The following is a 57,270-nucleotide window of genomic DNA, read 5'->3' as shown; positions in this document are numbered from 1 at the left end:
AGAAGGTTATGACAGGTTTACCTGCCACAAGAAACAGATGGTTTTCGCCAGGAAACTGAAGCGCCTTCTCCAGCAGGGAGCCGAAAAGTTGTTGAGCGGTTTTACCCGAGCGCATGCATGTGCGGCTCAGGGAGACAGCAGCAGAAAGTGTTGTTTCAAGATACTGCAGGGCACGCGCGCGCGATTCGCTATCTGCCGCCAGCCATGATACGGCCTGTCCTTCGAGCGGGGAATACCAGTTAACGCGATCGCCATCATCGTTAAGTTGGGGAATAGCCAGACAATCCACCATTGCCTGCTGTTTACGCAGACGCAGCGTCTCACGAATTTGCAGCGCTGAATCAAAAACGGCCTGACCACCGCCGCCTACCGCCTGAAAATCGTCTAAATCGCCGCTGCGTAAAAGAGTTTTTGCCACGTTTTTATCTCACCTGCTTTTTCACCACATTACTTTACGCAATGTGCTGGCGGATAAACGGCGGAAGAGAGGCTAAAACTGCGTAATTCTCGTGGCATTGACGCTGAGGGGGATGTTTCCTGACGTTGCAGCCCGATCTCATCACCAGAAACGCCTATAATATCAGCGAAAAACGCTGCTTAAGCATAACCTGATAGTGATTTGTTATTTGCCAGTTGCAGATCGCTATGCTGTTATTAAGCTCCATATAATAAAACCGAAAGGCTTATAACCATGTCGATGGGAAAAACACTGCTCGCGTTGACGTTGAGCACATTATTACCGGCAAGCGCCGCCTGGGCGGCAAATAACGATACGCTAATCTATTGTTCCGAAGCCTCGCCGGAATCTTTCAACCCGCAAATTGCCAGCTCCGGCCCGACATTCGTTGCCAGCTCTCAGGTGCTGTATAACCGCCTGATTGACTTCGATCGCGAGAAAAATACGCCGATCCCGTCGCTGGCAACGGAATGGACCATCTCCCCGGATGGTAAGACCTACACCTTTACCCTGCGTCAGGGGGTAAAATTTAACAGCAACAAATTCTTCAAACCGACGCGTGATTTTAACGCAGATGATGTGATTTTCTCGGTCATGCGGCAAAAAGATGCTAAGCATCCTTACCACAATGTATCCCAGGGCAATTACGAATATTTCAACGACGTTGGGCTGGATAAACTGATCGCCGACGTGAAGAAAATCGATGATTATCACGTTCAGTTCACGCTCAGCGAACCTAATGCCGCGTTCCTCGCTGACTGGGGGATGGATTTCGCCTCTATTCTGTCAGCAGAATATGCCGACGCCATGTTGAAAAAAGGCACGCCTGAGAACGTCGATACCTGGCCAATCGGCACCGGTCCTTATGCCCTGCAACAATATAAGGTCGATTCATTGATCCGCTATATTGCTAACCCGAACTACTGGGGCGGTGAGGTGCCGACTAAACATCTGATTTTCTCTATTACACCAAACGTTGAGACGCGTCTGGCGAAACTGCAAACCAACGAGTGCCAGATTATTCCTGCGCCGTCGCCGGTTCAGTTTGACGCAATTAAAAAGAATAAAGACCTGACACTGCACTCTGTGGATGCGCTGAACGTCGGTTATCTGGCATTTAATACCGCGAAAAAACCGTTTGATAATGTGCTGGTACGTCAGGCATTAAATTATGCCACCGACAAAGAAGCCATTATTAACGCCGTCTTTATGGGGTCAGGCACGGTCGCAAAATCACCGATTCCGCCTAATATGATGGGCTTTAATAAAGACCTCAAAGACTATGGCTACGACGTGCAAAAAGCGAAAGATTTGCTCAAGCAGGCCGGGCTGGAGAAAGGCTTTGAGGCCACACTATGGTCGATGCCGGTTCAGCGCCCGTATAACCCGAACTCGCGCCGCATCGCCGAGATGATCCAGAGCGACTGGGCGAAAGTGGGCGTGAAAGCCAAAATTGTGTCTTATGAGTGGGGTGAATATCTCTCCGGCATGCGTAAAGGCGAGCACGACACCGCGCTGTTTGGCTGGATGTCCGACAACGGCGATCCGGATAACTTCGCCGACGTGCTGCTGGGCTGCAACAGTATTAAAACTGGCTCCAACGCCGCACGCTGGTGCGATAAAGGCTACGACGAGCTGGTGCAAAAAGCGCGTCTGACCAGCGTACCAGCCGATCGGGCGACGCTCTACGCGCAGGCGCAGGACATTTATTATCAACAGGCTCCATGGATAGCCCTGGCGAACGGTAAAACCTTCTATGCCACCCGCAGCAATGTGACCGGTTATAGTGTTAGCCTGATGGGCAGTGATTTTTCGAAAGCGAAACTGAATTAATACGAAGGAGAATGTATGCCGCACCTGGATGAAGTTCGCACTCGCGTTGACGCCGCTATTGCCGAGGACGTCATCACCCATATGAATGAATTGCTGGTGGAGTTGAGCGATGACGCGTCACTCGCGCGCGAGGATCGCTACGCCCAGCAGCAACGGTTACGTAATGCTATTGCGCATCACGGACATCAGCACAAGGAAGACCGGGAAGCACGCCGCGAACATCTCACTAAGGGCGGCACGATTTTGTAGCGGGTTTAATGTTATCGATAATGTGTCATTCCGGGGGAGTATTTAAGGAGTGGCACATTTCACTTTTTAATTATGTTTAATTGGCTGATTCTGTAAAGTGTTAGCGTTTTTGATTTGCTATTATATTGACAGGAAGCATATATGGAGTTGGGTATTCTGCAGGAAGAAAACGAATGACGGTTAAAAAATACGCTACACTCACGCTATCTCGGTGAAAATAATAACCCTTTCTTTGATAAAATTTTTCAGTTCAAATCTTGAAATGAAATTTCATCACAAAAGTTAATCTTATGTAAACAGAGATAAAATCAGGCGAAGTAATATAATCGGTTTACACAGTTTCACCTGATAATATTTAATAAAACAACACATTTACCTGCTTTATCAAAACGATCGCCTCGCCACCAGCCAGACGCCAATCACCAGCAGTACCGCGCCGCTTACCGGCCCCACCAGTTCCCGCCACGTCAGGCCGTGACTTCTGATAACATCCAGCACCAGCCCACCGATCAACTGGCTGGCGACCAGCACGGCAATGGTCGTTGCCGCACCGACGTACTGGTAGCCGCTGATGCTGGCAAAAACAAAAAACGATCCCAGCAGGCCGGGGATCAGCGTCCACCAGCGCACGTTGGCTGCCAGTTCACTAAACCCTGCTACGCCATTCTTAATTAACAGAATGCTGACAAACAGCACAATGCCCACCAGCGAATTCAGTAGCATGGCAATCAGCACGGTAGAAGAGGACTGGGTGATCCGCACCATTAGTGTATTCTGTACCACCAGCCCAATACCGGCCGCCACCAGGAAGGTGAGGGTAAGTGACTGGTTCATGCCGCGCCGTCCGGATCGCTGCGCTGGTCGAGTTGCAATTGCATAAAGGTCAGATCCAGCCAGCGACCAAATTTGGTGCCGACCTGCGGCATTTGCGCTGTGGTGATGAAACCGAGTTTACTGTGCAGATGCAGCGACGCCTGGTTTTGTGACTCGATGCCTGCGACCATCACATGTTTGCCAATACGCCGCGCCTCAGCGATCAATTGCCTGAGCAGTTCGCCTCCCAGCCCTTTTCCCTGGTGGTCGGGGTGAACATACACCGAATGCTCCACGGTATGACGAAAACCATCAAACGCGCGCCAGTCACCAAAAGACGCGTAGCCTGTCACCACGCCATTTTCCTCACTGACTAATACTGGATAGCCCGCCAGTTTACGTGCTTCAAACCAGGCGATACGGTTATCTACATCGACGGTTTTGTCATTCCAGATCGCGGCGGTATGGAGCACCGCATGGTTGTATATCTCAGCTATGGCCGCGCAGTCATCCTGGCAGGCGTATCGAAGAACCATTTTGCACCTCAACGCTCGTACACTATAGTAGTACGATATTATTACAATACTGTACGCCAGGTTGTCATTCTTTTTATGAGTGGAGTGCAATGAACAGTCCCGAAGACACTATTAATCAGCGGATCAGCACCCGTCTGCGCATCGAGCGTGAGTCGCGTGGCTGGTCGCTCAGCGAGCTGGCCGAGCGGGCGGGCGTGTCGCGGGCGATGATCCACAAAATCGAGCGCGGGGAAAGCAGCCCAACGGCAACGCTGCTGGGCCGGCTTTCCGGGGCGTTTGGTATCAGTATGTCAACGCTGATTGCCCGTGCTGAGATGCAGGAAGGTAAGCTGTTGCGTAGGGAAAAACAGCCCGTATGGCACGATCCACAGACCGGCTATTTACGGCGTCATGTGTCACCGCGCAGCGATCTGCCGATTGATTTGGTGCAGATTGAGCTTCCCGCCGGGAGCGATGTACCGATGCCTGCCTCTTCCTATGCACTGGCCCGTCAGTTGATTTGGCTACAACAGGGCGAACTGGTTTTCGTGGAGGGCGACACCCGCCACAACATGCGCGCCGGTGATTGTCTTGAACTCGGGCCGCCAAACGACTGCCGGTTTATTAATGAAACGGCGGAGTCGTGCGTGTATCTGGTGGTGCGCTTAAACCCCTCTGCCGCGTAAAGTGAAGCGACACCTCCGCTCAGGGTCTAGTATCAAGGGATGCATTCAACCAGAAGGAGCGAACTATGAGTCAACAACCGCAACGTAACCGCCGCTGGGTTCTGGCCTCGCGCCCGCACGGCGCGCCTGTCGCCGATAATTTTCGTCTTGAAGAAGATCAGGTGCCTGCGCCGGGCGAAGGTCAGGTTTTACTGCGTACCCTTTGGCTTTCACTCGACCCTTATATGCGCGGAAGAATGAGCGATCAGCCTTCCTATGCGCCGCCGGTGGACATTGGCGCGGTGATGGTAGGGGCGACCGTAAGCGTGGTAGAGCAATCCAGCCATCCTGACTTTTCCCCCGGCGATCGGGTGCTTGGTTACAGTGGCTGGCAGAAATATGAAATTTCTGACGGCAAAGGGCTGGTGAAGCTGGATGACAGCGTGCCGCATCTCTCGTGGGCGTTAGGCGTGCTGGGAATGCCGGGCTTTACCGCGTATATGGGCCTGCTGGATATTGGCCGTCCGAAGGAGGGTGAGACGCTGGTTGTGGCGGCCGCCACCGGGCCGGTCGGCGCAACGGTAGGCCAGATTGGCAAGATTAAGGGCTGCCGGGTGGTCGGCGTTGCAGGGGGCGCAGAGAAATGTCGTCACGCCGTCGACGTGCTGGGTTTTGACGCATGTATCGACCATCGGGCAGAGGACTTTGCCGACCAGCTTGCCGCTGCCTGTCCTGACGGCGTCGATATCTATTATGAAAACGTTGGCGGCAAGGTTTTCGACGCCGTGCTGCCGCTGTTTAACACGTCTGCCCGCGTGCCGGTCTGCGGCCTGGTCAGCGGCTATAACGCCACCGATCTGCCGGAGGGACCCGATCGCCTGTCGTTGCTAATGGGGACGATCCTTAAAAAACGCATGCGGGTACAGGGTTTTATTATTGCCCAGGATTACGGTCATCGTATTGATGAATTCCAGCAGCAAATGGGCGAGTGGGTGAAAGCGGAAAAAATTCGCTATCGCGAAGAGGTCACCGAGGGGCTGGAAAACGCGCCGCAAACTTTTATTGGCATGCTGGAGGGGAAAAACTTCGGCAAGGTGGTGATCCGCGTTTCTGCCGAAAACGAATGATTGAAGTAGCCGATAAAACGCCGTGCACTATTGCACGGCGGAATGTGATCTGCTTCGCGTTCTGCGCCGCTGGTGTGGTTTTTGCCCGTGTGACGCTGAATTAACCCCGTCGCCTGCCGATAACAAGACACGCTATACGCTTACTTGTTATCCAGGGAGTACGGGATGTCCGGTTTTCGCCAACGATTACGTAATATCACCATTAGTAAAAAACTCGCCATGGGCTTTGGCGTGGTGCTTTTGCTGGTGGCTATCGCTACCACGCTGAGCGTTCTGCGCTTTCGCGAAATACGCGATGTGTACGAAAAAACCAATCTTATTTACAACATCAACATTGAAGTCTTTCAGGCCAAAATTAACCGCCTGAAATATTTTTATAGCAGCGATGAAAAATCAGGCCAGGTGATGGCCGGTTACGTCGATCATGCGCTTCAGCTCACCGCCTCGGCACAGCATCTCGCGTGGACCCCCGCTGAAAAAACCGTTATTGATGATATGGCAGGTCATCTTGATGGCTTTAAAACCAGCGTTGCTGCGATGCAGAAATCAATGGCAAATTTAGTGGCGCTGAGGGATGCGCTTGATAAGGCTGGAACAGAGGATTTGCAGTCACGTTATGCAACGCTTATCCGCACACCGCTGGAAGATACCTCGCTTAGCTATCAGCTTTATGATGTGCTGTTTGCCATCGGTAACTTACGCGACCGCGCGCTGGCCCTGCGTTTTAGCGCCAGCGAAGATGCGCGTGATGCGCTGACGACACAATCGTCCACCACCCAAAGCGCGGTACAAACATTGATGCCGCTGCTGCCTTCTGAAGCACAAACGCAGCTTCAGTCGCTATGGGAAGAGAGCACCAGCTATCGTGACAACAGCCTGTACTACTATCAGGCGGTGCAGGATCTTAAAGTCACAGAAGACCAGGTAAAAACGGCGGGCGACCGCTCCAGTGCGGCGATCAAACAAATTATCGCCCTGGTGAAGGCACATAACGATAATCTGGCGAATACCTCATCGACGATTGCGGCGCTGGTTGGACTCATCGCTATTGTGCTCGGGATCGCCGTGTCATGGTGGGTAACGCGACAAATCACCCGCCCGGTGCGGGAGAATTTACAGCTGGCTGAGCGTATCGCCAGCGGGGATTTGAGCGCCAGCATTCAGGCCCGCAGTCAGGATGAGTTCGGTAAACTGACCGCCGCAATGGGCGTGATGAATGACAAACTGCGTTCGATGATTGGTGAGGTACGCCATAGCGTCACCCGGGTCACCAGTGCCGCCTCGGAAATCGCCGAGGGTAATACCGACCTCTCATCGCGAACCGAACAGCAGGCCGCCGCAGTAGTGCAGACCGCCGCCAGCATGGAGCAACTTACCGCCACGGTGAAAAATAACGCCGATAATGCCCGCCACGCCAGCCAGCTGGCGGCGGAAGCGTCGCAGACCGCCAGCCAGGGCGGCAATGTTATGCGTGATATGGTTTCGACCATGGGCGACATTAACACCAGCTCGCGTAAAATCGCCGATATTACTGCCGTCATTAATAGTATTGCGTTTCAGACCAATATCCTCGCTCTGACCGCCGCGGGGGATGCGGCGCGCGCGGGTGAGCAGGGGCGCGGCTTTGCGGTGGTCGCCAGCGAAGTGCGCAGCCTTTCGCAGCGCAGCTCCCAGGCGGCGAAAGATATTGAGCATCTTATTGCTGAGTCGGTATCGCGTATTGATACCGGCAGCAGTCTGGTGGTAAAAGCCGGGCAGACCATGGAGCAGGTGGTGCATTCCGTCACTCGCGTCAACGATATTATGGGCGAAATCTCTTCTGCATCAGAAGAACAGAGCCGGGGTATTGAGCAAATCGCCCGCGCGGTGTCGGAGCTGGACAGTACCACGCAGCAGAATGCCTCACTGGTCAATGCCTCGTCGCTGGCGGCGGGATCGCTGGAAGAGCAGGCGAGAGTGCTGGAAGAACTGGTGGCGGCCTTTCGTCTGGATGACAGCGCCCGCGTACAGCGCGCCAGACATCAGCCGGCATTAGTGACAGCCGGCAGTGAAGGAAACTGGACAACGTTTTAATATGATGCCCGGCGGCGCTCGCCGCCGGGAAAAACAGAATCAGAACTGCCAGGCAACCGACAATCCGACACCATAATTACGTCCCGGTGCTGGTTCGTAGTAGCGGCCATTGGATTCATTAACGATCACCGAGCCGACATATTCCCGGTCGAATAAATTATCCACCCGGCCAAAAATATCCATCATCCAGTGCCCGTAACTGAATTTATACCCGGTGTTCAGACCCACCACCGTCCACGACGGGGCTTGCGCGGTATTTTCATCATCGGCCATGATCCCGCTCATATAACGAATATCGCTACCAGCATACCAGCCGGTTTCCGGTTCATATCCCAGCGACGCAAAGCCCATATTGCGCGCGATACCCGGAATGCGATTACCATTACAGTCGTTCGCGCCGCAGGCGTTAGTACGATAGGTGGCATCAAGCCAGGTCCATGACGCTTTCGCGCGCCAGTTTTCCGCAAATTGCTGATCCAGCGACAGCTCCGCGCCCTGACGGCGGGTTTTGCCTGCATTTTTATAGCTGGTACGCCCGCCGCTGCTGGCATCGACCACAATTTCATCATCGGTATCGGTCTGGAAAAGAGCCGCGGTAATCAGTCCGTTACCAACGCGTGTTTTGCTGCCGATTTCCACCGTATCATTTGTAGACGGTTTAAGATTGAAATTCAGACCACTTTGATTATTGGAACGGTAAGATAGTTCGTTAATGGTCGGCGTTTCAAAGCCGCGTCCGGCAGAGAGGTACAGATTCCATGCGTCGGTCACCGCATATTTCAGGGAGCCTGCCGGTAGCCATTTATGATAGCTGGCGTCGCCGCTGTCATCGCCGTTGGCTGCGGTGATGTAATGATCGTTGGAATCAAACCACACTGAGCTGTAACGTACTCCCGCGTCCAGAGACAGCTTATCGGTCAACTGCCAGGTGCTTTGCAGATACGGGTCGAGGTTCCACATCAGGTTGCGTTCATCACGACGCAGTGCGCCTTTTTCCCCGTACTCCGGCGTTCCATTAACCATCACAAAGTTCTCATAACCCTTGCGATTTTCACTCATATTCTCGTAATCAAGGCCGGTGGTAAAGGTCACCGGAACCAGCAGTTCGCCCCGGTGCGTCCAGCGGGTATCAATGCCCTGATAATGACGATTGAGGCTAATAACACCGCCCGCATGATGCGGGTTAAGCTGGGGCGCGCGTGGAATGGACTGATATTGCGTAGTTTCCCGCTCACCCGCGTACATCATCACGCTGAGGTCGTCGTCGCTGCTAAGCTGGCGCTCATAGCGTAATCCGGCCTGGGTTTGTTTCGTGTCCTTGCGGGTATTGTACTGATCGCCACGTGGCGACTGGCGTGGATTATCGTGCCATTCCGCGCTGCTCAGGCCGCCCGGATCGTTGGCAGTGATATCAACGCTGTTCAGCAGCAGCGTCAGGGTGCTGACATCATCAATACGCACACCGAGTTTGGCATTGGCGAGGTTTTTACGCGCGCCGCTGTGGTCGCGATAGCCGTGGGTCGCAAATCGGCTGCTGGACACCGTGTAATTGACGTCGCCCGCCTGAGTACCGTCACCCGTGGCACCCGTGGCTTTCAGACCGTAGCGCCAGCTACCGAAACTGCCGTAATAACTGCTGGCTTCAATGGTAGCGGGTTGTTCACCGGTCTGCGTAGTGACATTCATTACCCCGCCGGAGGAGTTGCCGTACAGCGCCGAGAAGGGGCCGCGCAGGACGTCCACGCTCTCAACGCTATTGATATCAATATTGGACGTCTGCCCCTGACCGTCCGGCATGGTTGCCGGAATGCCATCAACGTACAGCCGCAGGCCGCGCACACCGTAGGTAGAGCGTGAACCAAAACCCCGTATCGACAGTTGCAGATCCTGCGCGTAGTTCTGCCGGTTCTGTACCTGCAATCCCGGTACCGCCCCCAGCGATTCAGAAAGATTAATACGCGGTTCAGCGTGACGCATCTCCTCCCCGTTCACCACGCTGACGGCAGCAGGGGTGTCCAGTTCCGAAACGGTGTGCGGCGTCGCTGTCACGATCAGGGTCTGATCGTCGGCGGCGAAGGACGGAGCGGGCAGGGCGAGAACGGGTAATATCAGCGCCGGAAGTGCGGCCTGACGGGCGATCGGGATTTTCATTAACGGACTCTTACTGGCAGATCAAAGTGAAAAAACGCCGTTATGTTAAAGCTTTTGTAAATAATTGAAAATCAAAACGGCACATTACGTTAAATGCAAGTATAGGAAGTAAATGAGCTTTTGCCGGAAAGGTGGAAAATTAACGCTCCACATTCAACTGAATAATGATTATTATTCTCATCTAAACCGAGGCGAAACCATGAGTTTGCCCGAGGAAGCCTGTGAAGCGGTACTAACATTGCTCATCAAAGGGAGTCGTTATGTCTTTACGTCAACTGTCTGCGCCACGTCTGCGCCATTCCATTCTGTTCACGTCTCTGCTACTGGCCGGGACATTTAATGCTCACGCTGCCGAAGAAATGTTGCGTAAAGCAGTAGGTAAGGGGGCTTATGAAATGGCCATCAGCCCGCAGGACAATGCGCTGTGGGTGGCTACCGTACAGAGCCGCAAGAACGATAAGGGCGGCGTTATCTACCGTCTTGATCCGGCCACGCTGGAAGTGACCCAGGCGATTCACAACGATCTCAAACCCTTTGGCGCGGCGATCGATAATCAAACCGGTACGCTGTGGTTCGGCAACACGACTAACGGTGCGGTTACGGCAGTCGATGCCAAAACCGGCGAGGTGAAAGGGCGTCTGGTGCTGGACGCGCGCAAACGCACCGAGACCGTACGTCCGCTGCAGCCGCGTGAGCTGACCGTGGATGAAAAAACCAATACGGTGTATATCACCGGGCTGGGTAAAGAGAGCGTGGTGTGGGTGGTGGATGGCAAAACGCTGAAGCTAAAAACCACCATCACCAATACCGGCGCGATGGGTACCGGCCTGGCGCTGGACAGCGAAGCGAAACGGCTTTACGTGACCAATGCTGATGGCGAGCTGATCACCATCGACACCGCCACCAACAAGATCCTGACGCGCAAAACGCTGCTGGAGGATGGTAAGGAGCACATGTTCCTTAATCTGAGTCTGGATGTAAAAGGGCATCGCGCTTTTATTACCGATTCCAAACAGCCGCAGGTGCTGGTGGTCGATACTCGTGATGGCAAGGTAATCGAAAAAATTGCTGCCCCGGAGTCGCTGGCGGTGTTGTTCAACCCTGCGCGTAATGAAGCGTATGTTACCCACCGCAAGGCGGGTAAAGTCAGCGTTGTGGACACGAAAAGTTATAAAGTGGTGAAAACCTTTGACACGCCGACCTTCCCCAACAGCCTGGCGCTGTCCGCCGATGGTCAGACGCTGTACGTGACCGTCAAGCAAGAGTCCACTCGCGAGAAAGAAGCCACCCAGCCGGATGAGGTGATCCGTATTACTCTGTAACGGCAAGCATTGTCCCTCTGATGCCCGATGGCGCTGTGCTTATCGGGCCTACGTACAGTGTGATACTGGTTAGTATTCCGGGTTTTGTAGGCCGGGCAAGGAGCCGCCCGGCAGAAAAGGTACGTGAGAATGTTGTCCCTCTGGTGCCCGATGGCGCTGCGCTTATCGGGCCTACATACAGTGTGATACTGGTTAGTATTCCGGGTTTTGTAGGCCGGGCAAGGCGCAGACGCCGCCCGGCAGAAAAGGTAAGTGAGAATGTTGTCCCTCTGATGCCCGATGGCGCTGCGCTTATCGGGCCTACATACAGTGTGATACTGGTTAGTATTCCGGGTTTTGTAGGCCGGGCAAGGCGCAGACGCCGCCCGGCAGAAAAGGTAAGTGAGAATGTTGTCCCTCTGATGCCCGATGGCGCTGCGCTTATCGGGCCTACATACAGTGTGATACTGGTTAGTATTCCGGGTTTTGTAGGCCGGGCAAGGCGCAGACGCCGCCCGGCAGAAAAGGTAAGTGAGAATGTTGTCCCTCTGATGCCCGATGGCGCTGCGCTTATCGGGCCTACATACAGTGTGATACTGGTTAGTATTCCGGGTTTTGTAGGCCGGGCAAGGCGCAGACGCCGCCCGGCAGAGAAGGTACGTGGGACCGTTGTCCCTCTGATGCCCGATGGCGCTGCGCTTATCGGGCCTACGTACAGTGTGATACTGGTTAGTATTCCGGGTTTTGTAGGCCGGGCAAGGAGCCGCCCGGCAGAAAAGGTAGGTGAGAATGTTGTCCCTCTGATGCCCGATGGCGCTGCGCTTATCGGGCCTACAATAGGGGGACTGGTTACTCACCCGGCGCGAGGCTATGAATAGCCTGCACGCGCTTACGCACGCCAAACCATCCTGCCACAAGCAGCACGGCAATCAGCGGAATCGACCCGATGGTGTACGTCCCATTCGGATAATCAAACGCCATCAGCACCAACACGCTCAGCAGAAACAGCAGCGTCAGCCATGAGGTGAACGGTGCGCCAGGCATTTTAAAGCCGACGTCTGGCGTTTTCCCTTCTTTGATTGCTTTACGCAGGCGCATCTGGCAAACCACGATGAATACCCACGAGGCAATAATGCCCAGCGAGGCGACATTGAGCACAATCTCAAACACCTGCGAGGGCACCAGATAGTTGAGGAAAACGCCAATAACGTAGATAAACAACGTAGCCAGAATACCGGCATACGGTACATGCTGGCGGCTCATTTTCGACATAAACTTCGGCGCAGAACCGCCCATCGACATCGAGCGTAAAATACGCCCGGTGCAGTACAAACCGGAGTTCAGGCTGGAGAGCGCCGCCGTCAACACCACGATATTCATAATGCTGCCGATGTACGGCACGCCCAGCTTCGAGAAAAAGGTGACGAACGGGCTTTGCCCCGCCTGATAGGCATTCCATGGCAACAGCAGCACCAGCAGAACCACCGATCCTACGTAAAACAAACCAATACGCCAGATCACGCTATTAATGGCTTTGGGCACCATCGTCTGCGGATCTTTGCATTCGCCTGCCGCAGTCCCCACCAGTTCAATGGAGGCAAATGCAAAGACCACGCCCTGCACCAGCACCAATGCAGGCAGCAAACCGTGCGGAAAAAAGCCGCCGTTATCGGTAATGAGATGAAAGCCGGTGGCTCCTCCGTCCAGGGGCTTGCCGCTGCCGAGGAATACTGTTCCAACCACCAGAAAAACCACAATCGCCAGCACCTTAATCAGTGCAAACCAGAACTCCATCTCGGCGAACCACTTCACGCCAATCATGTTCATGGTGCCGACAATCGCCAGCGCGCCAAGGGCAAATACCCACTGCGGCACGTCACCAAACGCGCCCCAGTAATGCATATACAGCGCCACGGCAGTGATATCGACAATGCCGGTCATCGCCCAGTTAACGAAATACATCCAGCCCGCCACATAAGCGGCTTTTTCACCGAGAAATTCGCGCGCATAGGAGACAAAGCTACCGCTGGACGGGCGGTGTAACACCAGTTCGCCCAGTGCACGCAGTATAAAGAAAGAGAAGATGCCGCAGACCAGATAGACGATAGCCAGTGAAGGCCCGGCCATTTGTAGTCGGGCTCCGGCCCCTAAAAACAACCCGGTACCGATTGCGCCACCGATCGCAATCATCTGTACCTGACGGTTGCCCATCGCTTTGTGGTATCCCTCTTCGTGCGAGTTTAACCACCGGCGTTTTGCAGCATGCTGTTCCGCCGTGGTAGGACGTGTTGTGTTCATGTGTTTTCCTGTTTTACCTGTCTAAATCGTGCAAGGATATGCTGATGCCTGAGTAAGGCATGCCGTCCGCGCTTTCTCATTATTCTGATGTAGAGATAAGTGGGGAGGGGGCGAAGCATCCTACACTTATCAGAAGGATGCCGTAAAGTCAGTCAGCCGCCAAAAACGGCAATCGCCTGTTGCAGGCGGGAGGTTCGACGCGTCAAGGCTTCTGCTGCTCCGGAGACTTTCTCCACCATCAACGCGTTGTCCTGCGTCATCCCACCAATGCGTGATAGCGAATCATTAATCAGGTTAAGGGCCAGCATTTGCTCCTCAGTGGCATGACCCATTTCGGTAATGCGCGAAGACATATGGATCACACTCTCAATCATGCCGGAAAGATGGGTTTCGGTTTGCTCTACCATGGTGACACCGCGGTGGACGTTGGTGACATTTTTTTCTATTAACGTCTTAATTTCCTTCGCGGCAGACGCAGAATGCTGCGCCAGGTGGCGGACTTCTGCTGCGACCACAGCAAATCCACGCCCCGCATCTCCTGCCCGTGCCGCTTCGACTGCGGCATTCAATGCCAGAATATTGGTTTGAAAAGCGATACTGTCGATGAGCGAGATGATGTCGACAATCTGATGGTTATCGCGAGCAATTGTCTGCATCATCTCCAGCGTTTGTTTCATCACAACGCCATTTTCGGTTGCGCTATGGCTGGTGCGTTGCGCCATCGTCATCGTTTCTTTTGCCGTTGCGGCAGTTTGCTCAACGGCGCTGGAGATTTCCTCAACCGCCGCCGCCGTATGCTGCAGGTGAGCCGCGGTTTCTTCTGAGCGACGATGCAGGGCGGCTCCCTGTTCAGTTACCCGCAGGCTAATATCATGAATGCCGGTAATTTGGGTACTTACATCGTCAACTAAAGAATGAAGATTAAGTCCTGATTGATTAACCAGACGCATCATCATGCCAATGTCGTCAATGCGATCAAAATGAAAATAATCGGTTTTACGCCCGGCGACGATTCGCTGCATCTGGCTGACAATTTTTTTTAGCGGCTGGCTTAGTTGATGCTTAAGGTAAATCGCGAGAATAAAAAACGGCAGGATCAGCAGCGCAGATCTGAAGACTGTATTTAAAGGAATATTTATTATTGCCAGCGAAAAAAAAGCAGCCGCAAACAGAGCAAGGTTAATTCTGACGGAGACGCTTAGCCGCTTATATAAAGAGAATATGGCGAGAGCCCCACGGCGAATGAGTACGCCTTTATAGAAGCGAAAACCGTTTAACTGATGTTGCTTGAGTTGTTGATAACATCTGGCGCTGGCATCAATCTCTGCGCGCGAGGGCACGTTGCGCACCGAAATATAGCCGGTCATCTGGTCATTGTGCCAGACGGGGGTCACATTAGCACGGACCCAATAGTGATCGCCATTTTGCCGCCTGTTTTTCACCAGTCCCGTCCAGCTTTCGCCCTGCTGAATAGTAAACCACATATCGGCAAACGCCTCGGCCGGCATGTCAGGATGGCGAATAATATTATGGGGCTGGCCAATCAGTTGCGCATCTTCAAATCCGCTGGCATTAATGAAGGCAGAGTTGGCGTAGGTAAGATAGCTATTGCGATCTGTTGTCGACATCAGGGTCGCGTCTTTATTAAGTAAATACTCATTTTGTGTAACAAACATGTTACTCTTCATTGATAATTCCCTAATGAATGATTCGGCTACTGCCCATTCTTAGCGAGGGCATTCTCGATTCTGCGGCGTTAATAGCATTGCGCATTCTGTACTAAACGATTATCGACCGAAAGTGGCAGTAGTTAATTATTTTTTGTGGCTTAACTTTGTGATTGTAATAAATATGCAACGAACCTGAAGCCTGTATTAAATATACAGCGCGACGTCGCGACTTAAATAAAATAAAGGCTGAAAAAGCATGATACGCCCGGCGCTTGCGGCATTAATTAATAATTTTTTAACATTCCAAACCGCAGGACAGGTAAGCGGGGCTACCATCTTTACCGGGGAAGAGGTCAAATTGACGTCATGATCGGGTCTTATCAACGCAAAAAAGCGCTGTTCCGGAGAGTTCGGTTCCGGAACAGCGTGGCGAAAGGTCGCCATATCAGGATCAGGCAGCGGAAGGCGTTAAGGTAATACGGTCTAATGGGCCGACAATAAACAGATAGGAGATCAGGCCAATCAGTCCCATTGAGCCAACGTATAAAATGGCATAGTCAAAAGAGTGAGTATTGGCGATGATCACGCCAATCACCAGGGGTGTGACGATACTTGCCATATTGCCGCACATATTAAATACGCCGCCCGCAATCCCCAGCACCTCTTTAGGTGAGGTATCGCTGAGCACGCACCAGCCGAGATTGCCAAAGCCCTTGGCAAAGAATGCCAGGCTCATAGCGGCAATGACTACCACTTCTGAAGAGGTGTAGTTTGCAATCACAATTACGCAGGAAAGCAGCATGCCGCAAATCACCGGGAATTTACGTGCGGTGGTTAAGCTGTAGCCTTTCTTGAGCAGCCAGTCGGAGAAAACACCACCGAGCAGGCCGCCGATAAACCCTGCGATTGCCGGGATACTGGCGACAAAACCAACTTTCAGAATCGACATCCCTTTGGCTTCATACAGGTAAGTTGGAAACCAGGTCAGGAAGAACCAGGTAATGGAGGTCACGCAAAACTGGCCGATATACACACCAATCATCATCCGGTTAACGCAGACGCTTTTAATTTGCGCTAGGGTAAGTTTTGGCTGGTCTTTTTTTGTCCCCAGCGTCGGTTCGCCGCCGCCATCGCGAATATAGTCCATCTCCTGTTGGTTGATTTTTGGATGATGTAGAGGATCTCTGACTTTGATCAGCCAGAATATACCAAGTACCACACCGATAGCACCGATATAATAAAAGACATAATGCCAGCTCAGATTATGCAAAATAATTGTCATCAGCGGCGTAATGATCCCCAAAGAGATATATTGCGCGGCCTGATAGACCGAAGTAACAAATCCACGCTCTTTATTCGGAAACCATTGCACGCTCAGGCGGCTGTTGGCGGGAAAGGCAGGTGCTTCGATGGCCCCCATCATCAGGCGCAGGATCACCAGTACCATTAGCGGGCTGGCAAATAAAAAAATGGTCCCCTGAAACATGGTGATCAATGACCAGGCAATCAGCGCGGTGCCGTAGACCAGCCGTGAGCCGTATTTATCCAGCAGCCAGCCGCCGGGAATCTGCATAATAACGTAGGAAATCCCAAACACTGAAAACGCGAGTCCTAAATCCTCAGCATCAAAACCTAATTCTTTACTCATAATCGGCGCAACAACAGAAAGGGTGGCGCGATCGGCATAATTAAATACGGTGGCCAGAAATAAAAATAATAATATACCGTAACGCACGTTGCTGCGTTTAATAAGTGTTGTCATTACCAACTCCTTAACAGGGTTGAGTTTTATTTTGTAGGGTAGAGGCGGGAAGGGTATTCCCGCACAGATAGATTAAGGACGTTTGCCAAACTCGCAGGTCAGTTGTGTCCAGCGACGTGCCTGTTCACTCAGCGTGAAGCCCAGGCCATGTCGCTCAGAGATCCACATCCGGCCGTCGCGCAGTTCCAGTTGCTCGTTGAACAGCGGATTCAGCCACTCAAAATGCTCCAGCCACGGCTCCAGTGGGTAGGCGGCGGAAAGATGTAGATGGACTTCCATCGCAAAGTGCGGAGCCAGTTTACGCCCGTGTTTAGCGGCCAGATCCATAATTTTGAGGAAGGGTGAAATGCCCCCCACACGTGGCGCGTCAGGCTGTACGAAATCGCTGGCGTTGCCGAGGATTAATTGTTCATGCTCGCGGAAGCTGGTGAGCATCTCGCCGGTAGCAATCGGCGTATCCAGCGCGGCTGCCAGTTGAGCGTGACCTTCAACGTCGTAAGCATCGAGCGGTTCTTCAATCCAGATTAGGTTAAACTGCTCCATTTTCCGGCCCATGCGGATGGCCGTTTCGCGGTCCCACTGTTGGTTAGCATCAACCATCAGGGGGAAGTCATCTCCAAGCGCTTCACGTACTGCGGTCAGACGACGAATATCTTCCGCCGTATTGGGCTGTCCCACCTTAATTTTGATGCCGCCGATGCCGTTTTCCTGTGAAATCACCACATTTTTCAGTACCTGATCCAGTGGAGTATGCAAGAAACCGCCGGAGGTGTTGTAGCACTGGACGGAGTCACGGTGAGCGCCAAGCAGTTTCGCCAGCGGCAGTCCGGCGCGTTTCGCTTTCATGTCCCAGAGTGCAATATCAATGGGGGAGATGGCCTGAACCGCCATTCCGCTGCGGCCCACCGACGCGCCAGCCCACAGCAGTTTGGTGTAAATTTTGTCGATGTCGTTGGGATCTTCACCCAGCAGGTTATCGGCAATTTCTTTGGCATGCGCATAAATTCCCTGGCCGCCTGCACGTTTTGAATAGCTAAAGCCGACCCCTTCAAATCCGTCGCGGCTGCGGATTTCTGCAATGATGATAGCGACTTCGGTTAAGGGTTTCTGGCGGCCGGTAAGCACTTTTGCGTCGCTGACCGGGGTCGCCAGTGGCAGGAAAGCCAGTGAGAGTTTTACCCATTCAATACGATCGCCGGTTTCAGCAGCGGTTTTTACGCCCGAAACACGGGCATAGGAAACGGCGTCAGAATTAGCACTTGTCGTCATGATTTTCTCCTGATGAATTAAAATGTTTGCGCTAACATTTCCATCTTTAACCATTGTTGGTTGCCACTATTGTGAGGTAATTTTGTACAGTCGATCACAAAGATGCTCATGATAATCGCTATTTTCCCTGAAGAGATCACATTCCTGGCTTCTTTGTGAGTATGCACAACTTAAAATGATAGCGATAACATTTTCAAAAAAGAGAAATACCTAACAAGTTGATTTATGGCTGAAAACCAGGCGGCGTATGGCAATGAGACGGTGCATCATGAATAATGTCATAAACACCCTAACCATCCTTAAAAGGGCTTTGTCGTGAAAAGTTCGAAACCAACCCGCGCACCTACGCTGGATGACGTGGCCCGTACGGCAGGATTATCCTCAATGACGGTGAGCCGGGCGCTGAATACGCCGCAACTGGTTCGTCCAAAAACGGTTGAGAAGGTCATGCAGGCGGTGCGGGTTACTGGCTATATTCCCAATGCGCTGGCAGGCGGCCTGGCCTCACGGCGGAGCAGGCTGATTGCGGTGGTGGTACCACAGATCAATAACAATATGTTTGTCGATACTATTCAGACGCTCAGCGATGAGCTGGCGTTGCGCGGGTATCACATGCTGTTATGCGTGGCAGGTTATACCCAGCAAACAGAATCAGAGCTGGTCGCCACACTGTTATCGCGCCGTCCGGATGGCGTGGTGCTCACCGGAATCCATCATTCTCCGGCGCTTAAGAAAATCATTCTTAACGCCGCCATTCCGGTTGTGGAGATTTGGGACCTGACGCCGACGCCGCTGGATATGCTGGTGGGTTTTTCCCATGAGAAAATTGGTATGGCAACCGGTGAGTTTTTGCTGCGTAAAGGCTACCGCCGGGCAGGGTTATTATGGACGGCCGACCGCCGTGCGGCCCAGCGAAAGCAGGGACTGTGCGAGGTACTAAGTCGCCATGGTATTGGTGAACCGGGGCAGGTAGATGTTCCGCTACCCGCTTCACTGGCGCTGGGGCGTAGCGGACTTGCACAGCTTCTGACACAGGAGAACTATGACGTTATCGTTTGTAGCTCGGATACGCTTGCACAGGGCGCTATTATGGAAGCAGAGAGCCGTGGCATGATCGTACCGCGCGATCTGGCGGTCATCGGGTTTGGCGATCTGGATTTTGCCGCCAGTAATCGACCGGCTATCACTACCGTTAGTATCGACAGGCGGGACATTGGCTGTCGGGCGGCAACGCTGCTGGCTGACCGTATTGAGGGGGTTGAACGTGACGAAAGCATTATTGATATCGGTTTTCACCTGATTGAACGTGAGTCGGCGTAATGACAAATCGCCCGGCGATTTTTATGCTAGTGTGAGCGTCTGTTCACAAAGGAGAAGACCATGCCGCACATTGATATCAAATGCTTTCCCCGCGATCTTAACGATGAGCAAAAATCAGCGCTGGCCGCTGACATTACGCAGGTTATTGTCCGCCATCTGCAAAGTAAAGAAGGCTCCGTTTCTGTTGCGCTTCAGCAAGTTGCCCAGGAGAAGTGGCAGCAGGTATGGGATAGTGAAATTGCGCCCCATATGGACGAGTTGATTAAAAAACCAGGCTACACAATGTGACCGTTTTGCCCGGTGGCGCAGTGCTTACCGGGCCCGGGTGTGACGATCACCTCTGCTTTTTCTGGCCGCTTTTGCCTTAGCGCCACTTTACGATTGACGTTATTACTCCACACATCAAACCGCCACAAAACTGTCATTTCCCGGTCATGCACCGCCTCTATAGTCACCGCCAGATAAAGTCCCAAAGAGGATAACAATATGCTGGCTCCCCTGTGTTTCTCACAGGTGAGTGCGACCCGTCGGGTGTTGACCGTCGGTGATGACACGCCTCCTGTCATGGGAGGGCGTTGATGCACGCATTCACCTCACTTTCGCTGCAAGGCGTCTCATTCGCCTTCGGCAATCAAACCGTACTACACCAGATTGATCTTCATGTCGATGCGGGCAGTATCGTGGCACTGCTTGGCCCTTCCGGCTGCGGTAAAAGTACGCTTCTGCGCCTGTTGGCCGGGCTGGCGCAGCCCGGCGGCGGGGAGATCTTTTTTGGCGAACACCGCGTGGCAATGCGCGGGTGGTCATTACCCCCGGAAGCACGGGATATTGGCATGGTCTTTCAGGATTATGCCTTGTGGCCACATATGACGGTGGCGCAGAACGTCGCGTTCCCCCTCAGGATGCGTCGGGTAGCGCGTGCTGAACGTGCGCGCCGCGTTATGCTGGCGCTTGAGCGTGTGGGACTTGCCCCTTTTGCCGATCGTAAACCATCCGGGCTGTCCGGCGGTCAGCAACAGCGGGTGGCACTGGCGCGGGCCATCGTTGCCGAACCGCGCGTGTTGCTGTTTGACGAACCGCTTTCCAACCTTGACAGCGAACTGCGCGAATCGCTGTGCCTTGAAATTCGCCAGCTCTTACGTCAGCTCGGGACCACGGCTATCTATGTCACTCATGATCGCCATGAAGCCGAAATGCTGGCCGACCGCATTGTGTATCTTTCTGGCGGCGGTATCGCCGCTATTCGTTCTGTTACTTCAGCCTCAGGGGAACCCGTATGACATCCAGTCTGTTCATCAACAAAGGAGTTGCTGTCGCTATTATGTTGTCATCTGCCATGATATCCAGCGCTCATGCGCTGACGGTGTACACCGCCGGTCCCGGAACGCTCGCAAAAAATCTTGCCAGCGGTTATGAAAAGAAAACGGGTGTGAAAGTGAATGTTTTCCAGGCAACGACCGGAAAAGTAATGGCCAGACTGGAAGCCGAACAGGCAAATCCGCAGGCCGATGTGCTTATTTCTGCCTCGTGGGATACGGCGGAAGATTTGCATCATCGCGGCTGGTTACTGCCTTATCAAAGTGCTAATGCAGCGAACGTTCCGGCAAATTTAAAATCATCGGATTTTGTTGCTCAGGGCGTGTCGGCGCTGGCTATCGTCTGGAATAGCAAGAGCGGTACACCGGAGCCCAAAGAATGGCAGGACCTCACTCGTGCGGATTTTAAGGATAACGTCACGACTCCGGACCCGGCACTATCCGGAGCATCGCTGGATCTGCTGATTGGCCTGCAAAATGGGATGGGTGAGAAATCCTGGGACTTATTCAGCGCGTTGAAAAAGAACGGTATGGTAGTCAGTGGACCCAATGCGCAGGCGGTGACGCCGGTGATGCAGGGAGCGAAAGCGGCAGTTTTTGGCGCGGTGGACTACGTTTCATACGGTAATATCAGCCAGGGGGAATCGCTGAAAGTGATTTTCCCGACCAGCGGGACGGTGATTGCCCCGCGGCCGATGATGATCCTCAAAACCACGCAGCAAGCTAAAGAGGCGAAAGAGTTTATTGATTATGTTCTTTCACCTGAAGGTCAGGCGCTGGTGGCTGATGCCTGGCTGATGCCAGCACGTAGTGATGTTAACGCAAAACGCCCATTGCTGGATGAACTGAAAATCCTGCCCACGACCAGTGATGGAAGCAGTGAGCGCAGCAGTGTGCTGTCCCGCTTTAATAAACTCTTTGCGCAATAACGTTATCGGCACAGGCGACTTTGCCTGCAGGACAGACTTGTGAAACAAAAATTCATTCCGGCCTTTACGCTGGCGATGTTATTGGTGCTGGTTGCCTTACCGCTGCTGTTTATTATTTTGCAGGCTATCTTTCCGCATTTTAGCGCCGGTTCGTGGCAGGATGCCTTTGCCGGCGTTTCACCGCTGCTTCGCGATCCGCAACTGCCGGCGATGCTTGGCGGAACGCTGACTATCGCGGCAAGTGTGGCGTTGCTGAGCGCACTGATTGGCCTGCCGCTGGGGGTGGTACGCGGATTATTCAGGTTGCCACTGGCAAAACTGTGGGACACATTATTTTTGATCCCGTTCCTGACCCCGCCCTATATTGCCGCACTTTCATGGACGCTGGTGTTGCAGACCCAGGGGTATCTTCAGCAATTGACCGGCGTTAATTTGAATGATTTGCTGTTCAGTCGCAGCGGCATTGTGCTGGTGATGACCCTGAATATCTTCCCGGTGGTTTACTTTGCCGTTTCACGCAGCCTGCTGGCCAGCGGCCAGCGGCTCGCACTGGTGGCCAGGGTGCATGGGGCCACCGCAGGACGGGCATTCTGGCATATCACTCTGCCGATGGTGTCGCCGGCGCTGGCGGCGGGGATGCTGCTGGCCTTTACGCTGGCGATTGAAGAATATGGCGTTCCCGCCGCGCTCGGATCGCGGGCGGGAGTGGTAATGCTGACGGTAGGGATTGAAAAAAAGCTGGCGGACTGGCCTATTGATCTGCCAGGGGCGTCACTATTGTCGCTGGTATTAATCATCGTCGCGCTGGGAGGCTGGTGGTTACAGCGACGACTGGTAGGCGAGAAAGAGGTTACCAGTATCACCGGTAAGCCGGGTGAAAATCACGGTGCCGGGGCGGGAATTCTGCTGCTGCCGGCTATACTGGTGATGAGCATGGTGGCCCTGCTGGCAACCGGATTGCCTGTGCTATCAATGGCATTAACGGGGATTATGTCTACGTTATCGGGTGGCGTGTCGTGGCATAACGTGACGTTGTCACATTATGCAGCATTGTTTAGTCAACAGGGCGATGCGCTTTCCGCGCTGGGAACCAGTCTGTCGCTGGCCTTTTGCGCCGCGCTGGTTACGGGCACGATCGGGCTGCTGGCCGCATGGCTGGTGGTGGTGCAGAAAATAAAAGGGCGCGGAATAATTGACGCGCTGTCGCTAATGCCCGCTGCACTTCCCGGTGTTGTGGTTGGCGTGGGACTGATCCTGCTGTGGAACCGATCGTTCTGGCCGGTATCACCCTATAATACCTGGGCAATATTATTACTTTCCTATTGCTGTCTGCTTTTACCCTGGCCGGTACGTTATGTCAGCAGCGCACTGCGCCAGCTTGGAGGTAATCTTGAACCGGCGGCGCGCGTTCATGGAGCTTCGGCTCTGCAGGCGCTGCGTTTAATTGTCCTGCCGCTGGTTTCGCCAGCCATGTTGGCTGCCATGCTGATGGTATTTGCTATTGCGTCGCGTGAACTGGTGACGTCGTTACTGCTTGCTCCCGCGGGGACGCAAACCGTCGCCGTTTTTATCTGGCGTCAGTTTGAGCAGGGTTCCCCAGGACAAGGCATGGCGATGGCAACGCTGACGCTGCTCTGCGGGCTGATGCTAATGCTGGGTGCGCTGGCCATCGTGCAACGAGGTGAGCGTCGGTAGCGATCGCACAAATTCTCAACTGCGATTGAAAATCCAGGGTATAACAAATAAAACCCTTTACTGGAGCCTGTGATGACCCCATTTTTGCGCGCGTATCTTTCCCGAATGGGCATTGAGCAATTGCCAGATATAAGTATCGCCACGCTACGAATGTTACATTTACAGCACAACTGTACTTTTCCATTCGAAAACCTGGATGTCCTGCTGCCGCGAGAAATACTGCTGGACGAGCAGTCTTTGCAAGACAAACTTATCACCGCGCGGCGTGGTGGCTATTGCTTCGAACAGAACGGGTTATTTGAGCGTGCGCTGAAAGACGTGGGATTCGACGTTCGTAGCCTGTTGGGGCGAGTCATTCTGGCCAATCCACCGCAGATGCCGCCGCGTACACATCGGCTGCTGTTGGTGACGCTTAACGGGGAGCCGTGGATCGCCGATGTGGGTTTTGGCAGCCAGACGCTGACTGCGCCAATTCGTCTGCTGGCCGATGAGGAGCAAAGTACACCCCACGGCCGCTATCGTCTACAGCAGGAAGGGAACGACTGGATTTTACAGTTTTGCCACCATGAGCGCTGGCAGTCAATGTATCGTTTCGATTTAACGAAGCAGTATCTGGCGGATTTTATGATGGGTAATTTTTGGTCGGCCCACTGGCCACAATCACATTTTCTCCATCATTTATTGATGTGTCGTCATTTACCTGATGGCGGCAAACTTACCCTGACCAATTTTCATTTTACTCACTGGCAGCATGAACACGCGCTTGAACAATTGACATTAGCTGATGTGCCGGCGCTGTATGACATCTTGCAAAAACGTTTTGGATTAGGGGTAACCGATCACCGCTATGGTTTTTCTCAGCACGCCCTGGCCGCTGTCATGGCCGGATTTGATACGCATCCGCAGGCGGGAAAATAACGTTATTTCCCCACCGAAAAGCGTGGGGAATAAAGCCGTGTTAGTCAGAGAAGCCCTTTTTGGGCAAAGGTAATGCGGGTAGCGTCATTGAGATCCAGCTGTTTTAACTTTTCAGCGGGCACCCAGATAATCTCCTGAAATTCTTCATTAAACGTTATTTCCCGGTTCATGCTGGTGCAGTCGAAGATAAGGTAAATCATGTAAATCTCTTCATGGGTGCCATCTGCATAGCGCTTGACGCGTATATCATCACGGAACGCCCATGGCTTTATTTCCGTAATTATTAACGCGTCACCCAGTTCTTCACGGATCTCCCGGCGAAGCGCGGCTTCCATCGTTTCGCCAGGTTCCATTCCACCACCGGGTAGCGCCCACTGGCCGGGAAAAACACCGCGATCGGATGCCATTTTACACAGCAGGTATTTCCCTTCGTTTTGAATGACAGGGCAGGTAATAATTCTCTGGCGCATGTTATCTCCGTAACAGATTATTCCATGGTAAAGACAACGTTAAAAATACACCTGTACAAAATAAATGCCATACCCGCGTCTTGCGTTAGCCCAGCTCAAGTCTGATCAACCGTGTCAGATGGCTTTCAAAAGCCGGTTCATCAAGGCTTGCCATACCGAGTACGTAGAGGCCGTCCAGGCCGCAGACCAAAGAAATTAGTCGCCAGGCAATATTTTCCGCACTGTCGGAAAGGGTAAATTCTCCCGCTTCACAGCCCTGACGGATGATTTTCACCGTTTCTTCATGCCACATTTCCATGGACAGCGTATAGGCACCTTTAATGTCATCATCTTTCGCTGCAAGGATCTGCGCTTCACGCCACAGACGGATATGATTTTCAAATCGACCGTCATTACTGCCGAGCATGGAATGCAACTGTTCGTGCCAGCTGGCATCCTGATCCAGCACATCTATGTCAAGTAATGCGCGAATAGTGCGGATAAACGCCTGTGATTTTAATTCCGCACCGGAGGTGAAATGATGATGCACCTGACCGGTCGCCACACCTGCTTCGCAGGCGATCCTCCGTACAGTCATGGCGGCGAATCCTTCATTCAGCGCCACCCGCATTGCCGCCTGCAATATGTGCTCACGGCGTTGTTCACGACTTAAATAGCTCATGATTTATTCCAGCCTTACTGTGGTTGAAAAGAGGATACCAAAAAAACTGGACAAGTGTTCAACTTTCCGTAGGATCGGCGAGGTTGGACATCTGTCCAGTTTCAAAGTTGAGGATAGTTTTATGTCTCGTCAGTGGCTGACATTAGTCGTTATCGTCCTGGTTTACATTCCGGTGGCTATCGATGCCACGGTGCTGCATGTTGCTGCGCCGACGTTAAGCGTGACGCTGGGCGCGAGCGGTAACCAATTGCTGTGGATCATTGATATTTATTCGCTGGTGATGGCTGGGCTGGTTTTACCAATGGGCGCGCTGGGCGATCGGATAGGGTATAAGCGCCTGTTGATGCTTGGTAGCGCCTTATTTGGTATCGCCTCACTTCTGGCTGCATTTGCTCATAGTGCCGAATGGCTGATTATGACGCGTGTGCTGCTGGCTGGCGGAGCAGCAATGATACTTCCGGCGACCCTTGCCGGCATTCGCCTGACTTTTACGCAGGTTCGCGAGCGTAATATTGCGCTCGGCATCTGGACCGCTGTCGGCTCGGGAGGCGCTGCCTTCGGTCCACTTATCGGCGGAATGGTACTGGCGCAGTTTCACTGGAGTGCGATATTCCTGATCAACGTGCCGATTATTCTGGCGGTGCTGTTGCTGGGCGCATACCTGTTGCCGCGTCAGCCGGGACGGGCTGAACAGCCGCTGAATCTTCCACACGCGTTGCTGCTGATTAGCGCGATCCTGCTGCTGGTGTATGGCATTAAAACCGGAATGAAAGGACAACTTGCCGGCGGTCTCGTGCTGATGATTTTAGGGGCTGGTGCCGGGTTATTAGCTATTTTTATACGTCTTCAGTTAAGGACGGCGCAGCCAATGATCGATCTGCGGCTGTTTACTCACCGCATTATTGTCAGCGGGGTGGTGATGGCGATGACCGCGATGATTGCGCTGGTGGGATTTGAGCTGCTGATGGCGCAGGAGCTTCAGTTTGTCCACGGTATGACGCCATTTGCCGCCGGGCTGTTCATGCTGCCGGTGATGGTGGCGAGTGGCTTTAGTGGACCGGTGGCGGGCATCCTGGTTTCGCGTCTGGGGCTGCGCTGTGTGGCGACCGGGGGCATGGCACTCAGCGCGCTCAGTTTTCTCGGACTGTCAATGACCAGTTTCAGCGCCCAGCCCGTACAGGCAGGATGCCTGATGGCGTTACTGGGGTTTAGCGCCGCCAGTGCCTTGCTGGCCTCGACGGCCGCTATTATGGCGGCCGCGCCGCAAGAAAAGGCCGCGGCGGCAGGGGCCATTGAAACGATGGCCTATGAACTCGGTGCCGGGCTGGGCATTGCGCTGTTTGGCGTGATCCTCAGCCGCAGCTATGCAGACTCCATTAGCCTGCCCGCCGGACTGACGACAGCGCAGGCCGGGCAGGCAACCTCATCTATCGCTGAGGCGGTGCAGCTTTCCGCGACGCTGGATGACGGGATCGCCAGCAGTGTGATTGCTGCCGCCAGGCAGGCGTTTATCACCTCACACAGCGTGGCGCTCAGTGCTGCCGGCGGGATGCTGCTCCTGCTGGCCGCTGCCATCTGGTTTGGTCTGGCAAACCCCCATCGCCAGAAATAACCCTTTTGTTCCCGGGCGTGGAATGACTGTTCAGTCCATTACTTCCTAAGGATTAATCAAATTCGCCCGTCGCGACTATTAAGGGGGCACCGGCTGGCAGAATTGATTTGACGCAAAAAAATCAGCGGGTTTGCTGTTAGTTTCCGTGCCGCACGACATTTCAGAATAATGAGGAATGCAATGGACGTCAGTCGCAGAAAATTTTTTAAAATCTGCGCGGGCGGTATGGCCGGGACGACGGCGGCAGTGCTGGGATTTGCTCCCACCACAGCGCTGGCTCAGGCGCGCGATTATAAATTATTGCGCGCAAAAGAGATCCGTAACACCTGCACATATTGCTCCGTGGGATGTGGGCTGTTGATGTATAGCCTGGGTGATGGCGCTATGAATGCCAAAGAAGCGCTATACCATATTGAAGGTGATCCGGATCATCCGGTTAGCCGTGGCGCATTGTGCCCGAAAGGCGCGGGTTTGCTGGACTATGTTCATAGTCAAAACCGTCTGCGCTATCCGCAGTACCGTGCGCCAGGCTCAGACAAATGGCAACGTATTAGCTGGGATGACGCCTTTGAACGCATCGCCCGGCTGATGAAAGCGGATCGTGACGCCCATTTTATTGAGAAAAACGAAGACGGCGTCACGGTCAATCGCTGGCTGACCACTGGCATGTTATGCGCTTCGGCCGCCAGTAACGAAACCGGCATGCTGACACAAAAATTCGTTCGCTCGCTGGGAATGCTGGCGGTAGATAACCAGGCGCGCGTCTGACACGGACCAACGGTAGCAAGTCTTGCTCCAACATTTGGTCGCGGTGCGATGACCAACCACTGGGTTGATATCAAAAATGCTAATGTCGTGATGGTGATGGGCGGTAACGCCGCCGAAGCCCATCCGGTGGGATTCCGCTGGGCGATGGAAGCAAAAAACAATAACGACGCGCTGCTGATCGTGGTCGATCCGCGCTTTACGCGTACCGCCTCGGTGGCGGATATCTATGCGCCTATTCGCTCCGGTACGGACATTACATTCCTCTCCGGCGTACTGCTGTATCTGATCCAAAATCAAAAGATTAATGCTGATTACGTGAAGCATTACACCAATGCCAGCCTGTTGGTACGCGATGATTTCCATTTTGATGACGGTCTGTTTAGCGGTTACGACGCAAAAACGCGCCAGTACGATAAATCCTCCTGGCACTATCAGTTTGATGAACAGGGTTATGCCCGGCGCGATGACACTCTGAGCCATCCACGCTGCGTCTGGAATTTACTTAAACGACACGTCTCGCGCTATACGCCTGACGTCGTGGAGAATATTTGCGGCACGCCAAAAGCAGATTTCCTTAAAGTCTGTGAGGCTCTGGCATCGACCAGTGCGGCAAACCGTACCACCACCTTTTTGTATGCGTTGGGCTGGACGCAGCATACCGTCGGCGCGCAGAACATCCGTACCATGGCGATGATCCAGTTATTGCTGGGAAACATGGGGATGGCGGGCGGCGGGGTTAATGCGCTGCGCGGGCACTCTAATATTCAGGGGTTAACTGACTTAGGGCTGCTGTCTACCAGCCTGCCGGGTTATCTGACGCTGCCATCGGAAAAACAAACCGATCTGCAAACGTACCTGACGGCCAGCACACCCAAAGCAACCCTGCCGGATCAGGTGAACTACTGGAGTAACTATCCGAAGTTTTTCGTCAGCCTGATGAAATCGTTTTATGGTGAGGCGGCGCAGCGGGAGAACGACTGGGGTTTTGACTGGCTGCCGAAATGGGACCAGTCATACGACGTCATCAAGTATTTCAACATGATGAGCAAAGGCAACGTCACTGGATACATTTGCCAGGGTTTTAATCCGGTGGCGTCATTCCCGGATAAAAACAAGGTAGTGCAGTCGCTCAGCAAGTTGAAGTTCATGATCGTCATCGATCCGCTGGTGACCGAGACGTCAACCTTCTGGCAAAACCACGGCGAGATGAATGATGTGGAGACGGCATCTATTCAGACCGAAGTGTTCCGTCTGCCGTCTACATGCTTTGCTGAAGAGGATGGCTCAATCGCCAACTCCGGACGTTGGCTGCAATGGCACTGGAAAGGGCAGGATGCGCCAGGCGAGGCGTTAAATGACGGCGAGATCCTGGCCGGTATTTACCACCGCCTGCGTGAACTGTACCGCCGCGAAGGCGGTGCTGGCGCAGAGCCATTATTGAAAATGTCATGGGAGTATAAACAGCCGCATCGCCCGGAATCTGAAGAAGTGGCGAAAGAGAATAACGGCGTGGCGCTGGCCGATTTAGTTGATGCCAGCGGTGCGCTGGTGGCGAAGAAAGGGCAATTACTCAATAGCTTTGCCTTGCTGCGCGACGACGGTACCACAGCGTCTTCCTGCTGGATCTACAGCGGTAGCTGGACAGAACAGGGCAACCAGATGGCGAATCGTGATAATGCCGATCCGTCCGGGTTGGGGAATACGCTCGGCTGGGCCTGGGCGTGGCCGCTCAACCGCCGCGTGCTCTATAACCGCGCCTCGGCAGATATTAACGGCAAACCCTGGGACCCGAAACGGATGCTGATTGAATGGAACGGTAGCAAATGGAGCGGTAACGATATTCCCGATTTCACTACCGCGCCACCGGGTAGCCGCACCGGACCATTTATTATGCAGCCGGAAGGTCTGGGACGACTATTTGCGCTTGATAAGCTGGCTGAAGGGCCGTTCCCGGAACATTACGAGCCGATGGAAACGCCGCTCGGCACTAATCCGCTGCATCCAAATGTGGTGTCCAGCCCGGTCGTACGCCTGTATGACGAGGATGCGCGGCGTCTGGGTAAGAAAGACCGTTTTCCGTACGTCGGCACCACCTATCGTCTGACCGAGCATTTTCATACCTGGACCAAGCATGCGCGACTGAACGCCATCGCGCAGCCGCAGCAGTTCGTGGAGATAAGCGAAGGGCTGGCGGCAGCGAAAGGCATTGTTAATGGCGATCGCGTTACGGTGAGCAGCCAGCGCGGGTTTATTCGCGCGGTAGCAGTGGTGACTCGCCGTCTGCAAACGTTGCAGGTGAATGGTCAGCAGGTGGAAACCATTGGTATTCCGCTGCACTGGGGCTTTGAAGGGGTGGCGCAGAAGGGCTACATCGCCAATACGCTCACGCCGAATGTTGGCGATGCGAACTCGCAGACGCCGGAATATAAGGCGTTTTTAGTCAATATCGAGAAGGCGTAGGGAGCGAAAAATGGCACTGGAAACACAAGACATTATTAAACGCTCTGCTACCAATCCAGTGACGCCGCCTCCGCAGGTGCGCGATCACAAGCTGGAAGTGGCCAAGCTCATCGATGTTTCTTCCTGTGTGGGCTGTAAGGCCTGCCAGGTGGCCTGTTCAGAGTGGAATGACATCCGCGATGAGGTGGGGCACTGCGTGGGGGTTTACGATAATCCGGCCGATCTGAGCGCCAAATCTTGGACGGTGATGCGTTTTAGCGAAACCGAAGAGAATGGCCGGCTGGAGTGGCTTATCCGCAAAGATGGCTGCATGCACTGTGAAGATCCGGGCTGTCTTAAAGCCTGTCCCTCTGCCGGGGCGATTATTCAGTATGCCAACGGGATTGTCGATTTTCAGTCGGAGCATTGTATTGGCTGCGGTTACTGCATTGCCGGTTGCCCATTCAACGTGCCGCGTCTGAATAAAGAGGATAATCGTGTCTATAAATGCACCCTGTGCGTGGATCGGGTGAGCATCGGGCAGGAGCCTGCCTGCGTCAAAACCTGTCCTACCGGCGCTATTCATTTTGGCAGCAAGCAGGAAATGCTGGAGGTGGCCGAACAGCGCGTGAATAAGTTAAAAGCGCGTGGTTATCAGCATGCAGGCGTCTATAACCCACAGGGCGTCGGGGGGACCCACGTGATGTACGTTCTTCATCACGCTGACAGGCCGCAACTCTATCACGAACTCCCGCAAGATCCGCATATAGATCCCGCTGTGACGCTATGGAAGGGCGTGCTGAAGCCGCTCTCCGCTCTGGGCTTCGTCGCCACCTTTGCCGGACTGATTTATCACTATATCGGCATCGGTCCGAACAAAGAGGTCGATGACGAGGAGAAAGAGCATGAGTAATTCCAGAATGATTGTGCGCACCAAATTTATCGATCGTGCCTGTCACTGGACGGTAGTGATCTGCTTTTTTCTGGTGGCGCTCTCGGGGATTTCGTTTTTCTTCCCCACGCTCCAGTGGCTGACGGAGACCTTTGGTACACCGCAGATGGGACGCATCCTGCATCCTTTTTTCGGGGTCGCGATTTTCATTGCATTGATGTTTATGTTTGCGCGCTTTGTACACCATAACATTCCGGACAAGCAGGATATTCCGTGGTTGAAAGGGATCGTTGAGGTGCTTAAGGGCAACGAGCATAAGGTCGCCAGAGTAGGGAAGTACAATGCCGGGCAAAAAATGATGTTCTGGACCATCATGAGCATGACGTTCGTGCTACTGGTGACGGGGGTTATAATCTGGCGTCCATGGTTTGCCCATTACTTTCCGGTGCAGGTGATCCGCTATGGTCTGCTGCTGCATGCTACTTCAGCGATTATTTTGATCCACGCCATTCTGATCCATATGTATATGGCGTTCTGGGTCAAAGGCTCAATTAAAGGCATGATAGAGGGGAAGGTCAGCCGACGCTGGGCGAAGAAGCACCACCCGCGCTGGTATCGGGACGTTGAACGGCAGGAAGCGAAGAAAGAAAGCACCGAAGGGCTGTGATATCTCATGCCCCGCAGAGGGAACGGCGGGGCGTAAGATCAATTGACTGGCGATGGTACGTGTGGCAGAAACACCGCCTTTAGTTACAACATACACTTAGTTAATATAAAAACTATCTGAAACACCAGCGATAAACTCAACGCGTCTGGCAGCATAACATGGCCACCTCTGCGCAAAGCGCAAACAAAAACGCCATCTTCACAGAAGATGGCGTCGTTTATCCTGCTCAGAAAGCGGAGTTACTCGCTACGGCGCTTACGCCCGGTCGCATGCGTATGGGTGACTGGCGTGACATTATCGCCTTCAATGACCACTTTCTTCTGGTTAGATACTCGATAATCGAGTCCAAGGATATGGCGTGCCTGACGGTTCGATTTCATTCTTACTCCTTAATCCTGTAGATGGTTTCAAGGACAAGCCCGGTGGGTACCGGACGAAACGTTCCCCTTAAGGACAGCTCGCGCTGCGAACTGGATTGTAAAGCATTGACCATAACCAGGCGTTTTGCAATTGCACAGCCGGTTTTTAAGAACTCTCTCCATTTGCCGCAAACTCATACGTGCGTCCTATACTTGTTGTCTCAACAGCAAAAAGGAGTCAATTATGACGATTCATAAGAAAGGTCAGGCACACTGGGAAGGGGATATCAAAAGCGGTAAAGGGACGGTTTCAACGGAGAGCGGCGTCCTTAATCAAAGCCCCTATGGTTTCAACACCCGATTTGAAGGTGAGAAGGGAACCAACCCTGAAGAACTGATTGGTGCTGCGCACGCCGCCTGTTTTTCGATGGCGCTTTCTCTGATGCTGGGCGAGCAGGGCTATGCTCCTACCTCCATTGATACCACCGCAGATGTATCGCTGGATAAAAAAGATGGCGGCTTTGCGATTACTAAAGTGGCGCTGCAAAGTAAAGTGTCAGTGCCGCAAATTGAGCAGTCGGCCTTTGATGCCATTATCCAGAAAGCGAAAGCAGGTTGCCCGGTTTCACAGTTGCTGAATGCTGACATCACCCTTGATTATCAGCTAAACGCATAATTCCTTTTTCGCCCGCTTTTTGCGGGCGAATCACTCATCCTTCTTTAAACATTTCGCTTTCTTTGCGCATGCCCAGCGCCAGCGTGTGTGAAGGGTCAAAAAGTGAAAAGCTCTCAACCTGTTCAAGTAAAATAACCTTGCGAAAATCCAGCGCTGATTGCGGTTCAGAGGACAGGGTAATGTCGTGTTCGGCATACCAGGCGCTGTAATTATGCTCGGCGGTAAACTCAAAGGTTTTACTATCACGATAACCGCTTAGCATGGGAATAATCACCACATTACTGGCGTTACTGGAATCAAATGTGGCGGCATGGATCATGCCAATATAGATTCGTTGTGACTTGAGGGTAAGCCAGACCAGTTGCCCGCTCTCCATGCACTGATAGAGCAGTCCTTCAAGACTGTTTGCGCTGGCCAGTTCCTTATATAAAGACAAGCGTCCTTTGCTATCCAGTCTGGCGCTCATTGCCCAGTTCGAGCGATAAAGACAAAAGAAAATGGCGAAAGCCAGCATAATGACTACTGGTGCCTGAATGCCCAGAAAGCTCCAGTTCATAAACACCATCTGGAATCGATGTTCTTCTGGTCCAAACCATACGGGCAGGGCGTTCATCGTGATGGAGGCAATAAGCAACAGCAGCCATAAAATGCCAGTGGCGATAATTCCTTGCAGGACAAAAATACAGCCATACAGGGCAACAAGAAAATAAACATCCCAACCAAAAGTGCGTTTAAATTTAAAGCGGGTGGATAAATCCCGGCTGCTGTACCAGTATCCACACACCATCAGTACCATAAAAATAGCCGTTCCCATCTCAGGCCCTTTTCAATGCGTTAACGTGGCGATTAAAATCGTCCTGCACGGCGCGGCAGTGGACATTTACTGTGGCGTTGCCGTCATCATCGACCAGAATGCGCTCGCCACCCTCAATAGATTCTTCAATATCGTGATGATTAATAACCTGTAAAAACTTTTCGGGGCTGGTAAAAAGTGAACGGAACCAATGCATAGATAAAACCTCCTCGACTCAGTATAGAAACTCTGGGTAAAAGAGATGGATATTTCATCGGTAAGCGGATGAATCTGAATGCCGGGCGCGCTACTGGTGCAACGCATTACCCTTTGATTCTGTACGTTTGAGCTGGACGACCGTGCCTTTCTCCCAGGCATCAGCCCCGTCAGCCACCGGATGTGCCGGGATATCCTGCCGTGACTGGCGAATCGCCTGCGAATTAATGTTAAAGCGACTATCCCGGTCCGCCAGTAGCCGGGGATCTAACTGCCCATCGTCCGTAAAGCCCATCATCAGCGCGGGAATGCCGAGCGGCAGCGTTTTATCGCGATCGGTGTGCCAGGTATGCCAGGTTTTACCGTAGGTGTTGACAATCTTGCTCATCAGCGGCTTTTCTGCGGATTCGGGTAGGCCGGGTGCGACAAGGCTGCCGGATTTTACTTCATAGCGATGGCTGTGCCAGTAGGGTTTTTCCTCAGCGGGTAACGTCCTGAACAAGCGCTCGCTAATAATGTATTCAATTCCCATCAGTTTGGCATCGCGCGTATTACCATCGTATATAACCGCTTGCATAACATCCTCATTCAGTACCGTAACGTAATGATGAGCCTCCATTTGTCCTTTTTGTTCGCCGTTATAAAAATGAAAACCATCCAAATAGGTACTGATAGCATCTATGGGTGGCCGGGACTGGATGACCGTCGCCCCCGTGGCAAGAACGTTCATTTTTGTGGACGTGGCTTCGCCGGTAGCTTTTACCGGGGAGGGGGAATTGGCTGCTCCACAGCCGGTAACCAGTAGCGACGCATAAATTAGCCAGCGAGATATTTTCATTAGGTAATGACCCTGTTTGTGTGTCGTTTTAATTCGTGTATTTCACATTAATGATAGTCGCTTTGTCGGAATACTCTTAGTCGAACTGTTAATTAGCCTGATAGCTTGAACTTTGCCTGCCGACAACTAAATTTAAAACTTCTCGCCCCGGCGGGCCATTATCCGGAGAATTATATGAAAGCACTAACTTATCATGGGCCGCATAAGGTTAGCGTTGATACGCACCCGGACCCGATAATTGAAGCCAGTGACGATATTATTCTGCGGGTAACCGCAACGGCAATCTGCGGTTCTGACTTACATCTCTACAGGGGTAAAATTCCTGGAACCGGGCACGGCGACATATTTGGCCATGAGTTTATGGGTGAAGTTGTTGAGACGGGAAAGGATGTCACGGCCGTCAGCCGTGGCGATCGCGTCGTCATTCCTTTTGTTATTGCCTGCGGCGACTGTTTTTTCTGCCAACTGGAGCAATATTCCGCCTGCGAAACCACTAACAGTGGTAAAGGCGCAGCCTTAAACCGTAAAACTATCACCCCACCCGCAGCGTTATTTGGCTACAGCAAACTCTATGGCGGCGTTCCCGGTGGTCAGGCTGAGTATGTCCGCGTGCCGAAAGCCAATACCGGTCCGTTTAAAGTCCCGCGCGTATTGTCAGATGATAAGGTTCTCTTTTTAACCGATATTTTGCCAACGGCCTGGCAGGCGGTTAAAAATGCTGAGATTAAAAAAGGCTCCTCCGTGGCGATATTTGGTGCCGGTCCGGTGGGATTATTATCCGCTGCCTGCGCCCGCTATCTGGGTGCGGAAAAAATATTCATGATCGACCATCATGATTATCGTCTGGATTTTGCCCGCCAGTGTTATGGCGTTATTCCGGTCAATTTTGATAAGAATGACGACCCGGCAGCATGGATTATTGAAAATACGAATAATCATCGCGGTGTCGATGCCGTTATTGACGCGGTGGGTTTTGAGGCGAAAGGAAGCCTGACGGAAACCGTGCTCAGCAATCTTAAAATTGAAGGCAGCAGCGGCAAAGCCTTAAGGCAGTGTATCGCCGCCGTGCGCCGTGGCGGGATTGTCAGCGTGCCCGGCGTTTATGCCGGCTTTATTCATGGTTTCCTGTTTGGCGACGCGTTTGATAAAGGTTTAACGTTCAAGATGGGGCAAACGCATGTTCATGCTTACTTGCCGGAGTTGTTGAAACTTATCGAAGAAGGGCTACTGCGTCCTGAAGAAATTATCACTCACCGTATGCCGCTTGAAGAGGCGGCGAAAGGCTATGAGATCTTCGAGAAACGGCAGCAAGACTGCAGGAAGGTGATCCTTATTCCAGGAATGACAGCTGCGGCAGAATAACCCGAGGGCCGGGTGACAGTGTCACCCGGCAGAGATGATTAATTAGATACCAACTGGACCACCACCAGCCTTCCGCCTTCCTCGCCAGAAAGTACAAACTGTGTACCGTCGTCCAGCGGCAGTTTATCGCCAATAGCAATGATCTTTTTCTCAGGTAATGCCATCAGGCCCGGAATAGCTTCGTTTACCAGCCACCAGCGATCGTTGTGAAAAACGAAGTAGCCAACGCGCTTTTTCTGGGCATCGGTTGTGCGTTCATTCGGCGCAATAAGACGGTTTACGTGCCAGGCAAACAGCGACTGGCCGCTCCATACCATTAACCGATGATCGTCCGGTCGGAAGCTGCCCGCCTTGCGCGATGAGTATAAATTCAGTATCGGGAGTTTGCCTTTATAGGGTGTACCGCAATAGGGGCAAACCGGTCTGGTTTTACCTGAAAACACATACCATTTTTGTTCGCAGTCCGGATTTTGACACGGCTGGATCAAATCCACTGTTTTAACCAGCGCAGTCTCCCATTCATCGGCGGTCGGGCGGCGCTGCGGCTCGTGCAGACCGTCAATAAACGCCCGATCGAACAGCGGGGTCAGATAAGGCCCCATGATGGTATAGGGGATTTTCTGCGGATCGGCCCACGGAAGCGAGGAGGGCGAGACCTGGCTGAGTTTAACCGCGTTGCTGCGATCGGCAGGGTGTTCAATGAATAGCGCTTTTTCACCCATCGAGAGGGATTCATCGCGCATTTCATCGTCCAGATCGTGGATTTTACCCCCACGTAGCGGATGGCGATAAAATAAGTACATGTAAATTAAAACCGATAATGCATGCCGGTCCGTTAAAATACTTGGCAGCACCCGGCGCGGATCGTCTTTTTCCAGATGGCTGGTTTCAACCACTTCCGGGGCGATGAAATCGGGTGTTCCCACCACATCGGGTGGGAATTTGCCTGGCACGACCAGACCATCGACATCAATAATACAGGCATGGCCTTGTTCCGGGTCAATCAGGACGTTTTTGTAGCTTAAGTCGCTGTGGCAAAGCCCGGCCGCGTGCATACGCCTGACTGCGCGACTTAATAACAGACAGACCTTAAGGTAGGTGAGCGTATTACCTTTCTCGCGTGGGTCGAGGAATTTATTCTGATTATTGGCACTGGCAAACCATTTACCTTCTTTTTCGCGTCCGCGAATGCCGAGAAAATCATTATTTTTGGAACCGTATTTGAAAAAAAAGTGGCTCTGATAAGTCGGTACCACGATGCCGATTTTACCGTCGTGCTCCACCACACTGGTTGGCCAGCAAAACAAATCCTTCCAGTATTCGCCGCCCGCCTGCTCAAAGATATTAGGCCGGTAGCGGCCGGTGATCATTGCAATCCGCTCTCGTGCCTGTTCATTCTGAGGCTTCTTATAAAACGCCACGACGTAGCTTTTATCCGGAGAAAAATACACATCTTTCATTGAGCCGGAGCCGATGATTTCATCTACATACTGGACGGTATTACCGTCCCGGGTCGTACAGGTTACGATATTAGCCATAGTCTCTCACCAGCTCCGGATCACCACGACACCACGATAGTACGATCGTCGTGATTACCCGGCGAAAAGAAGTTCAGCCATTCAAGCAGGTTTTCAGCCGCGCGCTCTGCATCATCGAGATGAGGCGTCAGGTCTGAAAGCAGCGCATCCCATTTTTGCGGGTTTTGCAGGCCGTTATCCGTTTCAAAGCAGGGATCGGATACGCCATCCGTCATTAATACCAGGTGCGAAATGTCTTTCCAGCGACCGATAATGATACGTTTGCTAAATTCCGCGTCCTGGATTGTCCCGGCATCCAGAAAGCGCGTCTGCCCGGCATACTCGCCGCTGTCAGGCATACCGAGCACGCGAACTCTTCCTTGTGGGCCATACGCCGCAATCGCCCCGTCGCCCAGCCAGAACGCGGCTGCAAACAGTTCATCGCCTTCACGAAATGAGACCAGCGCCAGGAGCGTCGTCGAGTAGGATTTGCTTTTTTCACCGGCAATTTTAGCTTCATGGTTAATATTATTGACTGCCAGAGCACAGGCAAGGCTGAACTGGCGATAAAAATAGTCCCAGATTTGCCGCTGATCGTCGCTATTCCACTGGAGGATTTGCGTTTTCAGTGCCAGGCCGTTTTCGGCTTTCAACTGATCAAACAAAAAGTTGCCAGCCGTTTGTGTCGCGATTCGCGACCCCTGACGTGAGTTGCTGGCGCTACCTGCGCCATCGGCCACCAGCATCACGCTCCAGCCGCTGTCCTCGCTGACATTAATGTAAAAATCATCATCGCGAAACGAACCGACATGGGCGTGGGAACGCCCCCGGCGACTGGCGGCGGCAATGGTCACGCCAGCGTGCTGAAGAAGCTGATGGTCGAGATTCTTTTTGTAGTAACGATCTTCGGTTGGCGGATCGATATCTTTCCACAGCGTGCGTGGATCAGGATTAACGATAAACGTCACCGTTGATGCGCCCTCAGGGTGAGACGGACAGGACCACTTGACCGTGATATCAACGTCGCCACTGGCGGTCGGGGTGCCTGAAAGCGTTGCGTCGGTTTTATCGAACGTTATCCCAATAGGGGAAGGGAAAATCACATCCTGAATTTCTGCTGGTTCACCGTTATCGAGAGAAATTTCCACCTCGCAATGAAAAGCGGTTCCGGCCCTGGCATTTGCCAGAACGATTCGCGCGGTTGGAGCCTTGAGGGGCCGGGCATCGGGAGATGAAGGACTGGCGGGAACCTGGCCTGGTTTCAATACTTCAGCCGGTTTGCCGGAAGCATCTTGCGGTGAGGGCGATTCATCCAGTTCATGATAAGGCATTTTTTGCCATGGCGCGGGACTTAACGGTGCGACCGCATCTTGTGCGGGAGGAGGAACATCATCACCGCCACTGTCGTCGGCAAAAGCTTCAGTTTCAACATCGGGAGCACAAACTTCAGCGTCATCCTGTTCACGGCAGGGGCTGATTTTTTCAATAATGGCGCTGAGTTGAGTCTGAAGTTCGGAATCATCGCTCAGGGATTGCTGTTCTTCCGGGGTCAATGTAAGCCCCTTTTCCGCGATGATCAGCGCGATGATCTTTTGTTGCAGGGAAATCGTCTCGTCCATCATCCTTTCCCTCTGTTGACGTCAAAATCGTTATCATCACAGTTTCTGAACGTTAAGGTCTTGTCGCACCACGGGCAGACAATGTCGTCCGGGCCATTGATGCACAGCAATCTACCGCAACTACACAGCGCAAATGCGCTGGCGTTGCCGCAGTGGGGACAGCCGGGCACGCCGTGTAATTCGCTGGTATTTACCTGCATTGACGAGGCCGTCTGATCGCTCCATTCAAAATAGTCTTCATCAATGGGATAGCAGCCAGCAAGGTTAAAACCGTTGATATTTAAATTAAAATTTAGGCCAGAAAGGTTTACCGGCGGGCGCTCATATTTGATGAGGTACGGGCGGCGTGATTTACTACACCGACCGGCAAGGGTGACGCAGGTTTCATCGCAGGCGCGCGCAACGTCATCTTTCGCCAGCTTGACCAGGTATTCCGTTTGGGCAGGTGGCGGCGGGGCTTCTTCACCCACGCTACGGCTGTGGGCGGTGACCGAGGCGGTGATCCATTTGATAAAGCGCGTAAAATCGCCTTCCTGCGCTTCGTTAAAATGGAAAACATTCTCCGTAAGCTGGCGCAGGGTATTAAGATCGGCGGCGGGACCAAGTCCAATACCGATCAGATTCACCTTGCGGGCGTAATTCTCTTTCCAGCGTTTAATTTCCGCGCTGGCGTCATCGGTCGGTCGCCCGTCGGTGAGCAGATAAACCACCGGTTTCCAGTCACCTTTACGTTCAACGGTTGTTTTTCGCACCTGGCTGTCAATTTGCGTGGTCAGCTCACGCAATGCCGATCCGAGATTGGTGCCGCTGCCTACGGGCAGGCGCGGCGGGTAGAACGATAAGACTTCATGTAACGGCACGATAGTTCTGGCGATACCAGCAAAAGCAATCACCGAAATCCAGGCTGTTTCAAGGGCGTGCGGATCTTTTCTCAGGTCGTTGACGATCATTTGCAGACCGTCATTCATTTTTTTCAGATTGTCGCCAATCATGGACTCTGAGCAGTCCAGGACAAAAAATACCGGCAGTCTTCTCACGAGTTCACCTCAAAAGGCCGATTACAGTACCAACTGAATTTCGGGCGGCGGCGGTGGGAGTGTATCCGGGCTGGCGTTGATGCCTGCGCTGCTGCTCCCCGAGGCAACGCTTGCTGATACCCACTTGAAGAAACCCGCAAAGGCGGTGGAGTCCAGCGTTTCAAGCGCCACAACCGTATCGGTAAGCTGTTTCAGGTGTTCGTGACGTGCTTTAGGCCCAACGGCACAGGCGATAATTGACCCAAACGCGCGTTTCTTGACCTCTTTAATTGCCTCGCCATAAGCCCAGCTATCGGACGGGGTGCCGTCGGTCATTAAAAAGACCAGTGGCCGCCAGTCACCTTTTTGATCGCCATCAGAACGTCGCACATCGCGATCGACACAGCTAACCAGGCATTCCAGCGCCGCGCCGGTAAACGTACCGCCAGCGCTGGGAACGACAATGTCAGTAAACTGGAAATTTTCCAGTGCGGATAATGGCGTATGCTCGCGTGCTTCATTGTCAAAGGTGATAATTGAAATATGGACGCTCTCCAGCGCGTATGGGTCCTGGCGCAGGGCGCTGAGCATTGCCTGGACGCCAACGTTAACCGCATGGATAGATTCGCCGCGCATCGACCCTGAAGTATCAATCAGCAGATAAACCGGAAGTCTTCTCATATCAGATATAGCTCTTTAAATGCGTCACAAATGTATCGGAGGCAGACGGTTCACCGATGGCATTGAGTTTCCAGCCGTCCGGTTCTCTCACCAGCTCAGCAAAAAGCATGGAGCACTGATGATTAAATGTCGCGCCGCCAGAGAGATCGAAGCGTGCCATTTCAATATTGCGTGCGTCTACTGCCCGAATAAAGGCATTCTTTACTTTGCCAAAATGTTGATTCAGACGTTCGCCGTTATAAATTTGAACAATAAAGACAATTTTTTCATAACGCGGTTCGAGGGCATTGAGCTTAACGATAATTTGCTCATCGTCACCATCGCCAGCACCAGTACGGTTATCGCCGGTGAGCCAGATATTGCCTGATTTATGCCGCAGGCTATTAAAGAATATGATGTCGCCATTAACCAGCGTCGGCTTGCCGTTCTCGTGATCGCCTAAATCAGCGACCTTTCCCTGGGCATTACACAAGAAAGCGATAACATCGAGATCGTACTCTTCTTCTTTTTTACCAAACATACTGCCTAAAAAGCCTTTCTTCTCTTCGTTGATATCCCACCCCAGACCGATGGTGACAGAAGAGAGATCGTATTCGTTTTTGCGCAGGCTAACGCCTTGCCCCTTGCGTAAACTTACTGACATAACATCTCCTTATTTATGTTGTTACAAAACGACGTTAACTTCAGGCGGCGGGGGAGGTAAATCATCCAGCCCAATGACTTCTTTTTTAGATTCAACTTTCTGACTGCCGACAGAAATGCTGGCGGAAACCCACTTAAAGAAGGCTTTAATAGTGGTTGAATCCGCCGTGTCCAGTTGCACTACGATCTCAGTGATTTGCTGTAATACGGTGGTTTCTGCAGAGTGTCCGGCCGCGCACGCAACCACCACACCCGTTCTGGCGGCTTTAAATTCGCTGGCACCTTTGCGCCAGTCATCGGTCGGTGAACCATCCGTCATGATAAAAACCAGTGGACGCCAGTCACCTTTGGTATCAGCCGTGGTTTTTTGCACTTCGCGAGAAATACAATCGGCGGTCAGGGACAGCGCCTCACCCAGCGCGGTTGTGCCATTGGCCACCAAATCGGGAAGTTTAAAACTCAGTAAGTCGGTTAATGGCACAGCCTGACGTGCAGAAGAATCAAAGGTAATAACAGACACCCAGGCCGTTTCAAGGGCGTACGGATCTTGCTTGAGGGTAGTGAGCAGGGTCTGAACCCCATTCTTGACCGCTTCGATCGGTTCACCGTGCATAGACCCGGAGGTGTCGAGAAGCAGATAAACAGGAAGTCTTCGCATGTGTAGCTCCTGATATTATTGATTTTGAATCACAGGCCGATAGCCAGGCTAATGACCAAAATACAGTATGCTTTTAAGGCGTTATGCGCGAGTATTTTTCTGGATATTAAAAATGAAAACTGAGTGTAACCCGTAGCATGCGCTACGGGCAGGGGAAAACGATCGCTATTTCCTGGTATTGACGCGCTCACTTTGCAGGAGTTCAAATGCTTTTTCCGTCAGCAGCTCAACAACTTCACTACGGGTTTTGTCATTGGCAAAAGCATAGCGATCAATTTTACGCAGAACGCTCATGCGCAGGGAAAGCGAAACTGCCGTTTTTTTGTCTTTATCCAGATCGACCCAGCGGGTGGCATCGCCTTTTTTAAGCTCTGCATTAGCGGTCAACGATTCGGTCATCCGACGCAGTGCTTTTTTATCCAGCGTACCAAAATGGATCATCTGGTAGGCATGCACGGCCTTACTGTATTTAATATCCGCCGAATAGGATTCGCGAAGTTCTTTAAGTGCCCGGGTGAGGGTAGGTTCGGAGCAGTCCAGAAGCTCAAGAATATGACTTGCGGAAACAGGCTTCCCCGAACCAAGGATAGTTGCCAGCCTGAACACTCTTTCTTGGCGGGAACTTAATAGCATTTTCTACATTACCCCTGGTTCTGCTGCGATAAGGGAACGCGAACGATTCCACCGTTACCGCGATCGCTAATAATGCCATAGACCTGGGCGCGTTCCAGAATGGCCGAGGCCCATCGGCGGTGGGTTGCCGGTTCGCACATCGCACCCAGTGATTTGAATACGGCCTGCGAGGAGTTGAGAATGCGCAAGGCGTCTGCGTAATCGTTGTCAGATACGCGCAACGCCGCCTCGATTTTGGTGATCTGGTTTGGGTGGATAGCCGTTTTTCCTACCAGCCCATGCGCCATATCGAGCGCCAGTTCTTTGTCCATAATGTCATGGTCGTCAATATGCTCGCAGACGGGGGCGGTGAGGGCAAAACCGCGAGTCGCAAATACTGACACCAGCATTTTGATAACGTAGCCCATTGGACCGTCATACAGGGTAAGGTGGCGTGGGCGTCGCAGGGAAATCACATTCATTAAGTCGTTACCACCAATCCGCAGCGCAATGATGCGCTCATGGCAAGGATGCCCGAACATCAATATTGCTAACTGGCGCATTTGCTCTACGTCATAAACCTCTTCGGTTTCAAGGGTGGGCATCATGCACAAATGAGTATGCTCAATGAAATTCCACCACGCCGATAACGACGCCAGCGTAAATTTCGGCAGAACCAACCCATCAATTGGGCTTAAGTTCATCGTTTTTACCAGCCGCGCGCCCATACTAACGTCACGCGGGCGAATAAAGACCAAAGGCCAGTGCGCACTGCCACTGGCGGCTTTCGCTTTAGCCAGCGTTTCAAGCAGGATCTGTAAATTGTTGAGGGCCTCGGGGATATCCTCCTCGCTGACAGCGTCTTCCAGACAAATCACCAGCGAACGTAGGCCTTCCACTTTTGACGTCAGGATTGCATCTGCTATATCCGTACGTGTGGCGGGCATGTAGAGGGTTGCCCCAAGATTCCAGGGGGAGAGGCGTTTCATCATCAAAGCACCTTTTTAATGATGGTGACGGCGCGATATTGCCCGATGTCGTCGCCAACTTCAGCGATCGCAATGCCTTTATCCCGCGCCAGAGCGACAAGTAAAGCCACATCAGGATCGTCAATGGCACGAACAAAAACGTGATCGGGTACCCGGCGTAGCACCGCTCGCGTCGCTTCAGCGATGCCGGGTTTAATTCGATTAATACTGTCTACCTCGTAACTGGCGGCCAGCGAACTGACCACCCAGTCACTTTTTTCACGCAGCAGCGTTTTGTTTGAACTCGTCGGTGACAGTGCGGGAACATTATGAAGACGTCGACGCTGGTCGGCCACGGTATCCACCAGCGTGCGGCTGCATTCATAGGCAGCAAGATGGTTACACACTACGCAGCCATGAAAACCGTCCTGTGTCCAGATGGACCGAGAGATGAGTCCTGATACCGGTGCGCCCATAATCCCAAAGGGGATTAGCCAGTCATCATCGCTGGCTGACAGCCAGGCCCGGCCACAGGGATCGGCCAGAACAACCAGGCGAGGAAGGACTGGATAGCCGGGGCGGTCTTTCAGCGATGCCACCAACTGACCAGTAATGGCACCTTTTCCCGTCCAGCCATCGACAAAAACGATGCCCTGCGTACCGTGGCGGGCTTCAATCCAGTCAAGCGCTGCGGTATCAATGCCACGATCGCGAATAATACTAATACCATAATGAAAGGAGGTTTTGCCCATATCACGCAGCGCCTGCTGGAGCATGACCCCCAGCGGTATGCCAGCGCGGACCAGGCTCGCCAGCACTATCGGTGTATCGCCAAACTGAGCAGCCAGTGCGCTGGCAAGCTGCTGAACTTCGGTGGCCAGACGCAGGGCACCGCGATCGAGTGAACGGCGGAACAGGTCAAGATGCCATGCCGAAGGTTCTGGCTCCTGGCTGAGCATCTCTGAATAATGTTTTTTACCGGACTGAATATACTCTTCTTTTAACTCAACCGGCGTCATTTCCATTTGCATCGGCTGCAGGAGAAAATGGACATCTTCGGGCAGATAAGAGCCAGAGAAAGGAATGACTTCATGCATGTTCATTTTCTCCAAACAGTGAGTGCGCAATCGCCTCGGCGAACTGACTTTGCTGCGGAACGCCAAACCAGGTACAGAGCTTCATAAAACGATGGTCGCTCAGACTGTCACCAAGACCGATGACCGGAAAAACGCCGCGTTCAGCACGCAGTTTTTGCAACAGCCAGTTGACTGCCAGACCTTTTTCCACCGGCTCGGGTAGCCAGGCAATGTTGTTACTGTTGCGATGAATATAAAAGCCATTGGTTGAGAACAGCGTCTCGATTTCGTCACCCATCGCATTAAGTTCATCCAGACGCGTACTGTCACGATGCTTCATCACCAGATATACCGGTACATCACCGTACTCATAATTAAGGCGCGCCCAGGCGTTAATTCCTCGTGCCTCCATCAGCTCGGTAATTTGCCGCTGCATTGAGGTGAGTTTTTCACCATAGGGCTTTAAGCAGCTCAGCATATGGGCTTTCCACTCTTCATCGGGCTGACGATCTGCATTCAGGATGACCGCACCATGCGTGGTGATAGCCCAGGAGTGAAACGGGATCTGTACCCGACTAATCTCTTCTGTGCCTCTGGCGGTGACCGGAATTAACTCCGCATGCTCCAGTAGCCAGTCCACCAGCAGGGCCTGCTCCTCGGTCATAAAACTGCGGGGTTGCAGGCTGCGGTCGAGTGCACCGGTGCGAAATGGTTTCAGATCCAGCTCATTAATCATTTTGCGCCGGGTCTGAAACAGGGTGTCATCAAGGTCGGTAAGAAAAATGGGTTTATTCATAGGTAATAATCTCTACACGACCAGCGACATTCTTCAGACTGGTAAGCAGCAGCGGATCAATGCTCTCAGCCGGTGTTTCAGCGCACAGGAGAATGCGATCAAATGACTGATGCGCGACGTTATAGACAAAGTTGGGAATACCCAGGCCATAGTTGTCAGTAAAGGAAATCGCGGACTGGATAGCAAAGCCGGTGGCAATCGGCGAACGCGTGGTCGAGCTATATTTTACTTTTGCGCCTAATCCTTCCAGCCGTTCGGCAAGTAAAAACGGTTCCCAGACAAACTCGCCGGTACCCAGTACAAGAATATTCTCGCCTGGCTGTACGGTGATGTCAGGAGCCAGATCGGCGGCGGGCTTCATCATGCCAAGCCTCCCCCAGGTCTGCTTATCTGACGGGGAAAAATGGCCGGTTGCGGTAACGTTGACATTCGGCATTACCGGCACCGGCGCATTGGGAAGGGGGTCCCATGACCATTGTCCGCTAACCAGCGACAGTGCTTGTACGGGAAGCGGACAACCTGTGGTCAGCGCGTTGTGACTCCAGTCGGTCAGGGTTACAGTCACAACCTGACGCAAAGAGGTCAGGCCACCTTCGTTGCGTAATGCCGCTAAAAGGTTAATGAATGTATTGCCCGTGGTGGCCTCATCATCAATGAGCACCACTGTCTGAGCGTGCTGAACGCGGCGGCGCATTTCAGGGTCGCAAGGCAGATAGAGCAAATGATCGGTGGCATGACTGTGCGCTTCTTTAAATTCGCACAGGAGTTCACCATCAACGGGATGGCGTGTCGAGGTCAGATAAACGGCATCGTTTACCTGGGTTCTCAGTTCATCAAAAACACCCGCGCCCAATCCGACGGCTGTCTCAGCCATCCCAATAAACAGCACAGGGCCAGGAAGATTTTCGGGAAATGATGCGCTGAGCTGACGAAACACCGACCGCATGGTGGCCGGTGATACCGGAATGTGCCGGCCAAGTACTTTGCTGACGAATAAAAATGCGCGTTTCGGATTGCGGCGCTCGGCGATATCAAATAATGACTCAAGCGTCGCTGCGCCTTTATGACGAGTGACGCTGATGGTTCCACTGGTCAGAGTGCGACGATAAACATTGTCGTCGAGGGTGTTCATCATAGTGATACGTCCTGAACGTGATGGTGAATAATCATACTGGCCTGTTCCATGCGTAGGGATTACAGTGCATTGGTCAGCACAGGGTCATAAGCGATAGCCCCGGTCATGGCACGGACTACCGCAGGCGCAAAGTCCGTATTTGCCGCTGACTGAACGTCATGCTCGTTGAGATAACCCAACGTGAAGCCCGCATACAGCCCCGCCAGGTTAACGCCACTGAGTCGGGTATAACCGATCCCGCCGGAAGGTCGCATATTGATTTCAAGGAGAACGGGCTTACCACACTCATCATTGCGTGTTTGTACGTTGACAAGTCCGTCCGCTTTCATGGTTGCCGCGCAGGCGCACGCCAGTTCCCAGGCTTCACCGCTTTTTTCAAGATATTGAAGCGCGCCTTCTTTACGTCGTCCCACAGCCGCCAGGACCTTGCCTTTATTGACCAGCATATCGACGGAGTATTCCGGCCCTGGTAAATAAGGCATCAGCACCAATGGTTCAAAAGATCCGGCAGACTCGCAGGCGGCAAGATATTGCCAGGTCGTGACCAACCGACGCTCAGGATAATTAATCATGGTCATCGGTGAGGCTTCATTGTCAAAGCGCCAGAATCCCATGCCATAAATTCCTTTCACCGGTTTGACACAGAGCTGTGATGTAGTGAAAGGAGAATGTGCAAGCTGTGTTTTAAGTTCACTCAATGCGGTCACGCGAACTGAGGGAACAACCGGTAGCCCGTTTTTCTCCATTAACTGAGCAAAGGTCACTTTGTCGTCAGCAATATCGATACCGTCGACGTCTGAAGCACCGGTGGTCAGTGTCACACCGGTTGCTTCAATGGCGGGGCGATGAAGCTCGAACCAACGACAATGGCGACCAGTATGAATAACATTAATTCCGTGTTCTTTTACTATAGCTTCAATAAATGCCAGCCGCCGATCATCATCTTTCGGCTCTGATAAAGAAAAATGGGCCAGCGATAAAATTTCATTCCTTTCATTGCGATGCGAAGCATAGATTGTGATGGGTTTACCACACGCCTGGGAAAAATCATTTACACTTTGAATGATATCCCGTTGAGAAGAAAGCCCTTCCATAAACCACATTTTATTTTTCATTTTTTGCTCTTTACGGGTCATTACTTAAATAGGGGGATCGCAGCAGTTTATTGATGACAGGCTATATTGTCAATCATATTATGATTTTAAATTTTAAGGTATTCACCTGCCTAATTAATGGGGTTATTTATATGATTACCTCCCAAAAAATGGGGGGTGAAAAATATAAAAACAATATTATCAATAGGTTATTTTGGAATGGAAAAGTTTTTTTGAAAATTGTCTTGTGAGTGAACTACATCATGATATGATTTTCTTACGGATTGATTTTCACTGCAGATGTCTCGTTTCAGTTAACCCTTGTTAAGGAAAATATATGGTCTCTTTAAGTAAGAATCAGACGGTGTCGCTTAGTAAAGAATCTTCTTCACTCAGCCAGCTTAAGTTTGGCCTTGGCTGGGACCCTATCACTAAGAAAAAAGGATTTTTCGGCGGTCTTCTGGGCGGTTCTGACGATATCGATCTGGATGCAAGCTGTATTCTGCTGGATGCCAGCGGTAATAAAATTGATACCATCTGGTTTCGTCAGCTTAAATCCCGCTGCGGCTCTGTAATCCATAGCGGTGATAATTTAACGGGGGAGGGCGACGGTGATGATGAAGTCATTAACGTCAACCTTTCTCAGTTGCCTTCGCAAACTGAATATCTGGCTTTTACCGTGAACAGTTTCCGTGGGCAGACGTTCAATGAAGTGCAGAATGCCTTTTGCCGCGTAGTCGATCAGTCAAATAAAGAGCTGGCACGCTACGAGCTTTCTGAGCAGGGTAGCCACACGGGTATCGTTATTGCTTCTTTGCGCCGTAATGGCGGCAGCTGGGACTTCACTGCGTTGGGCAATGCCTGTCGCGGGCGGACTATCGATGACATGCTGCCAGAAGTTGTGGCTACGGTGGTACGCTAATGAATCTGAGCCCAGGAGGCAATACTTCCGTTCCTGACGGCGAGTTGCGTGTACGAATCCTTTCCGGTTCGGCTGTCGATACCTCCGCTTTTCGACTGTACGCCGAAGGCAAGGTAAAGGGCGACCCCGATATGGTTTTTTACGGCCAACCAGCTAATGACGATGGCACGATAAGTTTGATCAATGAAGGTAATACCACCACCTTTACCGTCAATCTCACGCGGCTGAAAGCCGATGTGCAAAAGGTGGCTTTTACTGCGACCTGTGAAGGCACGCAGAAGGTTTCAGGGTTAGGGAGCCTTGCTATTCAGGTCGAACATGCCGGTGCATCGGTTGCCAGCGGTACCGTTGATCTTAATGGCCGAACGGAAGCGGCGTTGATTTTGGGCGAGCTTTATCGTCGAAATGGTGAATGGAAATTCCGCTTTATTTCTCAAGGCTTTAATGGCGGTCTAAAACCTCTGGCGGAACATTTCGGCGTGGATATTGCCGATTCGCCAGCACCAGCACCAGCACCGACAACGCCCCCGGCGCCCGCTCCCGTCCCTCCGGCTAATAAAATCAGCCTGAGCAAGGTCTCATTAACTAAAGAGAAACCAGCGATCAGTCTTGCCAAGCGAGACAATTTTGGTGAAATCCGCATTAACCTGAACTGGCACCGTGGTAGTAAATCATCCGGACTGCTGGGAATGTTTGGTGGCGATAAAGGTGTTGATCTCGATCTCGGCGCGTTTATCAAGCTTCAGGACGGGCATAAAACGGTGGTTCAGGCATTGGGCAATGCTTTCGGCTCTTATCATTCTGAACCCTATGTCCAGCTTCAGGGCGACGATCGCACCGGAGATGTTAGCGATGGAGAATGGATTCATATTAATGGTCGGGAATGGAAAAACATTAGTGAAGTACTGATCTATACCTTTATTTATCAGGGCGCAGCCAGTTGGGATAAAACGGACGGGATTGTCACCCTCCACGTTCCCGAACAGCCACCGATTGAAACGCGCCTTACTGAAGGTGACAACAAACGAACGCTGTGTGCTATCGCGCGTCTGATCAATGAAAACGGCGCGATTAAAATCGAACGTATTAATCAGTTCTTCAAAGGACAACAGGAGATGGACCGTGCGTTCGGCTGGGGCTTTCGCTGGTCTACTGGTTCAAAATAACGAGGACAGAGTGATGAGTTTTTTCAATAAAGTTAAAGGTGCATTTAATACCAGTCGTGAAGAGCTGACAAAGCAGGTCAGTCGTTTTAAAAATAAAAAATTTATGCAGGGTACCGTGGCGGTCTGCGCTCGTATCGCCGTAGCCAGCGATGGGGTGAGTGCGGAAGAAAAACAGAAAATGATCGGTTTTCTGAAAGCGTCTGATGAACTGAAAGTTTTTGATACTGCTGAAGTTATTGAGTTCTTTAATAAACTTATTTCAAGTTTTGACTTTGATATGGAAATCGGTAAAGGCGAAACAATGAAATACATTCTGGCTTTGAAAGATCAGCCTGAAGCCGCCCAGTTGGCGATTCGTGTAGGCATTGCCGTGGGCAAAAGCGATGGCAATTTTGATCCTGATGAGCAGAAAGCCGTTCGTGAAATTGCCATTGCGTTAGGCTTTGAGCCTGCCGAATTTGGCCTCTGATTTTTCTGCAAAGGGTAAAACATGGTTTCTACACATATTGGATTTCCGGCTGAAACAGTCACTGTATTTATTGCATTGGCAGTCGGTGCCATCTTTATTGACCTCTTCATGCACCGCCATGACAAACCGATTTCGTTGAAAAGCGCGGCGTTATGGTCTGTATTCTGGGTCATTGTGGCGATGGCTTTTGCTGGTTTCCTGTACGTGCATCATGGTGCGGAAGTGGCAAGCCTGTTTGTGACCGGTTATGCGCTTGAAAAAGTGCTCTCTGTCGACAATTTATTTGTCATGATGGCTATCTTCTCCTGGTTTGCTGTACCGGATCGCTATCGTCACCGCGTGCTGTACTGGGGAATTATTGGTGCCATTGTCTTCAGGGGGATCTTTGTTGCTATCGGTACGGGGTTACTTTCCCTGGGGCCTTACGTCGAGCTGGTTTTTGCCATTGTCGTGGCATGGACTGCGGTCATGATGCTTAAAAGCGGTGATGATGATGATGAGGTTGAAGATTACTCTCAACATCTGGCTTATCGCATGGTCAGACGCTTTTTCCCGCTGTGGCCAAAACTTGCCGGACACGCATTTTTGCTTACGCAGAAAGAAGTCGATGTTGAGCTGGCAAAGCCGGAAAACAAAGATGTCACTGTGGGGCGTGTTAAAAAGGCCGCGCTTTACGCCACGCCGCTGATGCTTTGTGTAGCCGTCGTTGAACTGTCGGACGTTATGTTTGCCTTTGACTCTGTGCCAGCCATTATTGCGGTCAGCCGCGAACCATTGATTGTGTACAGTGCGATGATGTTTGCGATTCTCGGTCTGCGTACGCTTTACTTTGTTCTTGAGGCGCTGAAGCAGTACCTGACGCATCTTGAAAAAGCGGTGATCGTCCTGCTGTTCTTTATCGCAGCCAAGCTGGGTCTTAATGCCACCGACCATATCTGGCATCATGGCTATAGTCTTTCCGCCACAACCAGCCTGATTGTCGTTCTGGTGGTACTGGCTATCGGGATCATCGCCAGCGTCTTGTTCCCGGGAAAAGCGGATGCAGAGTAAATTATTTTATCTTTAAAACGTAACCAGTGAGGATTTTTTATGAGCGTTTCTCTTTCTAAAGGCGGCAACGTATCTTTGAGTAAAGCTGCACCAGCAATGAAAAATGTCCTGATTGGTCTTGGCTGGGATGCACGCTCTACCGATGGTCAGGATTTTGACCTTGATGCGTCAGCATTCCTGCTCGGACAAAACGGCAAAGTGCGTGGTGACGCTGACTTCATTTTCTATAACAACCTGAAGTCTGCAGACGGCTCCGTTACCCATACCGGCGATAACCGCACCGGTGAGGGTGATGGCGATGATGAATCCCTGATCGTCAAACTGGATACTGTGCCTGCCGATGTCGATAAAATCATCTTTGTGGTCACTATTCATGACGCCCAGGCCCGCCGTCAAAGTTTTGGTCAGGTTTCCGGCGCGTTTATTCGTCTGGTAAATAATGACAACCAGACTGAAGTTGCTCGTTACGATCTGACGGAAGACGCTTCCACTGAAACCGCCATGCTGTTTGGTGAACTCTATCGCCACAACGCGGAGTGGAAATTCCGCGCCGTAGGCCAGGGTTATGCCGGCGGTCTGGCATCCGTTTGTGCTCAATATGGCATTAACGCCTCGTAATTTCCCCTATCTACCGGAGCTGCAAACGCAGCTCCCTCATTAACAGCAGGAGCTAAAAATGGCAGTTTCTCTCGTAAAAGGCGGTAACGTATCCCTTACTAAAGAAGCACCAACCATGAACGTTGCCATGGTCGGTTTGGGATGGGATGCTCGCGTAACGGATGGCCAGGATTTTGACCTGGATGCGTCAGTCTTTATGGTTGGCGAGGATGGCAAGGTGCTGTCTGATGGTCACTTTATTTTCTTCAACAACAAATTGAGTCCGTGTGGTGCCGTTGAGCATCAGGGCGATAACCGTACCGGCGCTGGCGAAGGTGATGATGAGCAGATTAAAATCGATCTGACCAAAGTTGATGCCAACGTGAAAAAACTGGTTTTTTCCGTGACCATTTATGAAGCTGATAGCCGCAAACAAAACTTCGGCATGGTCAGCAACAGCTTCATGCGCGTTTACAATAACGACAATGGCACTGAAATTGCCCGCTTCGATCTGTCTGAAGATGCATCGACTGAAACGGCGATGATCTTTGGTGAGCTTTACCGTCATGGTACTGAATGGAAATTCAAAGCCGTAGGTCAGGGCTTTGCCGGTGGCCTGGGAGCGCTGGCTTCTCAGCACGGTGTAAATATCTAAAAGTGCAGTTTAAAGCCCGGTATTTATTACCGGGCTATTTTATGGTGGGTAAAAAAGAACGCCTTATTGCCGTAAGCGCAAGGGTGCTGTTTTTTGCCAGCAATTTATGAAGGGAACCGCTATGCAACTTCAGGCAGGACAAAATATTGTGCTCACTTCCTCCGAGGTAATATTAACGCTCGATTTTCAGGGACACACCACTTTTCGCAGTGACATTGATCCTTCCGCCTTTCTTCTGGATGCAAACGGCAGGGTGACTCAGGACGCTGACTTTATCTTTTTTAATAATTTACAGTCGGTAGAAGGTGCGGTGCGCCTGACTCTCACACCGCAGCGCGCTACGCTTCAGGCGCGGTTAAAAGATATACCGCCACACATCCACAAGATTGCATTAACCGTTGTAATCGATGGCAATGACGCGCTGGGCAATCTGGCGCGACTTTCCGTTGCCGCCGATCAACTGGCTCGATTTGATGTCGACGTCAGCGGTCGTCAGGAAAAAGCGCTAATAATTGCTGAAATTTATCGCTATCAGGGGCAGTGGAAGTTAAAAGCCATTGGACAGGGTTTCAACGGTGGGCTGGAGCCCCTGGCGAAGCATTACGGCGTGGACGTTGCTGCGCCCGCTGCTGAAGTTGCGCCGGTTAAAATCAGTCTCGAGAAAAAACTGCAGGAAAAAGCACCGCGTCTGGTTAGCCTTGCTAAAAATGCCACTGTCAGCCTGACGAAGTTTAAGCTGGAATCGATTCAGGCCCGGGTTGCATTTGTTCTGGATGCATCAGGTTCAATGAGCCGACAGTTTAAGAAAGGTAACGTGCAGGCGGTGCTGGACAGAATAGCCGTGCTATCGGTTCAGTTCGATGATGATGGCGCAATGGATTTATGGGGATTCGCCCAGCGACACAAAAAATATCCTGATGTGACGCTGGATAACCTTGAGGGCTACATCTCCCGAATCCAGAATGCTTCCCGCAGTACAATGCTGGAAATATTGCCGGGACTCGGCGGCCTCAATAATGAGCCGCCGGTGATGAATGAAATTGTGGATTTTTATCAGGGGAGCACGTTACCGGTATTCGTCGTCTTTATTACGGATGGCGGTATCAGTAAGACGCGTGAAATCAAAGAAGCGATCCGACGCTCAGCTGAAGGACCTATCTTCTGGAAATTTGTTGGCCTCGGCGGTTCAAGTTACGGAATCCTTGAAAAACTGGATACTTTCACTGAAAGGCGAGTGGATAACAGCAATTTTTTTGCCATAGACGACTTCGCGAAAATGAAAGATGAGAAGCTCTACGATTTATTACTGGAAGAGTTCAGAGACTGGTACGATAAAGCAAAAGCAATGCATCTTTTCTAGTGGCATCGCCCCGGTATGGGGCGATGCGGTAATAAATTAGTAGTTCTGATGGTTTGCTTTAAGCATTTCCAGTGGGGACTTGCGACGTTTCCAGGCAGGATGGAAATGACGCCAATGAGCGTCTCGCGCTGCGGTGAGGAGCTCATAGTCTCCCCGGGTATCGCCCCAGGCTCGCAGATGGTATTGCGCAAGCGAGCCATATACGCTTTCAAGACGGTTAATTTTTTGGATGCATCGGCAGTTATGACCGCTGATCCGGCCGGTTAGTTTTCCGTCTTTTACTTCAAGCTGGGTACCAATAAGTTTTACCCCCAGTTTATCCGCAAAGGGCTGCAGAACCAGTTCGGGTGACGCTGAGCATAACGTCACTTCTGCGCCGGACACCCGCTCGGAAGCTACTGCCAGCAACCCACTGGAACGCATTAATTTGTCCCAGTACAACTGACAAAAAGTTTCTGCCTTTGCACGCAGCCATTTCTCCTCAATGTCGGTTAAAAAGGTTGTGATTAACACTTCCTTTAACTCATCTCTGGTTAACTTACGGCGCATACAGCGCAGCGCAGGCAAGGTCATTTTGGCAATGTTGCGAATGAAAAAACGATTGCCAAAAGCATAACGCAGAAAAGGGATGAAGCTATCATGACGCGTAAGCGTTCCGTCAAAATCGAAGACGGACAGAACATTGGCGTGGGTGGTTTCCATAAAAACGGTGACTCTCAATGATAGTGACATTTCTTAAAGATGGCGCAGTAACGCTCACCTTAGCGATGATACACATATCATCTCAAATTATCAGGGGTTAATCATGGTTTAAATGGTGAGAAGAGAAGGTTGCCCGGAGCGTGATGATTTCACGCCCGCTATCCGGTAGCCAGAGTTTTAAACACGCGGATCAGATATCATCCATCGTGTGATCAACAATAATTTCTAATGTCTTGCGAATGATATCACCTGTGACCACGTCATCATTGGTGTCGAGAAAAGAGATAAGCGTTTGAATAATAGCCTTATTAGATAACTCACCGTTCGACGCCATGATGCTTCTGATAGCGGCACCAAGCATGGCTGATTCTTCAACCAGCCGGTCACCGGCCGTACGAAAATAGTGAGTCAGCGCCATGTTAGGCAGATTTTCATATTGCTCTGGTTGCTGAAACATCACCTGGCTCATGTATTTACTCCATATAATGATAACTGTCAGTGGTTTTTGCTTTTACCCGACTGCCGACGGCTGCCGAACAGTTGATGAACATTATCTTCATTCCATTGTGACGATTCACGAATGGTATGTTTACGCTCTGCAGTACCACTAATCTCCGCGATAATGCCTGAAAGGATATCGCGTCGCTGATGATTGGATTCGCTTGACTCAATGGACCGTAGTCTATTGATGAGCGTCTGAGTATTAATCGGACTGTTATCGGCTAACAGTGATAATACTGCTTCGCCAATAAGCTCGTCTGTCAGTTGTTCAATTTCACTTCTTTTCATAACTGCATCTCTAATTGCCGCTGCATCCTGACCTGGAAGCAGGGCCGAAAGTCAGTTCTCTGCTGGAAGAGGTCCGCTGGGAATTGCCGGTCCTTTTTGTAGCATGCAACATTTCCTCCGCCCGAAATGACTTACTAAAATAGGGCATCTGTAATTCAGGTCTGATATCTCTAGCGGTCAAATAGCAGACCAATCAGGGTGTGATAGTGATTTTCTTCTTCCGGACCAGAAGCCGTTTCAAGCCGCTTAAGTAATTTGGTACAGATGGCTTTGCGGTTCAGACTACGTCCGTCCATAAGAATCTCCCGTACAATTTCACCGAGCGTTTCCTGCTGAGTTGGCAGGGCTGCTTTATTGAAATAACGGGCAATGGCATTAGCGGTATCTGGAATGTAACCATTCTGCTGCATATGTCACTCCTGTAAAATAAATTGTCACCTCAAGTACGGCTAAAGTTATACAAATTCAGGAAACTTGTACATAGTGAATTGTACAGTTCGTTAAAATTATTTTTACATCTATTTTTTTATTCTCATTTATCAATCGCTTGAGTGTGTGTTTTTTAGAAAAAAATTAATGTGCCCTGTACAATCTCACTCTGCATTTGATGCAATTTTTTCCTTAATGTGTACAAACCGGCAAAAAACTGACTGTTTTGAGCAAGGAACGTGATGAAAAAGTGTAAGTAATACAAGATCAGTAAGCGGCTATCTGCTAGTGTGACTCTTCATTCATCTGGTCTATGGAACCTTCATGCTCACAACTATCATTTACCGCAGCCATTTTTGCGATAACGTTCCGTATAAAGCGCTTGAGGAAATGGTTACTGCCGCAAACGACAAGAACAGTCAGGCTGGGGTAACTGGCATTCTGCTTTTTAATGGCACCCACTTTTTTCAGTTACTTGAAGGTCCGCAAGAGAGCGTCACTACTATCTACCGCCATATTTGTGAGGACGAACGCCACTATAACGTCGTAGAACTTCTGCGGGATTACTCACCTTCAAGGCGTTTTGGTAAGTCAGGGATGGAAATTTTTGATTTACGTGAGCATGACAGAGATGAAGTGCTACAGGTTGTGCTTGATAAGGGCACATCCAAATACCAGCTTATTTACGATGACCGTGCGCTACAGTTCTTTCGTACCTTTGTGGAGGCAAGAGAAAAGGAAAATTACTTTGAAATTCCAGCCGATGATTCCTGGGATTTTGTCAGCGACGGAAATGTGGTGCAACTGCAGGATTTAAGTCTTACTTCAACCGCAGATTGCAGCTTCGCGTTTCAGCCGACGATTGATCCACTGGCTCAGGAAGTGGTTTCTCTTGAGGCATTGCTTCGGACCGTGCAGGGTGAGGGACCGCAGGCCTATTTTGCGTCTTTCAGCGCAGATGAGGTCTATCGTGCCGATATCCAGAGTAAAAAAGTTGCCTTCGCAATGGCGGCGGCATTGAATCTCGGTGAACAGACGCTAACGGTCAATCTTCAGCCAATGACGCTGGTAAAAGTCCCTGGTGCGGTGAACTTTCTATTATCTGAAATTGAAGCGAATGGCCTGGTGAATCGCCACGGGTTTAACAGACACCCCGGAGTCATTTAAGATGACTTAAAGAGAGGTGCCCATGAGCGGTAAGCG

General features: G+C 51.8%; 56 protein-coding genes and 1 pseudogene (1 of these 57 only partly in view). 26 read left to right on the top strand and 31 right to left on the bottom strand.

From position 1 onward, the window contains the following. On the bottom strand, positions 1–418 hold the 5' portion of the coding sequence (locus tag CHU32_RS02330; protein ID WP_103750774.1) for an SrfA family protein. 866 nt of this gene lie to the left of the window's left edge; only the first 418 of its 1,284 coding nucleotides appear in the window; its start codon is at positions 416–418; its stop codon lies beyond the left edge, outside the window. Positions 419–691: 273 nt separating this feature from the next. Here CHU32_RS02330 and CHU32_RS02325 point away from each other — a divergent pair, with 273 nt between their 5' ends. Further along, positions 692–2,290 (top strand): ABC transporter substrate-binding protein, encoded by a 1,599-nt coding sequence (locus tag CHU32_RS02325; RefSeq protein WP_103676401.1) that lies wholly within the window; start codon positions 692–694, stop codon positions 2,288–2,290. 15 nt (positions 2,291–2,305) lie between these two features. After that, a complete protein-coding gene (locus CHU32_RS02320; protein ID WP_103676400.1) occupies positions 2,306–2,539 on the top strand; it encodes a DUF2526 family protein in 234 nt (77 codons plus the stop codon). 384 nt (positions 2,540–2,923) lie between these two features. On the opposite strand, the gene CHU32_RS02315 is transcribed toward CHU32_RS02320, so the two are convergent. Together CHU32_RS02315 and CHU32_RS02310 are read right to left on the bottom strand one after the other, a co-directional pair. Then, positions 2,924–3,373, bottom strand: coding sequence for a DMT family transporter (locus tag CHU32_RS02315; RefSeq protein WP_103676399.1), 450 nt, complete (start codon positions 3,371–3,373; stop codon positions 2,924–2,926). Beyond that, a complete protein-coding gene (locus CHU32_RS02310; RefSeq protein ID WP_103676398.1) occupies positions 3,370–3,888 on the bottom strand; it encodes a GNAT family N-acetyltransferase in 519 nt (172 codons plus the stop codon). The genes CHU32_RS02315 and CHU32_RS02310 overlap by 4 nt, the downstream gene beginning before the upstream one ends. Before the next feature lie 89 nt (positions 3,889–3,977). On the opposite strand from CHU32_RS02310, the gene CHU32_RS02305 reads away from it, so the two are divergent. From CHU32_RS02305 to CHU32_RS02295, 3 genes are all read left to right on the top strand, one after another. Next, entirely contained in the window at positions 3,978–4,553 is a 576-nt protein-coding gene (locus CHU32_RS02305; protein WP_103676397.1) for a helix-turn-helix domain-containing protein, read from the top strand. A 65-nt stretch (positions 4,554–4,618) separates the two neighbouring features. Continuing rightward, positions 4,619–5,659, top strand: coding sequence for an NADP-dependent oxidoreductase (locus tag CHU32_RS02300; RefSeq protein WP_103676396.1), 1,041 nt, complete (start codon positions 4,619–4,621; stop codon positions 5,657–5,659). A gap of 165 nt (positions 5,660–5,824) precedes the next feature. Next, entirely contained in the window at positions 5,825–7,732 is a 1,908-nt protein-coding gene (locus CHU32_RS02295; protein WP_103750773.1) for a methyl-accepting chemotaxis protein, read from the top strand. Positions 7,733–7,771: 39 nt separating this feature from the next. On the opposite strand, the gene pqqU is transcribed toward CHU32_RS02295, so the two are convergent. Then, a complete protein-coding gene (pqqU, locus tag CHU32_RS02290) occupies positions 7,772–9,883 on the bottom strand; it encodes a TonB-dependent receptor PqqU (RefSeq protein WP_103676394.1) in 2,112 nt (703 codons plus the stop codon). A gap of 260 nt (positions 9,884–10,143) precedes the next feature. Between pqqU and yncE the strand changes: the two genes are divergently transcribed. Then, a complete protein-coding gene (yncE, locus tag CHU32_RS02285; RefSeq protein ID WP_103676393.1) occupies positions 10,144–11,205 on the top strand; it encodes a 7-bladed beta-propeller protein YncE in 1,062 nt (353 codons plus the stop codon). A gap of 828 nt (positions 11,206–12,033) precedes the next feature. Here yncE and ansP read toward each other — a convergent pair. The 4 genes from ansP to CHU32_RS02255 form a co-directional block, all read right to left on the bottom strand. Then, positions 12,034–13,482 carry an L-asparagine permease gene (gene ansP / locus CHU32_RS02275; RefSeq protein ID WP_103678612.1) on the bottom strand — a complete coding sequence of 483 codons (1,449 nt, stop codon included), beginning with the start codon at positions 13,480–13,482 and terminating at the stop codon, positions 12,034–12,036. Positions 13,483–13,634: 152 nt separating this feature from the next. After that, the gene (locus CHU32_RS02270) at positions 13,635–15,170 is read right to left on the bottom strand and encodes a methyl-accepting chemotaxis protein (protein ID WP_103678611.1); all 1,536 of its coding nucleotides are present in this window, start codon (positions 15,168–15,170) and stop codon (positions 13,635–13,637) included. A gap of 433 nt (positions 15,171–15,603) precedes the next feature. Continuing rightward, positions 15,604–16,914: an MFS transporter gene (locus tag CHU32_RS02260; protein WP_103678609.1), complete on the bottom strand. Its 1,311-nt coding sequence runs from the start codon at positions 16,912–16,914 to the stop codon at positions 15,604–15,606. Between the two features lie 72 nt (positions 16,915–16,986). Continuing rightward, the gene (locus tag CHU32_RS02255) at positions 16,987–18,183 is read right to left on the bottom strand and encodes an L-talarate/galactarate dehydratase (RefSeq protein ID WP_103678615.1); all 1,197 of its coding nucleotides are present in this window, start codon (positions 18,181–18,183) and stop codon (positions 16,987–16,989) included. A 315-nt stretch (positions 18,184–18,498) separates the two neighbouring features. Here CHU32_RS02255 and CHU32_RS02250 point away from each other — a divergent pair, with 315 nt between their 5' ends. Continuing rightward, positions 18,499–19,503, top strand: coding sequence for a LacI family DNA-binding transcriptional regulator (locus CHU32_RS02250; RefSeq protein WP_103678608.1), 1,005 nt, complete (start codon positions 18,499–18,501; stop codon positions 19,501–19,503). A 60-nt stretch (positions 19,504–19,563) separates the two neighbouring features. After that, on the top strand, positions 19,564–19,791 hold the full coding sequence (pptA, locus tag CHU32_RS02245) for a tautomerase PptA (protein WP_103678607.1): 228 nt from the start codon (positions 19,564–19,566) through the stop codon (positions 19,789–19,791). Here pptA and CHU32_RS27985 read toward each other — a convergent pair. Beyond that, positions 19,779–20,057 (bottom strand): hypothetical protein, encoded by a 279-nt coding sequence (locus CHU32_RS27985; RefSeq protein WP_133159292.1) that lies wholly within the window; start codon positions 20,055–20,057, stop codon positions 19,779–19,781. The genes pptA and CHU32_RS27985 overlap by 13 nt on opposite strands. A 24-nt stretch (positions 20,058–20,081) precedes the next feature. On the opposite strand from CHU32_RS27985, the gene CHU32_RS02240 reads away from it, so the two are divergent. The 4 genes from CHU32_RS02240 (at position 20,082) to nhoA (ending at position 24,361) form a co-directional block, all read left to right on the top strand. Next, a complete protein-coding gene (locus CHU32_RS02240) occupies positions 20,082–20,783 on the top strand; it encodes an ABC transporter ATP-binding protein (protein ID WP_103678606.1) in 702 nt (233 codons plus the stop codon). Continuing rightward, a complete protein-coding gene (locus tag CHU32_RS02235) occupies positions 20,780–21,748 on the top strand; it encodes an ABC transporter substrate-binding protein (protein WP_103750771.1) in 969 nt (322 codons plus the stop codon). The genes CHU32_RS02240 and CHU32_RS02235 overlap by 4 nt, the downstream gene beginning before the upstream one ends. A gap of 75 nt (positions 21,749–21,823) precedes the next feature. Continuing rightward, a complete protein-coding gene (locus CHU32_RS02230) occupies positions 21,824–23,443 on the top strand; it encodes an ABC transporter permease (protein WP_425444878.1) in 1,620 nt (539 codons plus the stop codon). A 72-nt stretch (positions 23,444–23,515) separates the two neighbouring features. Further along, complete coding sequence (gene nhoA, locus CHU32_RS02225) at positions 23,516–24,361, top strand: N-hydroxyarylamine O-acetyltransferase (RefSeq protein ID WP_103678603.1); 846 nt, start codon at positions 23,516–23,518, stop codon at positions 24,359–24,361. A 44-nt stretch (positions 24,362–24,405) separates the two neighbouring features. Here the strand turns inward: nhoA and nudI are convergent, their stop codons facing one another. After that, complete coding sequence (gene nudI, locus CHU32_RS02220; RefSeq protein WP_103678602.1) at positions 24,406–24,831, bottom strand: nucleoside triphosphatase NudI; 426 nt, start codon at positions 24,829–24,831, stop codon at positions 24,406–24,408. A gap of 85 nt (positions 24,832–24,916) precedes the next feature. Beyond that, positions 24,917–25,492, bottom strand: coding sequence for a TetR family transcriptional regulator (locus tag CHU32_RS02215; RefSeq protein ID WP_103678601.1), 576 nt, complete (start codon positions 25,490–25,492; stop codon positions 24,917–24,919). A 121-nt stretch (positions 25,493–25,613) separates the two neighbouring features. Between CHU32_RS02215 and CHU32_RS02210 the strand changes: the two genes are divergently transcribed. From CHU32_RS02210 to fdnI, 4 genes are all read left to right on the top strand, one after another. After that, on the top strand, positions 25,614–27,104 hold the full coding sequence (locus CHU32_RS02210; RefSeq protein ID WP_103678600.1) for a SmvA family efflux MFS transporter: 1,491 nt from the start codon (positions 25,614–25,616) through the stop codon (positions 27,102–27,104). Between the two features lie 180 nt (positions 27,105–27,284). Then, positions 27,285–30,332: a formate dehydrogenase-N subunit alpha gene (gene fdnG / locus CHU32_RS02205; RefSeq protein ID WP_103678599.1), complete on the top strand. Its 3,048-nt coding sequence runs from the start codon at positions 27,285–27,287 to the stop codon at positions 30,330–30,332. A gap of 10 nt (positions 30,333–30,342) precedes the next feature. Further along, positions 30,343–31,224 (top strand): formate dehydrogenase subunit beta, encoded by an 882-nt coding sequence (fdxH, locus tag CHU32_RS02200; RefSeq protein ID WP_103678598.1) that lies wholly within the window; start codon positions 30,343–30,345, stop codon positions 31,222–31,224. Continuing rightward, positions 31,217–31,870 carry a formate dehydrogenase-N subunit gamma gene (gene fdnI / locus CHU32_RS02195; protein ID WP_103678597.1) on the top strand — a complete coding sequence of 218 codons (654 nt, stop codon included), beginning with the start codon at positions 31,217–31,219 and terminating at the stop codon, positions 31,868–31,870. The genes fdxH and fdnI overlap by 8 nt, the downstream gene beginning before the upstream one ends. Positions 31,871–32,109: 239 nt before the next feature. Here the strand turns inward: fdnI and sra are convergent, their stop codons facing one another. Beyond that, positions 32,110–32,250, bottom strand: a complete 141-nt coding sequence (sra, locus tag CHU32_RS02190) for a stationary-phase-induced ribosome-associated protein (RefSeq protein WP_103678596.1) — start codon at positions 32,248–32,250, stop codon at positions 32,110–32,112. A gap of 223 nt (positions 32,251–32,473) precedes the next feature. Between sra and CHU32_RS02185 the strand changes: the two genes are divergently transcribed. Further along, positions 32,474–32,905, top strand: a complete 432-nt coding sequence (locus CHU32_RS02185) for an OsmC family protein (protein WP_103678595.1) — start codon at positions 32,474–32,476, stop codon at positions 32,903–32,905. 34 nt (positions 32,906–32,939) lie between these two features. On the opposite strand, the gene CHU32_RS02180 is transcribed toward CHU32_RS02185, so the two are convergent. The 3 genes from CHU32_RS02180 to CHU32_RS02170 form a co-directional block, all read right to left on the bottom strand. Next, positions 32,940–33,719 (bottom strand): hypothetical protein, encoded by a 780-nt coding sequence (locus CHU32_RS02180; RefSeq protein ID WP_103678594.1) that lies wholly within the window; start codon positions 33,717–33,719, stop codon positions 32,940–32,942. A gap of 1 nt (position 33,720) precedes the next feature. Next, a complete protein-coding gene (locus CHU32_RS02175) occupies positions 33,721–33,915 on the bottom strand; it encodes a hypothetical protein (protein WP_103678593.1) in 195 nt (64 codons plus the stop codon). 90 nt (positions 33,916–34,005) lie between these two features. Continuing rightward, positions 34,006–34,752: an OBAP family protein gene (locus tag CHU32_RS02170; RefSeq protein ID WP_103678592.1), complete on the bottom strand. Its 747-nt coding sequence runs from the start codon at positions 34,750–34,752 to the stop codon at positions 34,006–34,008. Between the two features lie 174 nt (positions 34,753–34,926). On the opposite strand from CHU32_RS02170, the gene CHU32_RS02165 reads away from it, so the two are divergent. After that, positions 34,927–36,114 (top strand): zinc-dependent alcohol dehydrogenase, encoded by a 1,188-nt coding sequence (locus tag CHU32_RS02165; protein ID WP_103678591.1) that lies wholly within the window; start codon positions 34,927–34,929, stop codon positions 36,112–36,114. 38 nt (positions 36,115–36,152) lie between these two features. Here CHU32_RS02165 and CHU32_RS02160 read toward each other — a convergent pair whose 3' ends face one another. From CHU32_RS02160 to CHU32_RS02105, 12 genes are all read right to left on the bottom strand, one after another. Beyond that, complete coding sequence (locus CHU32_RS02160; protein WP_103678590.1) at positions 36,153–37,652, bottom strand: helix-hairpin-helix domain-containing protein; 1,500 nt, start codon at positions 37,650–37,652, stop codon at positions 36,153–36,155. Between the two features lie 20 nt (positions 37,653–37,672). Continuing rightward, entirely contained in the window at positions 37,673–39,250 is a 1,578-nt protein-coding gene (locus CHU32_RS02155) for a PP2C family serine/threonine-protein phosphatase (RefSeq protein WP_103678589.1), read from the bottom strand. Then, on the bottom strand, positions 39,250–40,287 hold the full coding sequence (locus CHU32_RS02150; RefSeq protein WP_103678588.1) for a TerY-C metal binding domain-containing protein: 1,038 nt from the start codon (positions 40,285–40,287) through the stop codon (positions 39,250–39,252). Before CHU32_RS02150 ends, CHU32_RS02155 begins: the two co-directional genes overlap by 1 nt. Positions 40,288–40,308: 21 nt before the next feature. Next, the gene (locus CHU32_RS02145) at positions 40,309–40,947 is read right to left on the bottom strand and encodes a vWA domain-containing protein (RefSeq protein WP_103678587.1); all 639 of its coding nucleotides are present in this window, start codon (positions 40,945–40,947) and stop codon (positions 40,309–40,311) included. A 1-nt stretch (position 40,948) separates the two neighbouring features. Beyond that, positions 40,949–41,590, bottom strand: coding sequence for a TerD family protein (locus tag CHU32_RS02140; RefSeq protein ID WP_103678586.1), 642 nt, complete (start codon positions 41,588–41,590; stop codon positions 40,949–40,951). Positions 41,591–41,611: 21 nt separating this feature from the next. Then, a complete protein-coding gene (locus CHU32_RS02135) occupies positions 41,612–42,247 on the bottom strand; it encodes a vWA domain-containing protein (protein ID WP_103678585.1) in 636 nt (211 codons plus the stop codon). Positions 42,248–42,412: 165 nt separating this feature from the next. Continuing rightward, positions 42,413–42,880, bottom strand: coding sequence for a tellurium resistance protein TerW (locus tag CHU32_RS02130; protein ID WP_103678584.1), 468 nt, complete (start codon positions 42,878–42,880; stop codon positions 42,413–42,415). 8 nt (positions 42,881–42,888) lie between these two features. Continuing rightward, on the bottom strand, positions 42,889–43,851 hold the full coding sequence (locus tag CHU32_RS02125; protein WP_103678583.1) for an HpcH/HpaI aldolase/citrate lyase family protein: 963 nt from the start codon (positions 43,849–43,851) through the stop codon (positions 42,889–42,891). Beyond that, on the bottom strand, positions 43,851–44,930 hold the full coding sequence (locus CHU32_RS02120) for a cysteine protease StiP family protein (RefSeq protein ID WP_245880168.1): 1,080 nt from the start codon (positions 44,928–44,930) through the stop codon (positions 43,851–43,853). Before CHU32_RS02120 ends, CHU32_RS02125 begins: the two co-directional genes overlap by 1 nt. Next, positions 44,917–45,699 carry an HAD family hydrolase gene (locus tag CHU32_RS02115; RefSeq protein ID WP_103678581.1) on the bottom strand — a complete coding sequence of 261 codons (783 nt, stop codon included), beginning with the start codon at positions 45,697–45,699 and terminating at the stop codon, positions 44,917–44,919. The genes CHU32_RS02120 and CHU32_RS02115 overlap by 14 nt, the downstream gene beginning before the upstream one ends. After that, complete coding sequence (locus tag CHU32_RS02110) at positions 45,692–46,831, bottom strand: phosphoribosyltransferase domain-containing protein (protein WP_425444877.1); 1,140 nt, start codon at positions 46,829–46,831, stop codon at positions 45,692–45,694. The genes CHU32_RS02115 and CHU32_RS02110 overlap by 8 nt, the downstream gene beginning before the upstream one ends. A gap of 62 nt (positions 46,832–46,893) precedes the next feature. Further along, positions 46,894–47,949 carry an ATP-grasp domain-containing protein gene (locus tag CHU32_RS02105; protein ID WP_103678614.1) on the bottom strand — a complete coding sequence of 352 codons (1,056 nt, stop codon included), beginning with the start codon at positions 47,947–47,949 and terminating at the stop codon, positions 46,894–46,896. A gap of 316 nt (positions 47,950–48,265) precedes the next feature. Between CHU32_RS02105 and CHU32_RS02100 the strand changes: the two genes are divergently transcribed. From CHU32_RS02100 to CHU32_RS02070, 7 genes are all read left to right on the top strand, one after another. Beyond that, the gene (locus tag CHU32_RS02100) at positions 48,266–48,850 is read left to right on the top strand and encodes a TerD family protein (RefSeq protein WP_103678579.1); all 585 of its coding nucleotides are present in this window, start codon (positions 48,266–48,268) and stop codon (positions 48,848–48,850) included. Then, positions 48,850–50,016: a TerD family protein gene (locus tag CHU32_RS02095; RefSeq protein WP_103678578.1), complete on the top strand. Its 1,167-nt coding sequence runs from the start codon at positions 48,850–48,852 to the stop codon at positions 50,014–50,016. Before CHU32_RS02100 ends, CHU32_RS02095 begins: the two co-directional genes overlap by 1 nt. Positions 50,017–50,029: 13 nt before the next feature. Then, complete coding sequence (locus CHU32_RS02090) at positions 50,030–50,485, top strand: tellurite resistance TerB family protein (protein WP_103678577.1); 456 nt, start codon at positions 50,030–50,032, stop codon at positions 50,483–50,485. Positions 50,486–50,506: 21 nt separating this feature from the next. Continuing rightward, a complete protein-coding gene (locus tag CHU32_RS02085) occupies positions 50,507–51,535 on the top strand; it encodes a TerC/Alx family metal homeostasis membrane protein (protein ID WP_103678576.1) in 1,029 nt (342 codons plus the stop codon). A 39-nt stretch (positions 51,536–51,574) separates the two neighbouring features. Next, positions 51,575–52,153 carry a tellurium resistance membrane protein TerD gene (gene terD / locus CHU32_RS02080; RefSeq protein ID WP_103678575.1) on the top strand — a complete coding sequence of 193 codons (579 nt, stop codon included), beginning with the start codon at positions 51,575–51,577 and terminating at the stop codon, positions 52,151–52,153. A 58-nt stretch (positions 52,154–52,211) separates the two neighbouring features. Next, positions 52,212–52,787, top strand: a complete 576-nt coding sequence (locus CHU32_RS02075; protein WP_103678574.1) for a TerD family protein — start codon at positions 52,212–52,214, stop codon at positions 52,785–52,787. A gap of 121 nt (positions 52,788–52,908) precedes the next feature. After that, positions 52,909–54,147, top strand: coding sequence for a VWA domain-containing protein (locus CHU32_RS02070; RefSeq protein ID WP_103678573.1), 1,239 nt, complete (start codon positions 52,909–52,911; stop codon positions 54,145–54,147). 36 nt (positions 54,148–54,183) lie between these two features. Here CHU32_RS02070 and CHU32_RS02065 read toward each other — a convergent pair whose 3' ends face one another. From CHU32_RS02065 to ycgZ, 4 genes are all read right to left on the bottom strand, one after another. Then, the gene (locus CHU32_RS02065; protein ID WP_176691714.1) at positions 54,184–54,849 is read right to left on the bottom strand and encodes an HAD family hydrolase; all 666 of its coding nucleotides are present in this window, start codon (positions 54,847–54,849) and stop codon (positions 54,184–54,186) included. 190 nt (positions 54,850–55,039) lie between these two features. Beyond that, positions 55,040–55,306: a biofilm development regulator YmgB/AriR family protein gene (locus CHU32_RS02060; RefSeq protein WP_103678613.1), complete on the bottom strand. Its 267-nt coding sequence runs from the start codon at positions 55,304–55,306 to the stop codon at positions 55,040–55,042. Positions 55,307–55,344: 38 nt separating this feature from the next. Continuing rightward, on the bottom strand, positions 55,345–55,638 hold the full coding sequence (locus CHU32_RS02055) for a hypothetical protein (protein ID WP_103678571.1): 294 nt from the start codon (positions 55,636–55,638) through the stop codon (positions 55,345–55,347). 170 nt (positions 55,639–55,808) lie between these two features. After that, the gene (gene ycgZ / locus CHU32_RS02050; protein WP_103678570.1) at positions 55,809–56,048 is read right to left on the bottom strand and encodes a regulatory protein YcgZ; all 240 of its coding nucleotides are present in this window, start codon (positions 56,046–56,048) and stop codon (positions 55,809–55,811) included. A 343-nt stretch (positions 56,049–56,391) separates the two neighbouring features. Between ycgZ and CHU32_RS02045 the strand changes: the two are divergent. Beyond that, positions 56,392–57,195: pseudogene (locus CHU32_RS02045) on the top strand (BLUF domain-containing protein); the annotation flags it as partial. Positions 57,196–57,270: the final 75 nt, after the last annotated feature.

It is taken from the genome of Superficieibacter electus (assembly GCF_002915575.1).
GTDB classification, from domain to species: domain Bacteria; phylum Pseudomonadota; class Gammaproteobacteria; order Enterobacterales; family Enterobacteriaceae; genus Superficieibacter; species Superficieibacter electus.
The sequence above is the reverse complement of the archived record's forward strand: the minus strand, read 5'-3'. Positions and strand labels throughout refer to the sequence as shown.

Coding starts and splice junctions, on each gene's coding strand:
- CHU32_RS02325 (WP_103676401.1), top strand. CDS start 692: ATGTCGATGGGAAAAACACTGCTCGCGTTGACGTTGAGCACATTATTA.
- CHU32_RS02320 (WP_103676400.1), top strand. CDS start 2,306: ATGCCGCACCTGGATGAAGTTCGCACTCGCGTTGACGCCGCTATTGCC.
- CHU32_RS02315 (WP_103676399.1), bottom strand. CDS start 3,373: ATGAACCAGTCACTTACCCTCACCTTCCTGGTGGCGGCCGGTATTGGG.
- CHU32_RS02310 (WP_103676398.1), bottom strand. CDS start 3,888: ATGGTTCTTCGATACGCCTGCCAGGATGACTGCGCGGCCATAGCTGAG.
- CHU32_RS02305 (WP_103676397.1), top strand. CDS start 3,978: ATGAACAGTCCCGAAGACACTATTAATCAGCGGATCAGCACCCGTCTG.
- CHU32_RS02300 (WP_103676396.1), top strand. CDS start 4,619: ATGAGTCAACAACCGCAACGTAACCGCCGCTGGGTTCTGGCCTCGCGC.
- CHU32_RS02295 (WP_103750773.1), top strand. CDS start 5,825: ATGTCCGGTTTTCGCCAACGATTACGTAATATCACCATTAGTAAAAAA.
- pqqU (WP_103676394.1), bottom strand. CDS start 9,883: ATGAAAATCCCGATCGCCCGTCAGGCCGCACTTCCGGCGCTGATATTA.
- yncE (WP_103676393.1), top strand. CDS start 10,144: ATGTCTTTACGTCAACTGTCTGCGCCACGTCTGCGCCATTCCATTCTG.
- ansP (WP_103678612.1), bottom strand. CDS start 13,482: ATGAACACAACACGTCCTACCACGGCGGAACAGCATGCTGCAAAACGC.
- CHU32_RS02270 (WP_103678611.1), bottom strand. CDS start 15,170: ATGAAGAGTAACATGTTTGTTACACAAAATGAGTATTTACTTAATAAA.
- CHU32_RS02260 (WP_103678609.1), bottom strand. CDS start 16,914: ATGACAACACTTATTAAACGCAGCAACGTGCGTTACGGTATATTATTA.
- CHU32_RS02255 (WP_103678615.1), bottom strand. CDS start 18,183: ATGACGACAAGTGCTAATTCTGACGCCGTTTCCTATGCCCGTGTTTCG.
- pptA (WP_103678607.1), top strand. CDS start 19,564: ATGCCGCACATTGATATCAAATGCTTTCCCCGCGATCTTAACGATGAG.
- CHU32_RS02240 (WP_103678606.1), top strand. CDS start 20,082: ATGCACGCATTCACCTCACTTTCGCTGCAAGGCGTCTCATTCGCCTTC.
- CHU32_RS02235 (WP_103750771.1), top strand. CDS start 20,780: ATGACATCCAGTCTGTTCATCAACAAAGGAGTTGCTGTCGCTATTATG.
- CHU32_RS02230 (WP_425444878.1), top strand. CDS start 21,824: ATGTTATTGGTGCTGGTTGCCTTACCGCTGCTGTTTATTATTTTGCAG.
- nhoA (WP_103678603.1), top strand. CDS start 23,516: ATGACCCCATTTTTGCGCGCGTATCTTTCCCGAATGGGCATTGAGCAA.
- nudI (WP_103678602.1), bottom strand. CDS start 24,831: ATGCGCCAGAGAATTATTACCTGCCCTGTCATTCAAAACGAAGGGAAA.
- CHU32_RS02215 (WP_103678601.1), bottom strand. CDS start 25,492: ATGAGCTATTTAAGTCGTGAACAACGCCGTGAGCACATATTGCAGGCG.
- CHU32_RS02210 (WP_103678600.1), top strand. CDS start 25,614: ATGTCTCGTCAGTGGCTGACATTAGTCGTTATCGTCCTGGTTTACATT.
- fdxH (WP_103678598.1), top strand. CDS start 30,343: ATGGCACTGGAAACACAAGACATTATTAAACGCTCTGCTACCAATCCA.
- fdnI (WP_103678597.1), top strand. CDS start 31,217: ATGAGTAATTCCAGAATGATTGTGCGCACCAAATTTATCGATCGTGCC.
- sra (WP_103678596.1), bottom strand. CDS start 32,250: ATGAAATCGAACCGTCAGGCACGCCATATCCTTGGACTCGATTATCGA.
- CHU32_RS02185 (WP_103678595.1), top strand. CDS start 32,474: ATGACGATTCATAAGAAAGGTCAGGCACACTGGGAAGGGGATATCAAA.
- CHU32_RS02180 (WP_103678594.1), bottom strand. CDS start 33,719: ATGGGAACGGCTATTTTTATGGTACTGATGGTGTGTGGATACTGGTAC.
- CHU32_RS02175 (WP_103678593.1), bottom strand. CDS start 33,915: ATGCATTGGTTCCGTTCACTTTTTACCAGCCCCGAAAAGTTTTTACAG.
- CHU32_RS02170 (WP_103678592.1), bottom strand. CDS start 34,752: ATGAAAATATCTCGCTGGCTAATTTATGCGTCGCTACTGGTTACCGGC.
- CHU32_RS02165 (WP_103678591.1), top strand. CDS start 34,927: ATGAAAGCACTAACTTATCATGGGCCGCATAAGGTTAGCGTTGATACG.
- CHU32_RS02160 (WP_103678590.1), bottom strand. CDS start 37,652: ATGGCTAATATCGTAACCTGTACGACCCGGGACGGTAATACCGTCCAG.
- CHU32_RS02155 (WP_103678589.1), bottom strand. CDS start 39,250: ATGGACGAGACGATTTCCCTGCAACAAAAGATCATCGCGCTGATCATC.
- CHU32_RS02145 (WP_103678587.1), bottom strand. CDS start 40,947: ATGAGAAGACTTCCGGTTTATCTGCTGATTGATACTTCAGGGTCGATG.
- CHU32_RS02140 (WP_103678586.1), bottom strand. CDS start 41,590: ATGTCAGTAAGTTTACGCAAGGGGCAAGGCGTTAGCCTGCGCAAAAAC.
- CHU32_RS02135 (WP_103678585.1), bottom strand. CDS start 42,247: ATGCGAAGACTTCCTGTTTATCTGCTTCTCGACACCTCCGGGTCTATG.
- CHU32_RS02130 (WP_103678584.1), bottom strand. CDS start 42,880: ATGCTATTAAGTTCCCGCCAAGAAAGAGTGTTCAGGCTGGCAACTATC.
- CHU32_RS02125 (WP_103678583.1), bottom strand. CDS start 43,851: ATGATGAAACGCCTCTCCCCCTGGAATCTTGGGGCAACCCTCTACATG.
- CHU32_RS02120 (WP_245880168.1), bottom strand. CDS start 44,930: ATGAACATGCATGAAGTCATTCCTTTCTCTGGCTCTTATCTGCCCGAA.
- CHU32_RS02115 (WP_103678581.1), bottom strand. CDS start 45,699: ATGAATAAACCCATTTTTCTTACCGACCTTGATGACACCCTGTTTCAG.
- CHU32_RS02110 (WP_425444877.1), bottom strand. CDS start 46,831: ATGAACACCCTCGACGACAATGTTTATCGTCGCACTCTGACCAGTGGA.
- CHU32_RS02105 (WP_103678614.1), bottom strand. CDS start 47,949: ATGAAAAATAAAATGTGGTTTATGGAAGGGCTTTCTTCTCAACGGGAT.
- CHU32_RS02100 (WP_103678579.1), top strand. CDS start 48,266: ATGGTCTCTTTAAGTAAGAATCAGACGGTGTCGCTTAGTAAAGAATCT.
- CHU32_RS02095 (WP_103678578.1), top strand. CDS start 48,850: ATGAATCTGAGCCCAGGAGGCAATACTTCCGTTCCTGACGGCGAGTTG.
- CHU32_RS02090 (WP_103678577.1), top strand. CDS start 50,030: ATGAGTTTTTTCAATAAAGTTAAAGGTGCATTTAATACCAGTCGTGAA.
- CHU32_RS02085 (WP_103678576.1), top strand. CDS start 50,507: ATGGTTTCTACACATATTGGATTTCCGGCTGAAACAGTCACTGTATTT.
- terD (WP_103678575.1), top strand. CDS start 51,575: ATGAGCGTTTCTCTTTCTAAAGGCGGCAACGTATCTTTGAGTAAAGCT.
- CHU32_RS02075 (WP_103678574.1), top strand. CDS start 52,212: ATGGCAGTTTCTCTCGTAAAAGGCGGTAACGTATCCCTTACTAAAGAA.
- CHU32_RS02070 (WP_103678573.1), top strand. CDS start 52,909: ATGCAACTTCAGGCAGGACAAAATATTGTGCTCACTTCCTCCGAGGTA.
- CHU32_RS02065 (WP_176691714.1), bottom strand. CDS start 54,849: ATGGAAACCACCCACGCCAATGTTCTGTCCGTCTTCGATTTTGACGGA.
- CHU32_RS02060 (WP_103678613.1), bottom strand. CDS start 55,306: ATGTTTCAGCAACCAGAGCAATATGAAAATCTGCCTAACATGGCGCTG.
- CHU32_RS02055 (WP_103678571.1), bottom strand. CDS start 55,638: ATGAAAAGAAGTGAAATTGAACAACTGACAGACGAGCTTATTGGCGAA.
- ycgZ (WP_103678570.1), bottom strand. CDS start 56,048: ATGCAGCAGAATGGTTACATTCCAGATACCGCTAATGCCATTGCCCGT.